Genomic DNA, 55,844 nt, shown 5'->3' on the forward strand with positions numbered 1-55,844 from the left:
CCTGCCGCAGGTGGTGAAAAGTGCGCGCGTGATGAAGCAGGCCGTGGCGCATTTGCTGCCCTACATCGAGGCCGAGAAGAAGGCCATGGCTGACGCTGGTGCCGACGTCAAGGCCAAGGGCAAGATCGTCATCGCCACCGTCAAGGGCGATGTGCACGACATCGGCAAGAACATCGTCACCGTCGTCTTGCAGTGCAACAACTTCGAGGTGGTGAACATGGGCGTGATGGTGCCGGCCCATGAAATCCTGAAGAAGGCCAAGGAAGAAGGCGCCGACATCGTGGGCCTGTCGGGCCTCATCACGCCCAGCCTGGAAGAGATGCAGCACGTGGCCGGCGAGATGCAGAAGGACGCGCACTTCCGCGACAACGCCATCCCGCTGCTGATCGGCGGCGCCACCACCAGCCGCGTGCACACGGCGGTGAAGATCGCGCCGCACTACGATGGTCCGGTGCTCTACGTGCCCGACGCCTCGCGCAGCGTGGGCGTGGCGCAGGGCCTGCTGGGCGAGCAGGCCGCGCAATACTGGGCCGACGTGCGCGCCGACTACGAGCGCGTGCGCCACCAGCACGCCAACAAGAAGCAGGTGCCGCTGTGGCCGCTGGCGAAGGCGCGCGCCAACAAGACCCGCATCGACTGGGCCGGCTACCAGCCACCACAGCCCAAGTTCATCGGCCGCCGCGTCATCCGCAACATCGACCTGGCCGAGCTGCTGCCCTTCATCGACTGGACGCCCTTCTTCCAGACCTGGGACCTGGCCGGCAAATTCCCCGCCATCCTGACCGACGAGGTGGTGGGCGAGGAAGCCACGCGCGTGTACAACGACGCCCAGGCCATGCTGAAGAAAATCGTCGACGGCCGCTGGCTGACGGCGCACGCCATCGTCGGCTTCTGGCCTGCCAACACCGTGCGCGACGACGACATCGAGTTGTACGCCGACGAATCGCGTCGCGACGTGGCCCTGACCTGGTACGGCCTGCGCCAGCAAACCGAAAAGCAGGAAGACGCCAACGACCAGATGCGCCCCAGCCGCTGCCTGGCCGACTTCATCGCGCCGCGCAATGCTATTGATTCAGAAGCTGTTAGCGCAGGCCAGACGGGCGCCGAAGGCCAAAATGGCTTGAAAGACCACATCGGCGCCTTCGCCGTCACCGCCGGCATCGGCGTGGACAAGAAGGTGGCCGAGTTCATGGCCGCGCACGACGACTACAGCGCCATCACGCTGAAAGCCCTGGCCGACCGCCTGGCCGAGGCCGGCGCCGAATGGCTGCACCACCGCGTGCGCACCGACTGGTGGGGTTATGCGGCGGGCGAGGGCTTGTCGAACGAGGACTTGATCGCCGAAAAGTACGTCGGCATCCGCCCCGCGCCCGGCTACCCCGCCTGCCCCGACCACCGCGTGAAGCAGCCGCTGTTCGAACTGCTGGGCGCCGCCGACATCGGCATGTCGGTCACCGAAAGCTTTGCCATGTCACCGGCGGCCAGTGTCAGCGGCTTCTACTTCAGCCACCCCGACAGCACGTATTTCAGCGTCGGCAAGATCGACCAGACCCAGGCCGCCGACATGGCTGAACGCAGCGGCGTGCCGCTGGCCGAGGTGGAGCGCGCGCTGGCGCCGAACCTGGGGTTGTGATGTGGCGGGCTCAGGCCAGCGCCTGAGCGTGTCGCGCCAACCGCGCCTTGGCGTTGGCGTCCACGGGCAGCGCCTGCACGCGATCAAGCAGTGTGTTCAGCTGGATCAGGCCATGCCGCAGCATGGTCTGCACGAAAGGCCCGTCCTTCTCGCGTCCCGCCACCAGCTTGGCAGCGGCCAGGTCGTGCGGCTCCAGACACCAACCGATCTTGAGGTCGGTGTTTTCGTTCTGCAGCTTCACCAGCCGATCCTGCCAACCAGCGGGCAGCACGGCGGTTTCTGGCCCCACACCCTGGGCGTAGTAACCAAACCGTTCGTGAAAGGGCGACAGCTCGCCGATCGCACCGTCGATCAGATCGGCCAGTTCCGGCTGCTTCAGCGGATAGCAGTCCGCCTCCATCGACTGCAGCAGCGCGGCAGGCGGATCGGCCACCGCGCCCAGGATCGACTGGCTGCCGATCACCACGATCTCGTATTCGTTCGTCACCGCGGCGGCCGCGCGGATCAGGTGCTCCAGCTCATGCCGACGCATGGGGATGTTCCTGGCGCCATGCTTTCAGCGCCGCGAATCGCTCGGCATGGCTTAGCAACCCCGCGAAGGGTGAAGCCTGCCTGAGCGCGGCGGCACGTTCCGACTCTTCCAGCATAACGACGATGGTGGACTGCAGCCCCTTGGCCATGATGGCCTCCCACGCTGCAAGATAGGGCTGCACGCGGGCATCGGCGGATTGGCGCCAGCGTGCCAATGTGTCCCGTGCATGTTCGAATGCCGCCGGATCCTGGCGCAGGCGCTCAGCCACCAGGCGGTGCAGTGCCAGCGAGCGGGCGTCCAGATCGGCATGGGTTGGCATGAAAAAGAGTATGCATGAGCGAAATGCTGCCAACAAATGGGCGCGTCTCGTCGGCGCGCCAGATGGAAGCCATCGAGTGCGAGCGGGTCACGCCAAGGGTGTGATGTCACCCCGCCTGCGACCCCGGTGCGCCCAGCCAGTGGTGTGCTTCTCGATAAAGCTGAACAGCTCGTACATCAGCATCGCCATCACGCCGACGACCAGCAGGCCGGCGAAGGCCAGGGCCATTTGCATCGAGGCGCCGGCCGAGACCAGCATGTAGCCGATGCCTTCGTTGGCGGCCATCATCTCGGACACGGTGGTGCCGACAAAGGCCAGGGTGATCGCCACCTTGAGCGAGGCGAAGAAGTAGGGCATGGAGCGCGGAAGGCCGATCTTGGTCAGCACGTCCCAGCGCTTGGCGCCCAGCACGCGCAGCACGTCTTCAAGCTCGGGCTCCAGCGTGGCCAGGCCGGTGGCGATGTTGACGGTGATGGGGAAGAACGAGATCAGGAACGCCGTCAGCACCGCCGGGCCGACGCCGATGCCGAACCACACCACCAGGATGGGTACGAAGGCGGCCTTCGGCAGGGCATTGAAGGCGGTCATCAGCGGGTACATGGCGGTGTAGGCCAGGCGCGAACTGCCGATGATGAAACCCAGCAGCACGCCGACCACGATGGCCAGCGCGAAGCCGACCATGGTGACCCAGAAGGTGCGCCAGGCGTGGGCGGCGATGACGGTGTGGAACTCGACCAGCCGCGCCCAGATGGCCGAGGGCGCGGGAACACGAATTCGGACACCTCGAACACGCGGCACACCAACTCCCACAGCAGGGCGATGATGGCCATCAGCACGAAGGGCGAGGCGCGCTCGACCAGCTTGCGGCGTGGGGTGCTCATGGCGCCACCTCCGCGCCGGGCTGGCGCATGGCGCCGATGTGTCCGCGCAGCTCGTGCACGGTTTCGGTGAAGTGCTTGGTGTAGGTGATTTCCAGGTCGCGCGGGCGCGGCAGGTCGATGGTGCGCCGCACCACGAAGCGGCCGGGGCTTTTGCTCATGACGTACACGGTGTCGGCCAGGAACACGCTTTCGCGCAAGTCGTGCGTGACCAGGATGACGTTGAAGCGCTGCGCCTGCCACAGGTAGCGCAGCGTGCACCACAGCTCTTCGCGGGTGAAGGCGTCGAGCGCGCCGAAGGGTTCGTCGAGCAGCAGCATCTTGGGTTCGTGGATCAGCGCGCGGCAGATGCTGGCGCGCTGCTGCATGCCGCCCGACAGCTGCCAGGGTACTTGCTCTCGTAGCCGCCCAGGCCCACCTGGCGCAGCAGGGCGCGGGCGCGCTCGGCGTATTCGGCCCGCTTGCTGCGAAATTGGGAGCGATACGGCTCGACGATCTCCAGCGGCAGCAGCACGTTGTCGAGCGTGGTGCGCCAGGGCAGCAGCGATGGCGCCTGGAACGCCATGCCGCTGATCTTCAGCGGCCCATCGACCTCGCGCCCGTCGATGACGATGCTGCCGCGCGACGGGCGCTTCAGGCCCGTGGCCAGCTTCATGAAGGTCGACTTTCCGCAGCCCGAAGGCCCGACGATGGCGATGAACTCGCCCTGCGCCACCTGCAGGTCGATGGCTTCCACCGCGAACTGCCGTTGTGCCAGCAGCTCGTCGTTGTAGGCCAGCCAGACATCGCGGAAGTCGATGAAGGGCGCGGCCGCGCCGGCAAGCTCGGCCATGGGCTTACTTCTTGGCCGCGGGCAGCACGTCCAGCTCGGCCCGGCCCGGCAGAAAGCTGCCGTTCCACACCGCCTCGGGGTTCACGCGGGTCTTGGTGCCGTAGGCGTCGGACACCTGCGAGGCCATCAGCGACAGGCGGCTGGTCACCACCTGGCCAAAGCCCTCGGCGCGGGCATCGGGGCTGGCGATCACGCTGTCGATGGCCAGTTGCAGGCGGCGCGTCTCCAGCGGCACGTTGACGATGCCGTCGCGCGCCTTCACGTGCTCGATGGCGGCGGCCGGGTTGGCCATCACCTCCTTCGCGCCCCTGGCGAAGGCGCCGAGGAAGGCCTTGATCGCGCCCGGGTTCTCCTTCAGCAGCTTCTGGCCCACGATGATGGCGTTGCCGTACAGCTTCACGCCGTGGTCGGCGTAGGGCATCAGCACCACGTCGGCTGGCTTCACGCCGCGCGCCTCCAGGTTCAGCAGCGAGGTGAAGCCGAAGCCGGTGATGGCGTCCACGTCGCCGCGCACCAGCATGGTTTCGCGCAACGGCGGGTCCATCGACGTCCAGGCCACGTCCTTCACGCCGTTGACTTTGGCGAAGATCGGGAAGCCGCGCCGCCCGGCGTCGAACACCGGCGCGCCGAGCTTCTTGCCGCCCAGGTCGGCGGGTTTCGTGATGCCCGACTTCTTGAGCGCGAACACCGCGGCCGGCGTGTTGTTGTAGACCATCATCACCGCCACCGGCTTGTTGGGCGCGTCGGGGTTGTTGGCGTGGAACTCCATCAGCGCCGCCAGGTCGGCAAAGCCCATGTCGTAGGCGCCCGAGGCCACGCGCGTCACCGCCCCGCCCGAGCCGTTGCCAGCGTCCACCGTCACGTTCAGCCCGGCCTGCTTGAAGTAGCCCTTGGCCACCGGCTGCAGGAACAGCGCTGCCGGCCCCTCGAAGCGCCAGTCGAGCTGGAACTTGATCGGCGTGCTGCCCTGTGCCCAGGTCGGGGCGGCGGCAGCGGCGGTCAGCAGGGCGGCGGCGCCAAGGCACTGGCGGGGGACAGGGGCATGGGTGTTCTCCGGTCAGGGGTGGAAGGGGTGCGCGTGGGCGCCCGACGATGGGGCTTGCAAGAAGAATGCCACAGGGCTGCGCGCACTGGCCTCGGGGTTGGCCCGCATGTGTCGACCCAGGCTTGCCGTGCATTGGGGGCCTGTGCGCGCTGAACGCGCCGCGTCGGCGTCGGCTGACAGCGTGTGCCGGTGGCCGCTGGCTGGGTGGGCCGGGGCGCGCGCCTAGACTGGCCGCATGGTCACCACCGCTGCCGATTCCGCCCCCGTCGATGCCGCTACCGCCACGGCCGTGGCCGCCGCCACCGGCGCAGCGCCCACCGCGCCGGTGGTTCCCAAGCTGTTCCAGGGCAGGCTCAGGGTGTTCTACCCGCTGTACCGCGCGTTCGAGCTGTGGTCCGACGCCGACGGACTGCGCATGAGCGCGGCCATGTCGTTCTACGGCATCCTCAGCCTGGCGCCGCTGCTGGTGCTCATCGTGGCCGTGCTCGGCTGGTGGCTGGACCGCCAGATGCTGGAAACGAGCCTGATCACGCAGATCGGCGGCGTCGTCGGACAGCAGGGGGCCGAGGTGATCAAGGCCGCGATCGCCAGCGCGCAGGAGCCCGGCAAGGGGCTGTTCGCCTCGCTGCTGGCCTTCGTGCTGTTGCTGGTGGGCGCGACGGGCGTGTTCGCCGAATTGCAGTCGGCGCTGGAGCGCCTGTGGACGCAGGGCACCGGCGTGGACGCCGTGGATGCCTGGTGGCACACCGCCACGCTGCGGCTGCGCGGCGTGGCCTATATCCTGGCCTTCGGTTTCCTGATGCTGGTGTCCACCGTGATCGCCAGCCTGCTGAGCCTGCTGGAGCAATGGGCCGGCAGCCGCTTCGAGATGAAGCTGGTGCTGGCGACGCTGAACCAGGCCATCTCGTTCCTCATCACCACCGGCCTGTTCGTGGCGCTGATGCGCATGAGCGCCGGGCCGCAGCCGAGCCTGCGCTACCTGCTGCGCGGCGCAGCGGTGGGCGCGCTGCTGTTCGGCGTCGGCAAGTACGCGCTGGCGCTGTACCTGTCGACGGCCGCGGTGGTGTCGGCCTATGGCGCGGCGGGTTCGCTGGTGGTGCTGCTGATGTGGATCTACTTTGCCGCCGCGGTGCTGCTGTTCGCCGCCAGCGTGGCGCGCGTGATGGCCGAGCGGCACGGCCAGTTCTCGCCCGCGCCCACGCCGCCGCCGGCCGCCGCCGTTACCGGCCTGAAGGCCGAGGCGCGCGCGCAGGGTGACGACATGACGGCGCAGGCCAGCACCGCCGCGGTGGCAGCGGCCCTGGCAGGTGACGAAGGGCCCGCCCAGCGACCGGCGCGCCGGCAGGCGGTGGCCGTGCCCCGTTCCCACGAGGCGCTGGCGTTGCTGATCTCGGTGGCCGCAGCCTGGCTGATGACACGCCCCAAGGCGGGGTCAACGGAGGCGCCACCCGCATGGGCCGCGCGTGAGGCTGCCCGGCCGCCGCGGCCGCGTGACGAACAGTCTGCCCCGTCGCGCGGCGACGAGCGTGCGCGCGAGCGCGGCGATGCCCAGGCCTCGCCCGCCTGGCTGGGCGCCGCGGTGGTGGCCGCCCGTGCACTGCGTGCAGGTGTGCGGCTGGCGCAGGGTGCGGCACAGCCTTCGAAGCGCGACGACGATGGCCTTCGCCTGCACGCGCCGCGCGCCCTGCGCCAGTGGGGCGAGCGTGCCGTGGACAGCCACGCCAGCAGCCTGGGTACGCACTGGAGGCAGTGGCGCGAGCGCCAGTCCCTGACGCACGCCGAGCGCGTGGTGGCGCGCGACGTGCAGGCGCTGCGCGACGCGTTGCGCAAGCGTTGAGAACCGAGCTACGCCTCGGCTGCTCACAAGAACATCAAGAATCCTCGACTCTCAGGAAGTCTCGGATGACGCGCGGACTGCATCCGCTGTGTGGGAGCGGGCTTGCCCGCGATCAATCGTTGGTGGCGACGAGACGCCTCATCGCGGGCAAGCCCGCTCCCACAACAGGGCCCGAGATTTCTTGACAATCAATCAAAAATCATAGCTGCCAGCGCTTGATGGACAGGCGCTGGAGGCTGATTTGATCAAAAATTGATCAAGCCGCGCTGCGCAGCGCCCGCCGGTACTGCACCGCTTCGGCCACGTGCGCCGTCGTCGTCAGCTCGCTGCCGGCCAGGTCGGCGATGGTGCGCGCCACCTTCAGCGCGCGGTGGGTGGCGCGGGCGCTCCAGCCCAGGCGCGTGGCCGCGGTGTGCAGGAAGGGGCGCGCGGCATCGTCGAGCCGCACATGCGCGTCGATGGCCTGGCCGTGCAGCGCCTGGTTGGGCACGCCTTGCCGCGCCAGCGCACGCTCGCGCGCCGCCGCGCAGCGCGCCCGCACGGCGGCGGTGGCCTCGCCGGGCGGTGCCGCCAGCAGTTCGTCGGCCGGCAGGGCCGCCACCTCGATGTGCAGGTCGATGCGGTCCAGCAGCGGCCCCGACAGCTTGCCCTGGTAACGCGCCACCTGGTCGGGCGTGCAGCGGCAGGGCTTGATGCGCGAGCCCAGGTAGCCGCAGGGGCAGGGTTCATCGCCGCGATGAGCTGGAAGCGCGCCGGAAACTCCGCCCGCTGCGCCGCGCGGCTGATGGTGATGTGGCCGCTCTCCAGCGGTTCGCGCAGGGCTTCGAGCGCGGCGCGCGGAAACTCCGGCAACTCGTCCAGAAACAGCACGCCCTCGTGCGCCAGCGAGATTTCACCCGGCCGTGGCGGTGAGCCGCCGCCCACCAGCGCCACCGCGCTGGCGGTGTGGTGCGGCGAGCGGGTGGGCCGCACGCCCCAGGCCTGCAGCTTGAAGCTGCCGCCCAGGCTGGCGATGGCGGCGCTCTGCAGCGCTTCGCCCACGTTCATCGGCGGCAGCAGGCCGGCAAAGCGCTGCGCCAGCATCGACTTGCCGGTGCCCGGCGGGCCCATCATCAGCAGCGAATGGGCACCCGCTGCTGCAATTTCAAGAGCGCGCCGGGCGGCGGCCTGGCCTTTCACGTCGGCCAGGTCGGGGTAGGCGGGCGCTTGGCTGCGCTCGGCCGGCGGCACGCGCGACCAGCCTTCGACTTCGGCCGGCGGCGGCGTGCCGGCGGGCAGGAACTGCGCCACCACGTCCAGCAGATGGCGTGCGCGGTACACCGCCATGCCGGGCACCAGCGCGGCCTCTTCGGCGCTGCCGGGCGGCAGCACCAGCTTGGCATCCACGCCGCCCTGGTGCAGCGCCACGGCGGTGGCCAGCGCGCCGCGCACCGGGCGCAGCTCGCCCGACAGCGACAGCTCGCCGGCAAACTCCCAGCCCGCCAGCCGCGCACCGTCGATCTGCCCGCTGGCGGCCAGGATGCCGAGCGCGATGGGCAGATCGAACCGGCCCGAATCCTTCGGCAGATCGGCGGGCGCCAGGTTGACGGTGATGCGCTGGTTGTGCGGAAACTCCAGCCCGCTGTTCTGCAGCGCGCTGCGCACGCGCTCGCGGGCCTCCTTCACCTCCACGTCGGCCAGGCCCACCAGCGTGAAGCTGGGCAGCCCGTTGGCCAGATGCACCTCGACGGTGACGGCGGGCGCCGCCAGCCCCATCAGGGCGCGGCTTTGCACCAGACTCAAACCCATGCTTGCGTTCATCCCCATGTTGGTGCGTGGCTGCCTGCACCGATGCGGTGCGATCGGCGTGGCCTCCGCGTTGGCGCCACCACGTCGCTGGGCCGAACTGTAGCGCGGCATGGAGCGCGATGGCAGCTGGCACGCCTCCTGCTTAAACCTCTTCGCAGTCATTCAACACCGAAGAGGAAGTCATGCACACCGCCTTGCGCACCATCAAGCCCCTGGGTCTGGCCATAGCGGCGATCGGCGCCGGCGGCGCGGCCCTGGCGCAGACCGCCGTCACGCCCGAGCCCGCCCCGGCCCCCGAAAGCACGCTGTCGTTCAACGTCGGTGCCACCACCGATTACCGCTATCGCGGCATCTCGCAAAGCCGGCTGAAGCCCGCGCTGAGCGCCGGCGCCGATTACAGCCACGCCAGCGGCCTGTACGTGGGCACCTGGCTCACCACCATCAAGTGGATCAAGGACGCCGGTGGCGATGCGCCGATGGAGTGGGACGTGTACGGCGGCTACAAGGGCCAGTTCGGTGCCAGCGGCCTGGGTTATGACGTCGGCCTGCTGCACTACAACTACCCCAGCCACAAGCTGTCCATCAGCCCCAATACCACCGAGATCTACGGCGCGCTGAGCTACGGCATCTTCACCGCCAAGTATTCGCACGCGCTCACCAACCTGTTCGGCTTTGACGACAGCAAGGGCAGCGGCTACCTCGACCTGTCGGCCAACGTGGACCTGGGCGATGGCTGGTCGGTGGTGCCGCACGTGGGCCGCCAGTGGGTGCGCCACAACAGCGCCTATGCATACACCGACTATGCGCTGGCGCTGAACAAGGACTTCGGCAACGGTCTGTCGGCCAGCGCCGCCGTCATCGGCACCAATGCCGACAAGGCGCTCTACACCACGCCCAGCGGCCGCTTCACCGGCCGGGCCGCGCTGGTGCTGGGCATCAAGTACACGTTTTAAGCCAAATCGGCCTCCAGCGCCGGTCCATCAAGCGCTGACAGCTATCAAAAAGGAAGCATCATGAAACTCGTCACCGCCATCATCAAACCCTTCAAGCTCGAGGAAGTGCGCGAAGCGCTGTCGCAGCTGGGCGTGCAGGGCATCACCGTCACCGAGGTCAAGGGCTTCGGCCGCCAGAAGGGCCACACCGAGCTGTACCGCGGCGCCGAGTACGTGATCGACTTCCTGCCCAAGGTGAAGCTCGAGACCGCCGTGGACGACGACGTGGTCGAGCGCGTCATCGAGGCCATCGAGCAATCCGCGCGCACCGGAAAGATCGGCGACGGCAAGATTTTCGTCGCCGACCTGGAACAGGTCATCCGCATCCGCACCGGCGAGACCGGCGGCGCCGCGCTGTAAGCCCATCGCACGCACCAGAGGAACACCACCCATGAAATCCCCGTTCGCTTTCTTCGCGCTGCTGCTGGCCGGCGGCGCTGCTGGCGCAGGCCGCCGCACCCGAGGTGGCGGCCGCCGCCTCGGCCGCCGCAGCCGCCGCGCCCGTACCGCACATCGACTCCGGCGACACCGCCTGGATGCTCACCTCCACCCTGCTGGTGATCCTGATGATCGTCCCCGGCCTGGCGCTGTTCTACGGCGGCCTGGCGCGCAGCAAGAACATGCTCAGCGTGCTGGTGCAGGTGTTCGTCGTGTTCTCGCTCATCAGCATCCTGTGGGCGGTGTACGGCTACAGCCTGGCCTTCAGCGGCGACGGCAACTTCTTCGGCGGTTTCGACAAGCTGTTCCTGAAAGGCGTCACGCCCGACAGCATCGGCGCGCTGCCGACGGTGCCCGAATACGTGTTCATCGCCTTCCAGGGCACCTTCGCCGCCATCACCTGCTGCCTCATCGTCGGCGCCTTCGCCGAGCGCATTCGCTTCTCGGCCGTGCTGCTGTTCATGGCGATCTGGTTCACGCTGAGCTACGTGCCCATGGCGCACATCGTGTGGGGCGGCGGCCTGCTGGCCAAGGACGGCGCGCTCGACTTCGCCGGCGGCACCGTGGTGCACATCAACAGCGGCATTGCCGGCCTGGTGGGCGCCTACATGCTGGGCAAGCGCGTGGGCCACGGCCGCGAAGCCTTCACCCCGCACAGCCTGACGCTGACCATGGTGGGCGCCTCGCTGCTGTGGGTGGGCTGGTTCGGCTTCAACGCCGGCTCGGCCGGGGCGGCCAACGGCGGTGCGGGCCTGGCCTTCATCAACACCGTGCTGGCCACGGCGGCCGCCACGCTCACCTGGTCGCTGGGCGAGGCGATGCACAAGGGCAAGGCGTCCATGCTGGGCGCCGCCTCGGGCGCGGTGGGTGGCCTGGTGGCGGTCACGCCGGCGGCTGGCTTCGTGGGGCCGATGGGTGCCATCGTCATCGGCGGCCTGGCGGGGCTGGTCTGCCTGTGGGGCGTGAGCGGCCTCAAGCGCCTGCTGAACGTCGACGACGCCTTCGACGTGTTCGGCGTGCATGGCCTGGGCGGCATCCTGGGCGCCATCCTGACCGGCGTGTTTGCCGCGCAGAGCCTGGGCGGCACCGGCGGCCTGACGCCCGACAGCTTCAGCATGGGCGCGCAGGTGTGGATCCAGACCAAGAGCGTGCTGTTCACCGTCGTGTGGTCGGGCGTGGTCTCGTTCATCGCCTACAAGATCGTGGACCTGTTGATCGGCCTGCGCGTGAGCGAAGAGGAAGAGCGCCAGGGCCTGGACATCTCCAGCCACGGCGAGACGGCGTACAACCGCTGAAGCCCGCTGCGGCAATTCAAGGGCCTGCCCGCGTGGCAGGCTTTTTCATGTCGAATCCGGCTTTCGCTCAGGTGGGACCGGCGCGGGCAGCTACCGAATTAGAAGTAACGGTTGGTCAGGCAGGGGAATGCGGGGCGGCCAGCCGCTACCATCCACGGCATGGATGCCGCGCTGCAAGCCCTCATCGAGAAGATCCGCAAGGCCGCCGAGCGTGGGCGGCCCTTGCGCATCCGCGGCGGCGGCACCAAGGACTTCTACGGCCAGCAACTGCAAGGCGAACTGCTCGACACGCGCCCGCTGGCCGGCATCGTGGCCTACGAGCCGAGCGAGCTGGTCGTCACCGCCCGCGCCGGCACGCGCCTGCGCGATCTGCAGGCGCTGCTGGCGGAGCAAGGCCAAAGCCTGCCGTTCGAGCCGCCGCAGTTCGGCGTGGCCAGCACGGTGGGCGGTGCGGTGGCGGCGGGGCTGTCGGGCCCGGCGCGCGCCAGCGTCGGCGCGCTGCGCGACTACGTGCTGGGCGTGCAGATCGTCAACGGCAAGGGTGAGCTGCTGACCTTCGGCGGCCAGGTGATGAAGAACGTGGCCGGCTACGACGTCAGCCGGCTGATGGCGGGCAGCCTGGGCACGCTGGGCGTGATCGCCGAGGTCAGCCTGAAGGTGCTGCCCGTGCCGCCAGCCGAGCGCACGCTGGTGTTCGAGCTGTCCGAGACCAGCGCGCGCCAGCAGCTCAACCGCTGGGGCGGCCAGCCGCTGCCGCTGAACGCCAGTTGCTGGGCCGACGGCCACCTGGTGGTGCGCCTGCGCGGCGCCCGCGCGGCCATCGACAGCGCGACCAAAATCATGGGCGGCCAGGTGCTGGACGCCGAACGCGCCGAGAAGCAGTGGACGACGCTGCGCGACCAGGCGCTGCCGTTCTTTCGCCTGGCACCCGGCGAGGCGCTGTGGCGCGCCAGCGTGCCCGACACCGCCACGCCGCTCAACCTGGGGCCGACGCTGGTCGAATGGCACGGCGCGCAGCGCTGGATCAAGGCCACGCCGGCCGATGCGCCCGTGGTGCGCGAAGCCGCCGCGCGCGCCGGCGGGCACGCCACGCTGTTTCGCGGTGGCGACGGCAGCGTGCCCGTGTTCACCCCTTTGCCTGAGCCGCTGGCGCGCATCCATGCGCAGCTCAAGCGCGAGTTCGACCCGGCGGGCATCCTCAACCCGGGGCGCATGGTTTTGGACTTCTGATGCAGACCGCCCTGGCCCCCGAATACCGTGACACCGACGCCGGCCGCGAGGCCGAGGCGATCCTGCGCAAGTGCGTGCACTGCGGCTTCTGCACCGCCACCTGCCCCACCTACCAACTGCTGGGCGACGAGCTGGACGGCCCGCGCGGGCGCATCTACCTGATCAAGCAGGTGCTGGAGGGCGAGCAGCCCACACGCACCACGCAGCTGCACCTGGACCGCTGCCTCACCTGCCGCAACTGCGAAACCACCTGCCCCAGCGGCGTGCAGTACGGCCACCTGATCGACATCGGCCGCCAGGTGGTCGAGGCCAAGGTGCCGCGCCCGCCGGCCGAGGCGCGCAAGCGCCGGCTGCTGAAGGAGGGCTGACCTCGCCGCTGTTCGGTACGGCGCTGCGGCTGGGGCAATCGGTGCGCGGCCTGCTGCCCGCGGTGCTGAAGGACAAGGTGCCCGAGCGCCGCGCCGCTGGCGCCTGGCCCCGGCGTTCGCACCCGCACAAGGTGCTGCTGCTCGAAGGCTGCGTGCAGCCCGCCATGGCGCCCAACATCAACGCCGCCACGGCGCGCGTGCTGGATGCGGCGGGCATCGAATGCGTGCTGCCGCGCGGCCAGGGCTGCTGCGGCGCGGTGCGCTACCACCTGGCCGATGGCGAGGGCGGCCTGAAGCAGATGCGCGCCAACATCGACGCCTGGTGGCCGCACATCGAGCGCGGCGCCGTCGAAGCCATCGTCATCAACGCCTCGGGCTGCGGCGCCATGGTCAAGGACTACGGCCACCTCCTGCGCCACGAACCGCGCTACGCCGACCGCGCGGCCAAGGTGTCCGAGCTGGCGCGCGACCTGAGCGAGCTGCTGCCCTACCTGGCCGAGGCGCTGCAGGGCCGCGTGCGCCCGCCCGCGGCCGTGCTGGGCTGGCACGCGCCCTGCACGCTGCAGCACGGCATGCAGCTGCGCGGCGGGGTGGAGCAGTACCTGGGTGCGCTGGGCTTTCAGCTGCGCCCGGCCGCCCAGGAGGCGCACCTGTGCTGCGGCTCGGCTGGCACCTATTCGGTGCTGCAGCCCGAGCTGGCGACGAAGCTGCGCGACCGCAAGCTCGGCCACCTGCTGGGCGAGACCAGCAGCGACCGGCCCGCCGCCCTGCTGTCGGCCAACATCGGCTGCATCACGCACCTGCAGTCCGGCACCGAGCTGCCGGTGCGGCACTGGATCGAAGTGCTGGACGAAGCGCTGGTTGCTTCCAAATAAAGAGCTGCTTGCGCTTACTGGACGGGCGCTGGAGCCCGATTTGATGCATATGCTTCAGGGCTGGCCCAGCGCCGCCTCGATGTCGGCCGCCAGCGCCTCGGGCCGGTGCCGCGGCGCATAGCGGCCGATCACGCGGCCGTCGCGCCCCAGCAGGAACTTGGTGAAGTTCCACTTGATCGCCCGCGTGCCCAGCACGCCCGGCGCCTGCGCCTTCAGCCACGCGAACAGCGGGTGCGCCTGCGGGCCGTTCACCTCGCACTTGGCCATCAGCGGAAACGTGATGCCGTAGCTGGCGCTGCAGAAGGCGCCGATGGCCGCGGCATCGCCCGGCTCCTGCCGGCCGAACTGGTTGCATGGAAAACCGATCACCGTGAAGCCTTGCGGCCCGTAGCGCTGGTGCAGCGCCTGCAGGCCGCCAGCTGCGGCGTGAAGCCGCAGGCGCTGGCGGTATTGACGACCAGCCGCACCTGGCCGTCGAACTGCGACCAGGGCAGGGGCCGGCCGTCCAGCGTCTGCAGCATCATGCGAATGGGCTTTCAAACATGCTTGTCCATCAAGAAATCTCTGATGCCGCGCGGACCGCATCCGCGTTGTGGGAGCGGGCTTGCCCGCGATAGGGCGTTTCGCCACAACCAACGCTTGATCGCGGGCAAGCCCATTCCCACACCACTGTCTGAGACGGGTGACTCATCCAGCAAAACGTCATCAGCGGTTGGGCAAGTGGCGCGTCATCGGGCATCGGGGCTTGCGTGCAAAGTTCACGGCCGCGCAGTGTGGCAGCAACACCGGGGCGAAGCAATCACGGCTTGGCCGCCGCGTGTGGGCCGCATTGCGCCGATGCTTGCCCCGAAGGCGCGCCGACTGGCCACAATGGTCGGGAACCGGGCACGCTGACCAAGGTGTGTCGGCACAGCCCCCGGCTCCCGAACCACCGTGCGCTACACCTACATCTTCATTGGCCTCACGCCGTCCGAACGCGCGCTGCTCGAGTCGCTGATGGCGCTCGACAGCGGCGGCGGCGACGAGCTGGTGCCCGTGGCGACGCCGGAAGAGGCGAACCTCATCGTCGTCAACGGCGACGACGCCAGCGTCGTCGACTGCCTGCGCGCCGGCAATCCGCAGGCGCTGATCGTGCTGGTCGGCCAGCCGCCTCGGTCGTTGCCGCTCGATCTGCCGGTGCTGCGCCGCCCGCTCGGATGCAGGCGGTGGCCGAGGTGCTGGTCCAGCTGGACTGGCCCGAAGACCGGGATACGGCCGCGCCGGCCAGCCTGAACCCCGTCTCCACCCTGCGGGCCGGCGCGCCCACGATACAGCCGCCGGTCAGCGCACACCCGCCCGAGTCGCAGTCGCCCGAGTCGCAGCAGGCTGAATCGCAGCCGCCCATGCCGCAGTCGTCGGCCTTCGCGCCCACCACGGCGTCGATGCCGATCACCGCACCGCATGTCTCCACCCTGGCGGGGCCGGCCGTGTCGGCGCGCGCCACCTGGGCCGTCCGCGAGCGGGCCCCGCTGACCGCACCCGCGCCACGCATGGCGCGCCGGGCGCACGCCGCCACGCCCTTCGTCGACGATGCCGACGCCGACCTGATGACGGTCGTCGGCGCGCTGGGCCGGCGCTCGCACACCTTGCCGCGCGGCATCCGGCGGCTGGGCTTTCGCGTGCGCCTGATCGAGGGGCAGACGCGGCGCTGGCCGCCTTCGCGCAACGGCCGGTCGATTTCGTGTTTCTCGACCAGGCCTCGCTGGGCGACGATCTGCTGCCGCTGGCGCGCGCGTTGACCGCCCAGCGCCCCATGCCGGGCCACCCGCCGCACGTGGTGGTGGTGGCGCGCCGCGGCACCGCCTTCGACCGCCTGCGCGCGCGCCTGATCGGCTGCGTCTGGATGGTGGTGCCGGTCGACCGCGAGCGCCTGCTGGGCTTTCTGGCCCGGCGCGGGCTGCATCCGACGGCGCGCTCGCGGCGCTGACACACTGGGGATCGGCGCGGGCGCCAGATGGAAGTCGCCTGTATGCGGCGCCCTGGCTGCGCTGGCTGCTATCAAATCAGCTTGATTGTCCAGAAGTCCCAGTGCGTGTTGTGGGAGCGGGCTGGCCCGCGATGAGGCATCTCCTCGCCACCAACGCCTGATCGCGGGCCAGCCCGCTCCCACACAGGGATGCGGTCCGCGCGTCATCCGGGGCTTCCTGATCATCCAGCAGATCAGCATCGAGCGGGCGCCGCTGACGCTGCGCCCGTTCATCCGGGCCGCCGCCCCGGGCGGATCGACAGCACCGCCGCCGACACGATGAGCACGCCGCCGGCCCAGGTCCACGCCGTGGGCGTGGCCGCGCCCAGCAGCACCGCCGACACGGCGGCGATCACCACCTCGGCCAGCATGATGAGCGCCGTCACCTGCGCCGGCAGCCGCGCGGCGCCGTACTGCAGCGCCAGGTTGCCGCCCAGGAAGGCCAGCGTCAGCGCCAGCGCCCACGGCAGCCACGAGACCGACAGCGCCGGCGGCGCGCCGCCCGCCAGGCCCGCCAGCACCAGCGCACCCGACATCGCCAGCCCGCCCGCGAACATGGCCAGCACGCGGGCATCGCGCGGCGTGTCGCGCCAGCGGCGCAGCAGGGCGTTGGTCAGCGCAAAGCAGAAGCCGCCCAGCAGCGCCAGGAAATCCGCCGCGCCGCTGGGCAGCGGCCAGGCGCCGCCCGGCCGGTGCAGCACCAGCACCAGCCCGGCCAGCGCCAGCCCCAGGCGTGCCAGCGCCGCCGGCGTGGGCCGCTCGCCCAGCAGCCACCAGGCCAGGCCGATCGACCACACCGGCATCAGGTAGAACAGCAGCGTCACGCGCACCACGTCGCCCACCGTCACGGCCCAGTTGAAGCCCACGTTGGTCAGCCCGGCGGCCGCCATCAGCGCCAGCAGGTGCGGGTGCCCCAGCAGGCTGCGCACGCTGGCCGGGCGCCACAGCAGCAGCGCCAACAGCGCCCCCGCGTACACCACGACCGTGCTCCACAGCGGGTGCAGCCCATGCCCGTGCAGCGCCTTGAAGGCGATCCACGACAGCCCCACACCATGGCGTTGAACAGCAACGCCAGCGCGGGGGCGGCGGAAGAGAGGAGGGGCGGGTCATGGCGGGCAGGGCAGGGCGCAGCGGGTGCGGCGCCACGGGGGAGAATCGATCCTGGGGCGTCGGCGGCATCATGCCTGGTCGGGCGGCGCGGGCTGGCGTTGTGGCGATGGATGGATAAAACTTGAGGGTATATGCCGTAAGCGCTTGAGTGACGGGCGCTGACGGATAGGTATATGGGGAGTATGTGATGAATTCGCCGCGGCTGTCTGCGGCACCCCCATCGCGGGCAAGCCCGCTCCCACAAGCCGAGACGCTGGTTTGCCCGCCGCCTGTCAGCCCCCTCAAGCGGCCGCGGAGCAGGCCATGCGCGAACGCCGTGGCCGGGCTTGTACCGGCCACCAGCGTTGTCCCCCTCAGGGGGATGGCGCGCAGCGCCTCAGGGGAGCGTTCTTTCCGCGCGCGAGCCGCATCAGCTGCTTGATCTCCGCCGTGTGGTGGCGCAGGTTGTGGCGGTACCAGAGCTGGATCAGCGCCATCGACACCACCACCACGGCGCCGAACAGCGCGATGGCCGCGAACGCCGACAGACCCAGCCCCGTGGAGGCGCTGTACAGAAAGCCCAGCGCCAGGATGCAGGCCTGCTCGTTGAAGTTCTGCACCGCGATCGAGCGGCCGGCGCCCATCAGGTTGTGGCCGCGGTGCTGCAGCAGCGCGTTCATCGGCACCACGATGTAGCCACCCAGCGCCCCCATGGCCACCAGGAAGGGCACGGCAATCCACACCCGGTCGACATACACCATGCCGATCACCAGCGCGCCCATCAGCACGCCCAGCGGCATCACGGTGGTGGCGCGGTCCAGGCGCACGCGGGCCGAGGCCATCACCGCCCCCACGGCGGTGCCCAGCGCCACCACGCCCACCAGCGTGGCGGCCTTGGTGGTGGAGTAGCCCAGCGCCGCATAGGCCCAGGCCAGCACGATGTAGCGCATGTTGCCCGACACGCCCCAGAACAGCGTGGTGGTGGCCAGCGAGATCTGGCCCAGCTTGTCGCGCCACAGGCGCGCGTTGCAGCGCCAGAAGTCGGGCAGCAGCGCCAGGGCGTGCGCCGGCATGGGCCGCATCTCCACCCCGGTGTGCGGAATGCGCAGGTTGATGGCCGCCGCAATCGCGTACACCAGCACCAGCGCCGCAATCGCCGCCTGCGGCCCGGTCACGATGCCCGGCAGGTTGAACGACAGCAGCCAGGGCGCCAGGCGCGGCCCCACCAGCTGCCCGCCCAGCAGCACGCCGAGGATGATGGAGGCGATGGTCAGCCCCTCGATCCAGCCGTTGGCCTTGACCAGCTGCGAGGGCGGCAGCAGCTCGGTCAGGATGCCGTACTTGGCCGGCGAATACGCCGCCGCGCCCAGCCCCACGATGGCGTAGGCCAGCAGCGGGTGGCCGCCGAACAGCATGGCCAGGCAGCCGACGATCTTGATCGCGTTGCTGACGAACATGACCCAGCCCTTGGGCCGCGAGTCGGCGAACGCGCCCACCCACGGTGCCAGGACGACGTAGAACAGCGCGAACATCGGCACCAGCGCGGCGCGCTGCCATTCGGGCCCGCCATCGGCGCGGATCAGCTCCACCGCCGCCACGAACAGCGCGTTGTCGGCCAGCGAGCTGAAGAACTGCGCGGCCATGATGGTGTAGAAGCCGCGTTTCATGCCCCTGAGGCGCTGGCGCGCCATCCCCCAGGGGACGCAGCCCCTGGCCGGCGCAGGTCCGGCCACGGCTGCCCGCGCATGGCCTGCTCCGCGGCCGATGGGTGCACGGGTGGCCTGCTGCGCGGCCACGAGGCGGGCCGTTGCGGGCAGGCGGTGGCTCGTGCACCACGGCCTGCGCGGGACGAAGTAACTGCCAAGATGTTTCCGCTCTGTAAGGGCTGCCGGGTTATAGCATGCACGCTTCCAGCGTGTGATGGCGGGTTGGACGGGCGATGCAGGTGCCAGAATCCGTGACTTTCGCCATTGGCGCCATTGCCTGAAGAGCTGCCATGCCTCGCCCGATCCACGCCACCATCCACACCGGCGCGCTGCGCCACAACCTGGCGCAAATGCGCGCCGCCGCGCCGGGCGCGCGGGTGTGGGCCATCGTCAAGGCCAATGCCTACGGCCACGGCATCGAGCGCGCCTTCGAAGGCCTGCGCGGCGCCGACGGCTTCGCGCTGCTCGATTTGGCCGAGGCGCAGCGTGTGCGCGATCTGGGCTGGCGCGGCCCGATCCTGCTGCTGGAGGGCGTGTTCGAGCCGCGCGACCTGGAGCTGTGCTCGCGCCTCAACCTGTGGCACGCCGTGCACGGCGACGAGCAGATCGACTGGCTGGCCACGCACAAGACGCACCAGCCGCACCGCGTGTTCCTCAAGCTGAACAGCGGCATGAACCGGCTCGGCTTCGCGCCCGAGCGCTTTCGCAGCGCCTACGCGCGGCTGCAGGCGCTGCCGCAGGTGGACGAGATATCGCTGATGACGCACTTCAGCGACGCCGACGGGCCCAAGGGCATCGGCGCGCAATGGGCCGTGTTCCAGCGCGCCACCGACGGCCTGGCCGGCGAGCGCAGTCTGTGCAACAGCGCCGCCGCGCTGCGCCACGCGCAGGACGCCGCCGTGCGCGGCGACTGGGTGCGCCCCGGCATTGCGGTCTACGGCTCGTCGCCCGACTTTCCCGAGCACGACGCGGCGCACTGGGGGCTGCAGCCCAGCATGACGCTTGCATCGAAATTGATAGCTGTCAACGCCCTGCCGGCGGGCGCCAGCACTGGATATGGCTCCATCTTCACCGCCGAGGCGCCGATGCGCATCGGCGTGGTAGCCTGCGGCTACGCCGACGGCTACCCGCGCCACGCGCCCACCGGCACGCCGGTGCTGGTCGATGGCGTGCGCACCCGCACGCTGGGCCGCGTCAGCATGGACATGATCGTGGTCGACCTCACGCCCGTGCCGCAGGCCGCGCCGGGCAGCGAGGTCACGCTGTGGGGCCGCGCCGGCAGCGGCGCCGTGCTGCCCATCGACGAGGTCGCGCACGCCGCCGGCACCGTGGGCTACGAGCTGATGTGCGCGCTGGCGCCGCGGGTGCCGGTCAGCGTCGAAGAATGAGCCAACATTCGGCATCCAGCCGGCGTCGCGCGAGCGCCAGGCGCTCAATTTCAGAAGCATCCGGGTCGAGGAAGACGCCCTGGTCCGACGCCTGCGCAGCCGCCACACGCTGTGGCTGCACGGCGGGCTGATGGGGTTGATCACGCTGCTCGTCATGTGGGGTGTGTCGACCGCGCTGCGGCACGGCGGCGTCGATTCGCTGGCCGTGCGCTACGCGCTGGCGCTGGGCGCGGGCTACCTGGCCTATCTGCTGTTGCTGCGCATTTGGGCCGGCATGCTGGTGCGCGAGGAGGAGCGCGACGTGCCCGACCCGGGCGTTCTGGACCTGGTGCCCTGGCCCGGTGGCGGTGCCTCGTGCAATGACGGCGTGCACAGCGGCGGCGGTGGCGACTTCGGCGGCGGCGGGGCCGATGCCGTGTTCGACGCCCCGGCGCAGGCGCTGGCCGAATGCGCAGGTGATGGCGGTTCGGCGCTGGGCGACGTGGCCTCGGGCGCGCTGGAGGCGGCCGGCGGCGCCGACGAAGGCGCCCTCGTTGTCATCCCGGTGCTGGCCGTGTTCGGCGCCGTGCTGGCGGCGGTGCTGGGCGGCGGCTGGTTGCTGCTGCTGTACTTCGGCTCCGAGGCGCTGCTGGCCGTGGCGGTGGAACTGGCGTTCGCCTACACCGCAGCCCGCACCGTGGTGCGGGTGGAGCGCGAAGGCTGGCTCCTGGCCGCGATCCGCCTGAGCTGGAAGCCGCTGCTGGGCGCGCTGGTCTGCGCGGTGGCGCTGGGCGCGCTGGTGGACCACTTCGCGCCCCAGGCCGACACGCTGGCGCAGGCCGTGCAGCAGTGGCGGGCGCGTTAGCGAATGCTCATCCAATAATAGCTGCGTGCGCTTTCTAAATAAGCGCTGCAGCCCGATTTGGCACTGAATCTGCCCGCCCGGCCGGCGCCGCGGGCTTGTCCTGTTTCAAGGCGCGGCCGGAGTGGATTGACTAGCATCAAATCCACTGTGTCCGCCGCCGAAACCATCTCTCCCTGGCCTTGGGCGATCCGCCCGCGGCCGCCGCGCCTGCCGAACAGGCCGAATCGGCGCGCCCCGGCTACACCGGCATGTGGGTGGGCATCACCTGCGAGTTCGTCGAGTTCGCGGTGTTCTTCGTCGTCTACTTCGTCGCCCGCTGGAGCTACCCCGACGTGTTTCGCGCCGGCGCCCCCAGGCTGTGGACGCTGGGCGGGCTGCTGATCACCATGGTCATGCTGACCAGCGGCTATGCGCTGGTGCGCACCGTGCTGGCCGTGCGGCGCGACGACCAGCGCGGCGCGCGGCTGTGGATGACCAGCGCCTTCGTCGTCGCGCTGGGCTACCCGCTGGTCAAGTGGCTGGAGATCCAGCACAACCTGGCGGCCGGCGTGGTGGCGGGCAACAACGCCTTCTTCACGGTGTACTACTACCTCACCATTAACCACTTCATGCACTCGGCCTGGGGCATTCTGGGCATGCTGTGGGTGCTGGTGCGCGTGTGGCAGGGCGCGTACCGGCCGGGTAACCCGAAGGGCGTCGAATCCATGGCCATCTACTGGCACGCCACCGACATGGTGTGGCTGATGCTGTTCTCGCTGTTCTATGCCTTCGTCTGACCATGAAGCGCCTGTTGCACGCCCTCGACCCGCGCAACGCCACCCAGGCGTGGCTGGCGCTGCTCGTCATCACCGTGGTTACCGCCGGCATCGCCGTGGCCGAGCGCGGCGTGCTGCCCTGGGTGGGCTGGATCATCGCCGCGCTGGTGTGGTGGAAGGCCTGGCTGGTGGCCGACCATTACCTGGAAGTGGCCGACGCCGCGCCGGTGTTCCGCCGCATCGTCGTGGCCTTCATCAGCCTCGCGCCGGTGCTGTTGGTGGTGACGGCGTGGATGGAGTCGCGGTGAGCGTCGGGGCTACATATACTCCCCTATAGGCTGGTCTTTATCGCCCGTCTGCCGGGCGCTGATACAACATACTCCCCATCATCGGCGCTGGCCTCGTGGCTTTGTGGGAGCGGGCTTGCCCGCGATGGGGCGCTGGTTCGGGCGCAGGCGCCGCCATTGCGGGCAAGCCCGCTCCCACAGCGGAGGGTCAGCCCATACTCCCTTGGCCGCTGCCCTGCAGCGCTTATATGCCAAGTGCTGGAGATGTATACCCCTTGTTGCTGCGGATGGCGCCACGCCGCACGCCCACCCCTCAGCGCAGAAACGCGTCATACCCCGTCTTCAGGATCAGCGCCCCCACCACCACGATGAACACGCCGCGCACGAAGCCCGCGCCGTGCTTGAGCGCCAGCCGCGTGCCGATCAGGCTGCCGGCCACGTTGGCCACGGCCATCACCAGGCCGATCTTCCACCACACGTGGCCCTTCATGGCGAACAGCGCGATGGCCGCCAGGTTGGTGGCCACGTTAAGCAGCTTGGCCGAGGCCGAGGCGTTGAGGAAGTCGTAACCCAGCAGCCGCACGAACAAAAAGATGAAAAAGCTGCCCGTGCCGGGGCCGAAGAAGCCGTCGTACCAGCCGATCACGGCGCCGATGGCGCAGGCCAGCGCCGTCTCGCGCGCCTGCGTGTGGCGCGGCGCGTGGGTGCGGCCCAGGTCCTTCTTCGCCAGCGTGTAGAGCAGCACCGCCAGCAGGATGAAGGGCAGCAACCGGCGCAGAAAGGTGGGGTCGATCAGCGTGACCACCCAGGCGCCAATGAACGAGCCCGCCAGCGCCGCGCCCGCCGCCGGCAGCAGCACCGCCCAGCGCATCTGCACACGGCGGCTGTACTGCACGGTGGCGATGCTGGTGCCCCAGACCGAGGCGCTCTTGTTGGTGCCGAACAGCGTGGCCGGCGCGGTGGTTGGGTAGACGGCGAACAGCGCCGGCACCAGGATCAGCCCGCCGCCGCCCACGATGGAGTCGATGCCGCCGGCCAGCAGCGAGGCCAGCGAGATGAGAACCAGTTCCATCAGGGATGCGGAATGCTATGGTGTTGATAGCTGCCAGCGCCTGCCCACCGGGCGCTGAGGGCCGAAAAGACCATGATCATACGCCGGGCCGCACGCCCCCGGCGCGCGCCGCGCGGGCAAGAAAAAGGCGCCGCTGGCGGCGCCTTTGAAAACATCAGCATGGGAATGGCTGAATCCGGAAATCTGTTTCTCGTGGTGGTCTCGCTTGTCTCCTGGGCCCCTTCGGCACCGCGGGAGTCGGTCGCGGCGCATGAAGTGAGATCAATGTAACAGTTGCCGCCTCATACCACATTGGGGCTTGCCCGTACGAAATTGGTGCGCCCACACGGGTTTTGGTGCCCAATTGCGTACTTTGTGCCGCGTTCTGCGGCAGTTGGCCCAGTTGGTCACTTCTTGCCGGCATCGCTCTCGTGCCCCAACTGCGGCAGCATCGAGCCTTCGCCCAGCTGCAGCAGCCCGGTGCGGCTGTACACCGCCAGCTTGCCGCGCGTGTCGGTGATGTCCAGGTTGCGCATGGTCAGCTGGCCGATGCGGTCGAGCGGCGTGAAGGGCGCGTTCTCCACCTTCTCCATGCTCAGGCGCTCGGGCGCGTAGGTCAGGTTGGGCGACTCGGTGTTCAGCAGGCTGTAGTCGTTGCCGCGGCGCAGCTCCAGCGTCACCTCGCCGGTGATGGCATTGGCCACCCAGCGCTGCGCCGTCTCGCGCAGCATGATGGCCTGCGGGTCGAACCAGCGGCCCTGGTACAGCAGGCGGCCCAGCTTGAGGCCGTTCATGCGGTACTGCTCGATGGTGTCTTCGTTGTGGATGCCGGTCACCAGCCGCTCGTAGGCGATGTGCAGCAGCGCCATGCCGGGCGCCTCGTAGATGCCGCGGCTCTTGGCCTCGATGATGCGGTTCTCGATCTGGTCGCACATGCCCAGGCCGTGGCGGCCGCCGATGCGGTTGGCCTCCAGGAACAGCTCCACCGGGTCGGCAATCTCCTTGCCGTTCAGCGCCACCGGGCGGCCTTCGGCGAAGCGCACGCGCACTTCTTCGGCCTTCACCTCGACTTCGGGCTTCCAGAACGCCACGCCCATGATCGGGTTGACGATGCGGATGCCGCTGTTCAGCTCTTCCAGATCCTTGGCCTCGTGGGTCGCGCCCAGCATGTTCGAATCGGTCGAATAGGCCTTTTCGGTCGACATCTTGTAGTCAAAACCGGCCTTCTGCATGAATTCCGACATTTCCTTGCGCCCGCCCAGTTCGTCGATGAACTGCTGGTCGAGCCAGGGCTTGTAGATCTTCAACGATGGGTTGGCCAGTAAGCCGTAGCGGTAAAAGCGCTCGATGTCATTGCCCTTGTACGTGCTGCCATCGCCCCAGATGTTGACGTCATCTTCCTTCATCGCGTTGACCAGCATGGTGCCGGTGACGGCCCGGCCCAGCGGCGTGGTATTGAAGTAGGTGGCGCCGGCGGTCTGGATGTGGAAGGCACCGCACTGCAGCGCGGCAATGCCCTCGTTGGCCAGCTGCGTGCGGCAATCCACCAGGCGCGCGGCCTCGGCGCCGTATTCCATCGCCTTGCGCGGGATGGCGTCGTAGTCGTCCTCGTCCGGCTGGCCCAGGTTGGCGGTGTAGGCGTAGGGGATGGCGCCCTTCTGGCGCATCCACAGCAGCGCGGCGCTGGTATCCAGGCCGCCCGAGAAGGCAATGCCGACCTTCTGGCCGACGGGAAGCGATTGCAGGATGGTGTGGGACATGGCTTGCGGCGGGCGGCGCCCGCGGTGATGTGAGCGTGGACGGGAAGCCGGCTATTGTCCGACGTTTTGCCGCGGCATCCGCGCCCGACGCCATGACTTCGCCGCTGCGCGGCGTGATGACGAAATGACGTCAGTGATGCGCGGAATGCCTCGCCCTCCGCTGGCGTCATGGCGGCGCAGCCGCCGTCATCGAAGCGCAGCGAGGTCATTTCGTCATCGCATCGCGCGCGAAACAGCATGACAAGCGCCTACAGTCCGCGCAGCAACTCCTGCGCGCCGTTCCACACGATCTGCACGCCCAGGCACAGCAGGATGAAGGCCGACAGGCGCAGGAACACGACCAGCCCCACCTCGCCCAGCGGCCGCAGCAGGCGGCCGGCGTAGCGGAAGGTGAGGAACACGCTCAGCCCGATCAGCACCGTGGCGGCCAGCCCGCCGGCGAAGTTGGCCAGCGACTCGGGCACGCGTGGGCTGTGCAGCGCCGCGCCCACGGTGATGGCGGCGGCAATCGAACCCGGCCCGCAGGTGAGCGGAAAGGCCATCGGGTAGAAGGCCTGGATGCGCACGTTGTCGTCGGTCAGCGACTGCGCCATCTGCGCCTTGTCGTCGCTGGCGGCCTGCTGGGTGTGCAGCATGCGCCACGCGGTGGAGGCCACGATCAGCCCGCCGGCCACGCGCACGATGGGCAGCGAGATGCCGAAGAAATCCAGCACGTAGGTGCCCACCAGCATGGCGCCGGCCAGCATGAAGAACACGTACTGCCCGATGCGCCGCGCCAGCAGGGTGCGCGTGCTGCCGTCGACCCCGCGCGTGAGCGTGACGAACACCGGCGCCGAGGCGGGCGGGTTCAGGATCGGCAGCACCGCCGCCAGCGCGAACAGCAGGCTCTTGCCGAAGGCCAGCAGCAGGGCGGGGAAATCCATGGCGCTAATGTAAGGGCGCGGCGGGGTGGGCGCTGAAGGGGTGTGGGGTGGATTTCGCAGGCGGGCGCCGTATACTCCCCATATTGATGTCCGCCAGCGCCCGTCTGAAGGGCGCTGTCGATTGATACTCCCCAATATTATATGTAGAACTGCTGTGGGAGCGGGCTTGCCCGCGATGAAGCGCATCGCCACAGGCAGCGCCGAATCGCGGGCAAGCCCGCTCCAACAGAAAGACAGGCCCCGTCCTGGGCAGCAAGCGCCGCTGGCCATCAGGGCCGATGCGGCGCGCCAGCCTTCGTCAGCCGCAGAACGTCGACACCGACTTGGTCGTCACGTACGCCTCCAGCGCCTCCGGCCCGCCTTCCGAGCCGTAGCCCGAATCCTTGACGCCGCCGAACGGCAGCTCGGGCCAGGCGGCGGCGGGCTGGTTGATCCACAGCAGGCCCACTTCCAGCCGCTCGGCGATCTGGTGCGCGTTCTTCAGCGACTGCGTGAAGGCATAGCCGGCCAGGCCGAAGGGCAGGCGGTTGGCCTCGGTCAGCGCCTGGTCCAACGTGTCGAAGCCGTGCACCACGGCCATGGGGCCGAAGGGCTCCTGGTTGAAGATGTCGGCCTCCAGCGGCACGTGGGCCAGGATGGTGGGCGCCCAGAAGTTGCCGGCGCTGCCCACGCGCGCACCGCCCGTGGCCACGGTGCCGCCGCGCTTCACCGCGTCGTCGGTCAGCGCCTGCATGGCCGACACGCGGCGCTCGTTGGCCAGCGGGCCCATGCGCGCGCCTTCGCTCAGGCCGTCGGCGGGGGCGAACTTCTCGGCCTGGGCGACGAACTTCTTCGTGAACTCCTCGACGATCGGCTTGGCCACCAGAAAGCGCGTGGGCGAGATGCACACCTGCCCCGCGTTGCGGAACTTGGCGCCGCCGGCGGTCTTGATGGCGAGGTCGATGTCGGCGTCCTCGCACACGATCACGGGCGCGTGGCCGCCCAGTTCCATCGTTGCGCGTTTCATGTGCTGGCCAGCCAGCGCGGCCAGCTGCTTGCCCACGGGGGTGGAGCCGGTGAAGGTGATCTTGCGGATGATGGGGTGCGGGATCAGGTACTCGGAGATCTGCGACGGCACGCCGTACACCAGCTGCACCACGCCGGCCGGCACGCCGGCATCGACGAAGGCGCGGATCAGCGCGGCGGGCGAGGCGGGGTCTCCTCAGGCGCCTTGACGATGATCGAGTTGCCCGTGGCCAGCGCCGCCGACAGCTTGCGCACCACCTGGTTGACCGGGAAGTTCCACGGCGTGAAGGCGGCCACGGGGCCGACGGGGTGCTTGGTGACGTGCGCCGTGCCGCGCAAATCGCGCGGCGGCACGATGCGGCCATACACGCGCCGGCCCTCGTCGGCCATCCAGTCGATCACGTCGGCGGCGGCCAGCACCTCGCCTTTCGCTTCGGCCAGTGGCTTGCCCTGCTCCATGGTCAGGTGGCGGGCGGTCGCGTCGGCGCGCTCGCGGAAGATCTGCGCCGCCTTGCGCATCAGCGCCTGGCGTTCGTGCGCGGGCACCTTGCGCCAGGCTTCAAAGCCTTTTGCGCGGCGGCCAGCGCGCGGTCCAGGTCGGCGATGCCGGCGTGCGCCAGGCGGCCGATCTCGGCGCCGGTGGCGGGGTTGAACACGGCCATGGTCTTGCCGTCGGCGGCGTCGCACCACTGGCCGTCGATCAGCAGCTGGGTGTGGGGGTAGTCGTGGGGGTGGTCATGAAGGTCTCCGTGCCAAAAAAGCGTGAACAAGTGCGCAGCCATCCATGCTAGCCGCAGCGCGCGGCGCCTGCTGTCGCCCCTTGGGCGGGCGGCTTGCCCGTGGTCAATGCGGTCGTCACGCGGGCGTGCTAAAAAGTCCCTTGACCCCAACCGCCAAAAAGGAGAACCGCATGGCCCAGATGATGAAAGCCGCCATCTTCGTTGAACCCGGTCGCATCGAGATCGCCGAGAAGCCGATCCCCGACGTCGGCCCCAACGACGCGCTGATCAAGATCACCACCACCACCATCTGCGGCACCGACGTGCACATCCTGAAGGGCGAATACCCGGTGGAGAAGGGCCTGACCGTGGGCCACGAGCCCGTGGGCACCATCGTCAAGCTGGGCAGCGCGGTGAAGGGCTACCAGGAAGGCCAGCGCGTCATCGCCGGCGCCATCTGCCCCGACTTCAACAGCTACGCCGCGCAGGACGGCGCGCCCAGCCAGGACGGCAGCTACCTGGTGGCCAGCGGCCGCTGCGGCTGCCACGGCTACAAGCTGACGGCCGGCTGGCGCTTTGGCAACCTGATCGACGGCACGCAGGCCGAATACGTGCTGGTGCCCGACGCCGCCGGCAACCTGGCCCCCGTGCCCGATGGCCTGACGGACGAGCAGGTGCTGATGTGCCCCGACATCATGTCGACGGGCTTCGTCGGCGCCGAGAACGCCAACATCAAGATCGGCGACACTGTGGTCGTCATCGCGCAGGGCCCCATCGGCCTGTGCGCCACCGCTGGCGCCAAGCTGCGCGGCGCCACCACCATCATCGCCGTGGACGGCAACGACGAGCGCCTGGCCGTGGCCAAGAAGCTGGGCGCCGACGTGACGCTGAACTTCAGGAACGTGGACGTGGTGGACGAGGTGCTGAAGATCACCGGCGGCAAGGGCGCCGACAGCGCCATCGAGGCGCTGGGCCTGCAGTCCACCTTCGAGCAGGCCATGCGCTGCATCAAGCCGGGCGGCACGCTGTCGAGCCTGGGCGTGTATTCGAGCGACCTGAAGATCCCGCTGGGCCCCTTCGGCGCCGGCCTGGGCGACCACAAGATCAACACCGCGCTGTGCCCCGGCGGCAAGGAGCGCCTGCGCCGCCTGATGAACGTGATCGAATCGGGCCGCGTGGACCTGAAGCCGCTGGTGACGCACGAGCGCAAGCTGGACGACATCGTGGAGGCTTACGACCTGTTCGCCAACCAGCGCGACGGGGTGTTGAAGATTGCGATCAAGCCCTGAGGGTTGGTTGATGGGGTTGGGGGCGCTGCTGGCCGGGATGTGCGCCCGGCGGCGCAGTCACTTTCTTTGTCTCGCCAAAAGAAAGTAACCAAAGAAGGCGACCCCACTGGCCGTGTCCCTCCGCTTCGCTGCGGGCAGCCTGCGATGCTCGGTCGCGGGGCGGCGCTGCGGAACTCGCTTCGCGCTTGCGCGCTCCGCTCAAACAACCGCAGCGAGTCAGAGCACGAAGCATGGGCTTGCTGCGCAGCCCATGCCCGCCCCACGCCCTGCGCTTCTCGGCACGGCCAGAGGGGAGGTGAAGCCCACACGGGCCATCGCTGCGCTCGGCCTTGGCTTGTCAACGCCGCTGCTTCGCGCGGCGTGCTGTTTACTCCCTCTCCCGCTGGCGGGAGAGGGCTGGGATCCAGCACCCCTGTGGGAGCGGGCTTGCCCGCGATGGCCGCATCCCATCCAACCGAAGCGCAGATACTCCTGTATATCAGCTCGTCAGCGCTTGATGGCTGGTCGCTGAAGTCATATACCCCATGTGAAAGACTTCATCGCCATGCCCCACACCCCCGACGCCCGCCCCGCCAGCACTCAGGGCCTGCGCGACCCGGCTCCCTGCGCCCCTGCGCGCACCAGCGGCCACGGGTTCAGCGCCCCATCGGCGCCGTAGATGCCGTAATGCAGATGCGGCGGCGTGCCCTGTGCGTTGCCGGTGGTGCCCACGAAGCCGAGCAGCGTGCCGGGCTGCACCACGTCGCCGGTCTGCAGGCCGGGCGCCCAGTCGTCCAGGTGCGCGTAGTAATGCCGCTCGCGCGCCGGCCCCAGCACCCACACCTGCCGGCCGCCCAGGCCGCCGTCGCGCACGGCGGTGACGATGCCCACCGTGCTGCTGCGCACCGGCGTGCCGCGCGGCGCGAAGATGTCCACCCCTCGTGCCCGCGCGCGCCGCCGTCGCGCGCGGCGCCCCAGGTGTCGGCAATGCGGCGCGCGGCCACGCCCTCCACCGGCACCGGCAGGGCCGTGGGCGGGTCCATCCGCGTGATCTGCCACAGCATGCGCGGGCGGTCCATCAAAGGCTGCTGCCACAGCCAGCCGCCGCCCCGCCACAGCACCGCGCCCCACAGCGCCAGCCACAGCAGGCTGCGCAGCCGCTGCGCCATGCTGCGGCGCGGCCGGGGGCGCGGGCGGGCGGGCACGCGCGCTTCAGGCCCCGGCGGTGGCCTGCGCCAGCTGGTGCTGCAGGCGCTGCTGCAGCGCCGGCTCCAGCTTCAGCTGCTTCGCCAGTTCGTCCAGGTAGGCACGCTCCATGAAGCTCTGCTCATCGGCCACCAGCAGGCTGGCCAGGTACATCTCGCCCGCCATCTCGGGCGTGGTGGCGGCGCGGGCCACTTCGGCCGGGTCGAGCGGCTTGGCCAGTTCGGCGTTCAGCCATTGCTGCACGTCGGCGGCCAGGCCCTGGCGCGCCAGCTCGCCCTCGATCAGCCCGCGCTCGCGCGCGTCGATGTGCCCGTCGGCCTTGGCGGCGGCCACGATGGCCTGCAGGATGGCGGCGCTGTGCGCGCTGGCCTGCGCGGCGGGCAGGCGGTCCACCGTCTGCGGCGTGGGCAGCGCGGGCGCCTGTGCCGGCGGCAGACCCGCGGTGCCGGCCTGCTGGCGCTGGTATTCGGTGTAGGTGTTGTAGACTATCATGCCCAGCGCCGCCAGACCGCCGTAGCTGGCCAGCTTGCGCGTCTTCTTGTTCTTGCCCAGCAGCAGCCCCAGCGCCCCGCCCGTCAGCGTGCCGCGCCCGAAGTCGCTGTTGATCGCCCCGCCGATGCCGCTGCCACGGTTGGTCTGGTTGGCGCCAGTGACGGTGGCGCCGGCGGATTTCAGAAGGTGGTCGAGGAAGCCGGTGAGGTGGTTCATGGTGCTAAGACGGCCAAATAAAGCCTGATGAAGATGGGGTGAGACACAAGAGTATCAACCCGGTGGGGATTGAGACAAAACTCACGCTTTCGTTTCGTTTGATGTCAGAGGGGCCTTCATGTACCAAAACAGGTTGCCGCAACGCTGTTCGTCCACGTCGCAGGACGTGCCCGCCGTGTTGCCGCGTTATCCCGGCTGGCGCTGGCGCAGTGTGGTCTTGGCCGGCGCGCTGGGCTGTGGCATGTCGCTGGCCGCGGCGCAGACGGTGCTGCTTGACGGCGCCACCGGGCCGGCGACGGTGCCGGCGGGGGTGTATTGGCTCGACGTCACCGTGACCAGCGCCAGCGGTGGTGGCGGTGGCTATGACGAAGGCGCCAAGGCCGGCGACGGCGGTGCGGGTGTCACTGTCACGGCACGTGTGGCTGTCGTGCCTGGACAGACCGTGAGTGCCGTGATCGGCCAGGCGGGCGCCGGCGGTTTGCCCAAGCAGATCGGCACCGGCGGCGGCGCGGGCGGCGCGGGCGCAGGTGCCGGGGGCAATGGCGGCAACGCCAACCTGAACCCCAACAGTGGCGGCGGTGGCGGTGGCGGTGGCGCCAGCGTGGTGACCATTGGCAGCTCGGTGGTGCGCGCTGGTGGCGGCGGCGGCGGTGGCGGAGGATCGTGGCAGATCATCGGCGACCCTGGAGCTTCCGCAGCCACCTCCGTGGCCAACGCAGCCGACTGCGCCACGCCGGCCCCAGGGGAGCCGGGCCTGGGCGCTTTGCCGGGTGATGGCGCTGGCGGCGGCGGCGGTGGCGGCGGCTACCTGGGCGCCGCAGGCACCGGTGGCGAGACCGCGATCGAGGACGGGCCCGCCATTGGCGCCCCTGCGCAAGGTGGTGGCGCGGGTGGTTCTTGCGTGTTCATGACCGGCCCCAACGTGCTGGAGGCCGCGCCTATGGCCGTGGCCGGGCCCGCTGGGGGCGTCGGCGCGTCGACCAATGCCGCTGGTGGTCCGGGTAACCGGGGCACGGTGCGCGTGGTGACCAATGCCAGCGCGCGCCTGGAGGCGGCCATGGCGGCGGCGTTCAGCAACGTGCCGCCCACCTTGATGCCGGGCCAGACCAGCAACGTCACGCTGACCTGCACCAACAACGGTCCTGGTGCGGCCATCGACGCCGCCTGTGTACCCACCGTCGCCAGCGGTGGGGCCACGGTGTCCAACGTGATGTGTACGCCGCCGTCGCCTGCCGCCGTGCTCGACCCCGGTGCCGCGATGGTGTGCACCTTCGACCTGACGGCGACGAGCAGCGCGGGACCAGTGGAGCTCGCCGGCACCGCCAGCGGCGGCACCGGCCCCGACGCAGTTGCCACGGCGGAGACCGCCGTGCAGGCGGCGGGCATGAGCGTGGCCATCGGCCTGCCGGCCAATGTGATCGCGGGAGCCACCGCGCCCGGCACGCTGGTGTGCACCAACAGCGGGCCAGCCGCCGCGCCGGTCGCCACCTGCGCGCTGGATGCCCTGCCCGCCGGCAGCGGCGAGGTGCGCAACCTGGTGTGCACGCCGACACCGCCGACGCCACTGGCGGCCGGCGAGGCGATCAACTGCACCTTCGACTACGTGGCACCGGCGGCGCTGCCGGCCGGCCCCGTCACCCTGCAGGCCAGCACGACGTCGGGGCTGACGGGGGCGCCGGTGGTCACCGCTACCGCCAGCCTGACGGTCACCCAGGCTGGTGCGACCGGCGTGCAGGCCGTGCCCACGCTGCAGTTCTGGGGCCTGCTGCTGATGAGTGGCCTGCTGGCCGGCCTGGGGCTGCGCGCGCAGCGCGGCCGCAGCGGGCGCCGCTGACCGCGCGGCCGCGGTCAGCGCAGGGCAGTCATCCGTCGGGCCGCGCCCTGCGGCTCGGCGTGCGCCAACGGCGTTTTCTCTCAACCCTGCCGCAGGGGCTCAAGCCCCCGCCATCCACCTGCCGCCTTCTCCGCCATCATCAGCGTGGGGCTGTTGGTGTTGCCGCTGGTGATGGTGGGCATGGCGCCGGCGTCGACCACGCGCAGGCCGGCGATCAGGCCGTTGGCGCCGTCACGCACCTGCAGGCGCGGGGTGAGCACGGCCATGGGGTCGTCGTCACGCCCCATCTTGGTGGTGCCGACGGGGTGGAAGATGGTGCTGGCGATGTCGCCGGCCAGGCGCGCCAGTTCCTCGTCGGTCTGGTACTGCACGCCGGGTTTGAACTCTTCGGGCTTGAAGCGCGCCATGGCGGGCTGGGCCATGATGCGGCGGGTGACGCGCAGGCTGTCGGCGGCGACCTGGCGGTCGTCTTCAGTGGCCAGGTAGTTGGGGGCGATGGCGGGGGCGTCGTCGAAGCGCGGGCTCTTGATGTGCACGGTGCCGCGGCTGGTGGGGTTGAGGTTGCACACGCTGGCGGTGATGGCCGCAAAGCGGTGCAGCGGCTCGCCGAAGGCGTCCAGACTGAGCGGCTGCACGTGGTATTCGATGTTCGGCCACTCGAAGGCGGGGGATGAGCGCGTGAAGGCGCCGAGCTGGCTGGGCGCCATGCTCATGGGGCCGCTGCGGCGCCACGCGTATTCCAGCCCGATCAGGCCCTTGCCCCACAGCGTGCTGGCCAGCTGGTTCAGCGTCTTGCCGCCGGCGATCTTGTAGACGCTGCGGATCTGCAGGTGGTCCTGCAGGTTGGCGCCCACGCCGGGCAGCTCGGCCATCATCGGCACGCCGTGCTGGTGCAGCAGTTCGGCCGGGCCGATGCCCGACAGTTGCAGGATCTGCGGCGAGCCGATGCTGCCGGCGCTGAGCACCACCTCGCGCGCGGCGCGCAGCGTCAGCGCCTGGCCGCCGCGCACCAGTTCTACGCCGGTGCAGCGCAGGCCAGCATCGCCGCGCTCGATCAGCAGTCGCCTGACCTGCGCGCCGGTCCACACCGTCAGGTTGGGGCGCTGCAGGGCGGGGCGCAGAAAGGCCTTGGCGGTGTTCCAGCGCCAGCCAGCCTTCTGGTTGACCTCGAAGTAGCCCACGCCTTCGTTGGTGCCGCGGTTGAAGTCGTCGGTGGCGGGGATGCCCGCCTCCTGCGCGGCGGCGGCGAAGGCGTCGAGCACGTCCCAGCGCAGGCGCTGCTTCTCCACGCGCCACTCGCCGCCGTGGCCGTGCAGTTCGCTGAATTTGGATGAAATCGGGCTCTGGCGCCCGTCTGGCGAGCGCAAGGCGCTATCGAGTTTGTAGTGATCCTCGTGCGCCTTGAAGTCGGACAGGCAATGGTCCCAGCGCCATTCTTCGTCGCCCGTCAGCGCGGCCCACTGGTCGTAGTCGCGCGACTGGCCGCGCATGTAGATCATGCCGTTGATGCTGCTGCAGCCCCCAGCACCTTGCCGCGCGGGTAGCGCAGGGTGCGGCCGTTCAGGCCCGCGGCGGGCTCGGTCTGGTAGAGCCAGTCGGTGCGCGGGTTGCCGATGCAGTACAGGTAGCCGACGGGGATGTGCACCCAGTGGTAGTCGTCCTTGCCACCGGCCTCGATGAGCAGAACACGCCGCGACGAATCGCGCGACAGCCGGTTGGCCAGCAGGCAGCCGGCCGTGCCGGCGCCGACGATGATGAAGTCGAATGTGGGCTCGCTCATGGCGCTTGTCTCCTGCGGCGGCAGCATGCCACAGGGTGGGGCGCGACGGTGTCGCTGATGCTGCGGGGTGCGCCGGCGTGTTGTGGGAGCGGGCTTGCCCGGGATGGGGCGGTTGTGTGGAGGTGACGCCTATCGCGGGCAAGCCCGCTCCCACAGAGCCGTGAGCCAAATCGGCCTCCAGCGCCCGACCAACAAGCGCGGGCAGCTACAAAAACAATAGAGATCGGCGCCGCGCAGCAGGCGCCTTCCGATGGCCGCGGAGCAGGCCACGCGGGAACGCCGCGGCCGGACCTGCGCCGGCCGCCAGCGTTGTCCCCCTCAGGGGAAGCGGCGCCAGCCGCTCAGGGGAAGTCATCTCACCGGAAGAAACGCCAGCAGCGGCGCCGCCACCAGCCCCTGCACGTAGCCGATCAAGGCGCGGCGGTAGCGCTCGGTGGTGTAGGTGGCCAGCAGGTCGAGCCGGCCGATGATCTTGCCGAACTCGCGCTCGAAGCTCAGGTTGCGCGCGTCGGGGCCGATCTCGTTGGCCAGCAGCAGCGGCTGGCCCTGCGCGTTCTTGCGCGTGTTCAGCACCCACAGCGCGATCTCCATGTTGCGGGCGGCGTTGTACAGGTGCTGTGGATCGACACCGTCGAGGTAGTAGAACTCGCGCTTGCCGCCGTGCGCGGTCACGATGGTGTCGGCGCAGGCGACGATGAAGGCGGCCACGCGGTCGCCGGCAAAGTCGGGCGACAGCGCCAGCGACAGCGCCGCCACGTCGCGCTGGCCGGCCAGCGGTGCCCACGGCTGGGCCGACAGCAGTGCCAGCTCCAGCTGCGCCAGCGCTGTTTCGCGCGTGGCGGCGCTCTTGCGCCACTCGGCCGGGTTGCGGCGGTACAGCTTGTCCGCCAGCAGCATCAGGCTGCGGTGGTTGGCCGCCATGGCGTTCTGGGTGATGCGGTTGCCCTCGCTCTGCAGCAGCTCGCCGCTGCTGAACTCGGCGCCCTGCACCGCGCCGCGCGGGGTGGGCGCGCTGCTGCAGCCGGCCAGTCCGGCGCAGGCAAGCAAAGGGCCGTCGCAACGGCCCTGATGGCGTGCCCGCCAGCCACCACGGCGGCTGCGGGCGGTTGGTTGGTGGCCGCGTCAAGCGGCGATGGCGGCCTGCTCGCCCTTGGCGGTGCTGGTGCCGGTCGAGGATTTGCTGTCGCTGTTGCCACTGGTGCCGAACGTGATTTCACCGGAGAGCTGCCCCCTTCTTCGATCACGATCTTGCCATAGCGAATCTTGCCGGTGACCTTGCCGGTGGAGAAGATCACCAGCTTCTGGCGCACCGTCAGGTTGCCGTCGAAGGTGCCGCGCACTTCGGCGATGTCGATCTCCGCCGAGCCCTTGAAGGCGCCCTGCTCGGCGATCTGGATCACGCGCGAGTTCATGGTGGCTTCCACGGTGCCTTCCACGACCAGCGTGTCGCAGTCGGTGATCTCGACGCCCTTGAGCTTGATGTTGGGGCCGACCGTCAGCTTGGCGCCGCTTTCGGGCGCAGCGGGCGTGGCCGGCACCGGCGTGGCGGCGGGGGCGGAGAAGGGCTGTGCGCTGCTGCTGGCCGAACCGAGTGAACTGGTGCCGCCCAGCGTGGAGCTGCCGGGCGTGCGGGGGCGGTGGGTTCTTCGCGCTTGCCGAAGAAGGGGCCTTGAAGTGCCATGCTTGCTGATCTCCTGGTGACAATCGGTCGATCCTAACGGGGGCAGTGATGTTTTTCACAAACATTAGGAAAAATCGTAACGATCCGCCCCCGTGCGCCGGCGCCCGCCCGCCAGAACGAGCGCCCGGCCTACAGCGGATTCGGCCCCGCGGACCCGCGCCATTCATACCAAGGCAGTACCATCCGTGGCTGCCCGGGCAGGAGCGCCACCGCACCGTGGGTGACGCCCGACCCGACCCGGCCCCCGCCGCGCATGCCCTCCGACACCGAACCCCGCATCGACACCCAGAAGACCGCCCAAGGTGTGCAGGCCGTGCTGCGCGGCGAATGGACTGCCGCCAGCCTGACGGCGGGCAAGACCTGGCGCGCCGTGACCGCGGCCCTGGGCGGCACCACCGGCGCCGCTGCCTGGGATTTGCGCGGGCTGGACGCGCTGGACCACCTGGGCGCGCTGACGCTGTGGAACCACTGGGGCCGCGCGTGGCCGGCGCAGCTGGCGGTGCGCGACGACCAGCGCGCGCTGCTGGAGCGCGTGGCCGCCTACCCGCCGGCCGAGCTGCCGGCGCGCCGGCTGTCGCTGGCGCAGCGCGTGGATGCACTGGGCCTGTGGGTGATGCAGGCGCTGGGCCAGGTGCGCGACTTCGTGCGGCTGATGGGCCAGCTGCTGCTCGACTTTCTGCGCCTGCTGGGCGCCCCGCACTGGGGGCCGTGGCGCGATTTCTCGGGCCACCTGTACCGCATCGGCGCGCAGGCGCTGCCGATCACGGCGCTGGTGGGCTTCCTGATCGGCGTGGTGCTGGCCTACCTGATGAGCCAGGTGCTGCGCCAGTTCGGCGCCGAGACCTTCATCGTCAACATCCTCGGCCTGGCGCTGATCCGCGAGCTGGGGCCGCTGCTGGCGGCGGTGCTGATCGCCGGGCGCTCGGGCTCGGCCATCACGGCGCAGATCGGCGTGATGCGGGTGACGGAAGAGCTGGACGCCATGCGCGTGCTGGGCATTCCGGCCGGCTTCCGCCTGGTGCTGCCGCGCGCGCTGGCGCTGGCCATCGCCATGCCGCTGCTGGCGGTGTGGACCACGCTGGCCTCGCTGGTGGGCGGCATGCTGGCGTCCGACCTCACGCTGGGCATCAACCCCGGCTACTTCTACGAAGCGCTGCCGACCGTGGTGCCGGTGGCGAACCTGACGCTGGCAGTGGCCAAGTCGGTGGTGTTCGGCGTGTCGATCGCGCTGATCGGCTGCCACTACGGCCTGCGCGTGAAGCCCAATACCGAGAGCTGGGGCAGGGCACCACGGCGTCGGTGGTGGCGTCGATCACGGCGGTGATCCTGATCGACGCGCTGTTTGCCATTCTGTTCAAGAGTGTGGGGATGTAGAGCATGCTCCCCCTGAGTCGCTTCGCGCCTTCCCCCAAGGGGACACCGCCGACGGCCGGGCCAAGCCCGCTCCGTGGCGGTCGCTGGCGTGGCCTGCTCCGCGGCCGTTGGTCATGGGGCGTGGTGTTGGAGGGTCGCATGAGCAACGATGACCAGGTGCTCGCACCCGCCCCCATCGACGCGGCGACGGCGGTCGAGCCACAGGTCGACGCACCGCTGCCGCTGCCCGAGCACGGCGAGCCGATGATCGAGGTGCGCGGGCTGTGGAGCGCCTTTCCCACGCCCGGGGGCGGGCAGCACGTGGTGCACAAGGACTTGGACTTGACCGTGTACCGCGGCGAGGTGCTGACGCTGGTGGGCGGCTCGGGCACCGGCAAAACGGTGCTGCTGCGCCAGATGCTGGGGCTGAACACGCCGCACCAGGGCACCATCACGGTGCTGGGCCAGCCGGTGAGCCAGATGTCGCGCGCCGGCGCGGCGGCGCGCGTGGGCATGCTGTTTCAGCAAGGGGCGCTGTTCTCGGCCTTCAGCGTGCTCGACAACATCGCCTTTCCGCTGCGCGAAACGCGCGCGCTGCCCGACGCGCTGGCGCGCGAGGCGGCGCTGCTCAAACTGCAGATGGTGGGCCTGAAGGCCAGCGACGCGCACAAGATGCCGAGCGAGCTGTCGGGCGGCATGGTCAAGCGCGTGGCGCTGGCGCGCGCGCTCATCATGGATCCGCCGCTGCTCATGCTCGACGAGCCCACCGCCGGGCTCGACCCCGACAGCTCCGACGCCTTCGTCACCCTGCTGCGCTCGCTGCACCAGGAGCTGGGGCTGACGGTGGTGATGGTCACGCACGACCTGGACACGCTGTTCGAGCTGTCGACCCGCGTGGCCGTGCTGGCCGAGCAGCGCGTGATCATCGCCGCGCCGGTGCCCGAGGTGCTGGCCTTCGACCACCCCTTCATCCACCATTTCTTCCTGGGCGAACGCGGCCAGCGCGCCATGGAGCTGCTGCGCGACCGCCGCACCGCCGCGACCCCGCAAGGACACTGAGAACGCATCATGGAAAACAAAGCCCACGCCCTGGCCGCCGGCGCCTTCGTGCTGGCCGTCACCGCGCTGCTCATCGGCCTGGCCATGTGGCTCCTGCGCGACGAAGTCAACACCACCACCTACGAGATGGTCAGCGCCGAGGCCGTCAGCGGCCTGCAGCCGCAGGCGGCCGTGCGCTACAAGGGCGTGGCCGTCGGCAAGGTGACCGACATCAGCTTCGACCCCGCCAATCGCGCCAACGTGCTGGTGCGCATCGCCGTCTCGCCCGAGGCGCCGATCACCCAATCGACTTTCGCCACGCTGGCGTTCCAGGGCGTCACCGGCCTGTCCTTCGTGCAGCTCGACGACGAGGGCAAGTCGGCCGAGCCGCCGCCGCCCGGCCCCAACGGGCCGCCGCGCATCCGCTCAAGCCCAGCGCGCTGGGGCAACTGACCGACCTGGCGGGCGAGCTGGCAACAAGGTGGGCCAGATCACCGACCGCGTGAACACCGTGCTGAGCGACGAGAACCAGGCCGCCTTCAGCGCCGCGCTGCAGGAGATCGGCGAGGCCGCCAAGAGCACCAGGCAGCTGGCGCAGACCGCCGACCGGACCATCCAGGCCCAGCTGGATCCGGCGCGCACCAACATCCCGCGTCTGGTGCAGCAGGCCAGCACGGCGATCCAGTCGATCGACAGCGCGGCGCAGCAGACGCGCCGCACCGTGGCCAGCTTCGACAGCGTGGCCGGCGACGTGAAGCGCGCCGTCGACCAGGTGGCCGGCAAGGGTGGCGTGGTGGATCAGCTCAGCGAAAGCGCCAACACGGTGACCGCCACCACGCTGCCGCGCATCCAGAGCCTGACCGAGGACGCCAGCCGCACCATCCGCCGGCTCGACCGCATCGCCAACTCGCTGAGCGAGAACCCGCAGGCCTTCATCTACGGCACCGGCACCATTCCGCCCGGCCCGGGCGAGCCCGGCTTTGGCCAGCCGGCCCCGGCGGCCCCACGCCCACCGCCCCGCGGCGGCGGCCTCCCGTTGAGGTTTGATATGAAAACAATAGCTGCCAGCGCCCGTCCCGTCTGCGCAAAAGCCGTTTTTCTTTCAATTTTTCTGGCGCTGGCCGGCTGTGCCGTGCCGCTGCCCGACAAGCCGGTGCGCCCCCAGCCCTACGACCTGGGCCCGGCCCTGCCGCTGGCCGCCAACGCCGCGCCCAGCGGCCCGGCGCTGGCGCTCGACCGCGTGGAATCCTCCGCCGCCATCGACGGCACCCACATCATCTACCGCCTGGTGCACAGCGACGGTGGCCAGCAGCCGCGCCCCTACGCCACGGCGCGCTGGACCATGTCGCCGCCGCAACTGCTGACGCAGCGCCTGCGCGAGGCCTTTTCGGCCACGCGGCCGGTGGTCGAATCCGGCGCCGGCCTGGCGCCGCTGGAGCTGCGCGCCGAGCTGGACGAATTCGCCCACATCTTCAGCGCGCCCGCCACCAGCGAAGGCGTGGTGCGCCTGCGCGTGACCGCCGTCGCGCCCGGCGGCCGGGCGCAGCGCCTGGTCGGCCAGCGCACCTTCGAAGTGCGCCAGCCCGCCCCACGGCCGACGCACCGGGCGGCGTCAGCGCCCTGCGCCAGGCCAGCGACGAGGTGGTGCGCCAGGTCGTGGCCTGGGTCAATGCCCTGCCCGCGCCCGCCGCCGACGCCGCGCGCCGATGACCACACCCGCGCTCGACTTCGACGCCCCGCCGGTGCGCCGCCTGCGCGCCGACCTGGCCCTGGCCCTGCGCGCCGCGGCCCACCACGGCCTGGCGGAAGGCGTGTGCAACCACTTCAGCATCGAGCTGCCCGACGGCTCCGAGCGCTTCCTGCTCAACCCGCGCGGCCTGCTGTGGGCCGAGATCCAGGCCGACGACGTCGTGCTGGTCGACTTCCACGGCCACAAGCTGGCCGGCCGGCACGCGGTGGAGCCGACCGCCATGTACATCCACGCCGCCGTGCACCGCCTCACCGGCCAGGCCTGCGTGCTGCACACGCACATGCCGTACGCCACCGCGCTGACGCTGACGCAGGACCGCGCGCTCGACACGCGCCTGTCGCAGAACGCCATGCGCTTTCACGGCCGGCTGGCGGCCGACCCCGACTACAACGGCCTGGCGCTCGACCACGGCGAGGGTGAGCGCATTGCCCGCGCCATGGGCAGCGCCGAGGTGTGCTTTCTGGGCAACCACGGCGTCATCGTCTGCGGCGCGCGCATCGACCACGCCTACGACGACCTGTACTACCTGGAACGCGCCTGCATGGCCCAGGTGCTGGCGGCCTCCAGCGGCAGCCCGCTGGCGCCGGTGGCCGACGAACTGGCCGCCAGTGTGGCGGCGCAGACGCTGGGCGAGCGCCTGCAGTCCGAGCTGTTCTTCGAGGCGCTGCGCCGGCAGCTTTGAGGACTGCGCCCGCCGTGGCGAGGGCGGCCCATCGCGGGCAAGCCCGCTCCCACAAACGGGCCTGCGGGAGCGGGCTTGCCCGCGATACGGCGGCCATCCGCCGCGCTCACAGCGCCACGTGCTCTTCTTCCATCTGCTTGAGCAACCCGGCCAGGCGTTTCTGCGGGTCCAGCAGCGGATCGAGCGCGTGCCGGGCATAGGCCTCGACCCCTCGGCCAGCGCCTCGGGCGTGGCGCGCACCGCGCCGTGCCACACGAAGGGCGGCAGAAACTTCATGCCGATCAGGTTGGCCGTCTGCTGCAGCGGTTTCAGCAACTCGCTCATCGAATAGGTGTTGTAGCCACCGGCCACATACGCGTCGGCCGGGCCGCCGGTGGAGATGGCCGACAGCCACTCCTTGCCCGCCAGCGCCGTGCCGCCCGGCCCGTAGGCCCAACCGTAGGTCAGCACGTCGTCCAGCCACTGCTTCATCAGCGGCGGCACCGAATACCAGAACAGCGGGTGCTGGAACACGATGCGGTCGTGCGCCAGCAGCACGGCCTGCTCGGCGGCGACGTCGATGGCGCGGTCGGGGTAGAGCGCGTCCAGGTGGCGCACCGTCACGCCCGGCTGGCGCGCCATGTGCTCGGCCCAGCGGCGGTTGACGGTGGATTGGTCGAGGCGCGGATGGAAGACATTGACGAGGGTTTTCATGGCATGGCCTTTCAGGCGGCGGTGGAACATGGCGCCACTGTAGGCAGCCGTCGGTGCGTGAAATAGCCCCGGCCCACCACTTCAGTCGTGCAAAATCAGCACGAATCCACCGCTGCTCCGCCATGCCTTCACGCCCGCTCGACCCGGCCGACCTGCTGCACTTCGCCGCCGTGGCCGATGCCGGCAGCTTTCAGGCCGCGGCCGACCGGCTGCACATCGACCGCTCGGTGCTGTCGCGCTGCGTGGCCGCGCTGGAGGCGCAACTCGGCGTGCAACTCTTGCACCGCAGCACGCGCTCGCTCTCGCTCACCGAGGCCGGCGCCGCCATCGCCGCACGCGCGCGCGATCTGGGCGCGCTGGTGGGCGAGGTGCGCCGCATCGCTGACGACGCACAGGACCAGCCGCGCGGCCTGCTGCGCATCACGGCCGCCACGCACTTCGGCAGCCGCGTGGTGCAGCCGGCCGTGGCGCGCTACCAGGCGCTGCACCCGCAGGTGGCGGTGGAGCTGCGGCTGGACAACCGCCGCACCGACCTGGCGGCCGAGGGGTTCGACCTGGCCATCCGCATCGGCGAGCTGCCCGATTCGTCGCTCATCGCGCGCAAGCTGTGCGACAACCCGCTGCGCCTGGCCGCCGCACCCGCCTTCGTCGCGCGCCACGGCCGCATCGACAGCCTGGCCGCGCTGCTGCGCCTGCCCGCCGTGAGCTACCGCGCCGACGGCCTGCAGCACGAGACGCTGAACTGGATCGACGCCACCGGCCGCGAGCGCAGCGAACCGATGCCGGCCGTCGCGTTCTGGAGCAACAACGGCGAGGCCCTGCTGGCCGCCGTGCTGGCCGGCAGCGGCTGGGGTGTGATGCCGGCCTTTCTGGCCCATGCCGACCTGCAAGCCGGGCGCCTGGTGCCGCTGCTGCCCGATGTGCGCCTGCCGCCCCTCGGCATGGTCTACGCGGTGTATGGCGAGCGCCGCCTGCCGCTGCGCACGCGGCTGTTTCTGGACCGGCTGCAGGACAGCATCGGCGCGCCGCCGGTGTGGGCGCGCGAAGGACCGTAAAGTAAATTGCTATCAAATAGAGATCTGTTCGCGCTTGTCTATCAAGCGCTGGCGCTTATTTTGATGCCGAATCGGCAGGCGCCGGCGTCCGCCGCCTGAACATGCCATAACCGTCCATCATCAGGACCTGCTCGCCGTGCTGGTTGAACATCTCCCACAGCGTTCGCGTCAGGCCGACGTCGGGGCGCGATTTCATGGGGCGCGATTCGAGGATGGTTTGCTTGAGCGTCAGCGTGTCGCCGGGGTACACCGGCGTCAGCCAGCTCACCTTCTCCAGCCCCGGCGAGCCCAGGCTGCTCGACTCGTGCAGAAAGCCGCGCACCATCAGCCCCATCGCCATCGCGCAGGTGTGCCAGCCGCTGGCACTGAGCTTGCCGAACATGGACTTGGCGGCCGCCGCTTCGTCCAGGTGGAAAGGCTGAGGGTCGTACTTGCTGGCAAAGGCGATCACCTCGTCGCGGTCAACGGTGGTGCTGCCGATGTCGAGCGTGGTGCCCACGGGCAGGTCTTCCCAGAAGTACTTGATGTGTTGTTGCGGGTGGTCGGACATGGTGCTGTCGGTGATTCGGGATGAAAACTCTTTTTGCTATGGTAGCTGCGCACCAGTTCTACCCAAGGAGTGTCCGTCATGCATGCGACCCACCCATCCAGTCCCCTGCGCTTGGCCGCGCTGAGCGCCATGATGGCCGTGATTGGTCTGACCGCCTGTGGGGGCGGCGACGATGATCCCGCACCGTCTCCGCCCGCGCCGGCCCCGACACCTGCGCCGACCCCATCGCCAGCCCCCGCGGCCAACATCGTGCCGACCAGCATCACTTTGTTGGCCGGTGGCGGTCTGGGAAGCGCGGGCGATTGCGGTGACGCAAATGGCGTCGCCGATCAAGCCCGGTTGGGACAGGCGATGGACATGGCGGTGGCGCCCGATGGCACGGTTCACATGCTGGAGAAAGTGTGTGACGGCAGCGGGCTGACCCGTGTGCGCAGCGTCAGTCCGACCGGCCAGGTCACCACGCCGGCGGTGGCTTCGCGCGAGCCGGTCGTGCCGGGCGGCCCGCTGGTGTCTTTTCGCAATGGTCGCAGCTTGGCCGTGGGCGACGATGGAACGGTTTACTTGAGCGATGGAAATGAATCCTTCTTGCTTTTTCCGAGCTATCACCAACAGGGGCCGGCTACAGGCATATGGACGATCACGCCGACAGGTGCGCAGCCTTTCGCCGGTCTGCGCACCTGGTCGCTGCAACCGGCCGACGGTACCGGCCTGCAGGCTCAGTTCCTCAGTGTCGGACGCCTGGTCTTCGGTCAGGGTGCCCTGTTCGTGCACGACTATCCGGACGTGATTCGCCGGGTGACACGCGATGCGCAGGTCACCACCGTCACGACCACCCTTCAAATGCCGTCAAGCATCACCGCCGATAACGCGGGTGTGGTCTATTACAACAATGGCGCGGGCATGTGGCAGCGGCTTGACGGCACGGGCGGCATTCCCATCCCCAGCAGTGGCGAGGGAACTTCGGCGTCGACGATTTCTTCCGACGGCGCGGTCTATGCCACGGTGCGCAGCAGGACTCGCATGTATATGGACATGTATCGTTACGCCCCCGACGGAAGCGTCGCGAGGATCGCCAGCCAGCTCCCGGGCCAGCCGCCCACTTGGGACACTGTCCCGACGGTCGATCCGCAGATGCTTGACCTCGACCGGGCAGGCAATCTGTACTTGCTCCACGGTTACAAGCTTTGGCGCATTGCGTTCAAATGAGATCAGCCGGATGGCGTGAGAGGTTGACGGCTTGCTGGGGCGCTTGACGGTCAACGGGCTCCAGAAACGTCGATCAAGGACATGGTGGTGTAGCTTGCCGCATCCGACAGCAGCCAGACGATCAACTGCGCGACTTCGTCCGCCGTGCCGCCGCGGCCCATGGGCACGCCGGCTTTCAGTTCTTCGACGCGGTTCGGCCGGCCGCCGGACGCATGAATCTCCGTGTCGATCAGGCCCGGCCGCACGGCGTTGACGCGGATGCCCTGCGGCGCCACTTCTTTCGCCAGCCCGATGGTGAAGGCGTCGATGGCGGCCTTGGCCGCCGCGTAATCGACGTATTCATTGGGTGAGCCCAGCCGCGCCGCCGCGCTGGAAAGGTTGACGATGCTGCCGCCCGCGCCGCCGTGCGCCGTGCCCATGCGCCGCACTGCCTCGCGCGCGCAAATCATCGAGCCGATGACGTTGATGTCGAACATGCGGCGCCAGCGCGCCACGCTTTGCTCGGCCACCGGTTGCGCCCGATCCACCACGCCGGCGTTGTTGACCAGGCCCGTGAGGCGCCCCAGCTTTGAATCGACGTGCGCGAACATCTTGAGCACCTGGGCTTCGTCGGCCACGTCGGCCTGCACGCTGATGGCCGTGCCGCCGCCGGCGCGAATGGCGCGCACCACCTCGTCGGCGGCGAGCGAATTGGCGGCGTAGTTCACCGCCACCGCCCAACCGCCCTGCGCCGCCAGCCGCGCGGTGGCGGCGCCAATGCCCCGGCCGCCGCCGGTGACCAGCAAAACCTTGTCTGTCGCCACGCCGCATCTCCTGTAAAAATCACGCTCGAAGATCATTATTTCAGGAGACTTGCATGAGCCGCACCGTGCTGTATTACTTTGCGCCGCAAAGCCCGTGGAGCTATCTTGGTCATGCGCGCCTGGTCGATTTGCTGGCGCGCAGCCGGCGCGAGGTGGCGGTGCTGCCGGTCGACTACGGGCGCATCTTTCCGCAATCGGGCGGGCTGCCGCTGGCCAAGCGCGCGCCGCAGCGGCAGGCCTACCGGCTGGTCGAGCTGAAGCGCTTTGCCGAGCACCTGGGGCTGGCGCTGAATCCGCAGCCGCGCTACTTTCCGGTCGACGCCACGCCATCGGCGCGCCTGATCACCGCCGTGGCGCAGCAAGACGGCATGGCCGCCGCGATGGCGCTGGCCGGCGCCGTGCTGGCCGCCTGCTGGCGCGAAGAGCGCGACATTGCCAGCGATGCCACGCTGGCCGAACTGCTCGAAGAATGCGATCTGCCTGCAGAACGCCTGGCCGAGTCGCGCGGCGCCGACACACAGGCGCGCTACGATGCCCACACCCAGGCCGCCATGGACGCTGGCGTGTTCGGCGCGCCGACCTACGTGATCGACGGCGAGCTGTTCTGGGGGCAGGACCGGCTGGATTTTGTCGCCCGCAAGTTGGGCATTGTTTGAGCGATCGATGACCGCGCTCTGGCGAGCGCATGACCTCGGCCTGCGGCCTTCGATGACGCGTCCTCTGGACGCATGACAAAAGTCATGCTGCCCGAAGTGCACCGTCATCTAGCGCAAGCAAGGTCATGGCGCGCCGCGCCGATCATTGTTCATTTTGGGTGCTGGCGCTTGCCAGACAAGCGCAGATAGCTATTTAATCAGGAGCAAATCACCATGGGCCAATTCATCGACCTCACCGCCGCCGACGGCCAGAAAATCCCCGCCTACGTGGCCGAACCGGCCGGCCAGCCCAAGGGCGCCGTCGTGGTGCTGCAGGAGATTTTCGGCGTCAACGCCCACATCCGCGAAGTGGCCGACGGCTACGCCAAGGACGGCTACCTGGCCGTGGCGCCCAGCACCTTCCAGCGGGTCAAGCCCGGCGTGGATCTGGGCTACACCGACGCCGACATGCAAGAAGGCTTTGGCTACAAGAACGCCGTCGAGGCGCTGCCCGCGCCCGGCGTGATGCAGGACATCCAGGCCGCCATCGACTACGCCGCGCAAAAAGCGGCGGCAAGGTCGGCATCGTCGGCTACTGCTGGGGCGGGCTGCTGACCTGGCGCGCGGCGGCCATGCTGAACGGCCTGTCGGCCGCCGTGCCTTACTACGGCGGCGGCATGACGCAGCCGGCCGAGATTGCGCGCCAGCCCAAGGTGCCCGTGCTGGCGCACCTGTCCGACCGCGACCAGTGGGTGCCGCTGGACGGCGTGGAAGCGTTCAAAAGGCGCACCCCGAGGTCGAGGTGCACCTGTACCCGGCCAACCACGGCTTCAACTGCGACCACCGGGCGGCGTGGGACGCCGAATCGGCCAAGCTGGCACGCGAGCGCACGCTGGCCTTCTTTGCCAAGCACCTGGGCTGAGCTGGCGGGCAGGGCGCCGCAGGGCTGGCGCTATCGATCATCTAGCTGCTGGCGCACATCGGGCGGGCGCTGGCGGCGCTTTTCAGCATCTAGCCGCGCTGCCGCGCCGAGTGGCGCCCGCTGCGGTATGGCGCGGCGCCGATGCGCCGCCACGCCCTAAAACGCCCAGCGCAGAACGCTGGACAAGCTGACGACGCGCCCACCGCGCGGGCGCGTCGCTGCGCCTTCGCACAGCGCTCCTGCATCCCGATTGTTTCGAAATCGGAAATGGTTCATTCACTTTTAGGTGGTTTTTAACTGGCTCGCCGACGCAAACTACATCCCATCGGACGCGCTGACAGATCAGCCACCCGACACAGCCCCGGCGGCAACGCCGGATTTGAAAGTCGATTCGAGACCATTTCATTTCAGGAGAAAAATCATGAACAAGTTCACCGCCACCTTCGCTTCCATCACTGCCACCCTGCTGCTGGCCGGCAACGCCATGGCCCAGATGCCCGCCGCCGGCGAAGGCCCGTTCGTCGAGCATCAGGACTACGCCGCCAAGCGCGTGCAGAAAACCGAAGTGACGCGCGCCCCGGTGTCGATCAAGCAAGTGGCCGTTGGCGAAATGAATGGCATCGCCAAGCAAACCAACGACGTCAACAGCCCCAGCCGCGCCGAAGTGCGCCAGGAAACGCGTGACGCCATCGCCGCCGGCCACGGCCCGGCCACCGGCGCGCTCTGATCGTCGCCTGATCCCCGGTTCCTCATCCCCTAGACAAGAACGGCCAGCATCAGCTGGCCGTTTTGTCTGGCCTGCATCCTGAATGCTTCGAAAAACGTAGCTGCCCGCGCTTGCCAGTCAAGCGCCGGCGGCTTCTTCGATGCATGAAACTCAATACGTCGTCGTACGGAACACGCTGCCCGGCCGCGCCATCTCGCTTTCCATGAAGGCCAGCAGCGCCGTCAGCGCGGCGCTGTTGTGGCGCCGCTGCGTGTACACCGCGTAGATCCACAAGTCTTGCGGAATGAAGGGCTCCAGCGCGCCCACCAGCTCGCCGGCGTCGATCTGGCGCTGCACCAGCGGCCGCGCGACATAGATCACCCCAGGTCCATCGCCGCCAGCGCAGGCAGCGGCGCCACGTCGTTGACGTCGACATAGGGCTGCAGCGCCAGCTCCAGCGTCTTGCCACGCTCGTTGAACTGCCAGCGCGTCGGCTCGCCGCCGTGGTTGGCGTTGAGGATGCGGTGCGCCGCCAGCTCGCGCGGGTTCTGCGGCACGCCGTGCGTGTGCCAATAGGCGGGCGAGGCGACCACCACGCGCTCCAGCTGCGCCAGCCGCCGCACGATCACGTTCTGGTCCGGAATCGGGCCCACGCGGATCGCCAGGTCGACGCCTTCTTCGACCAGATCAAGCGTGCGGCTGGTGAGCCGCAGGTTGAGCGACACCTCGGGGTACAGCGTCAGGTACTGGCCGAGCAGGGTCGACAGGCCGGTGTGCGCCAGGGCGTGCGGCGCCGTCACCGTCAGGCGCCCGCTGGGGCGGGTGGCGCGCTCCTGCAGTTCGCTGGCGGTCATCTGCACCAGCTCCAGCACCGGGCCGCTGCGGTCGTACAGCAGCTGGCCGGCGTCCGTCAGCGACACCTTGCGCGTGGTGCGGTGGAACAGCCGCACGCCGAAGCGCGCCTCCAGCTGCGCCACGTACTTGCTCACGTTCGCGGGCGACATGTCCAGCGCGCGCGCCGCCGCCGAAGCTGTTGCGGCGCGCCACTTCGCGGAAGGTCTGGATGAGATCAAGGGAGTCCATGGGCTGATTATTTCCTGAACGGAAATAGTCCATTCACGCCGGGGTGGTTTTTCAACGGCCCTCAAGCCCGAAACTACATCCCATCGGACGCGCTGCACCGCAGCCACCGACCCCAACCCCGGCGGCCACGCCGGTTTTCAGCAAGTTCAGGGACCCTGCCGTCCCACAGGAGAAACACCATGACAAAGATCGCCGCCACCATCGCTTCCACCGCCGCCGCCCTGCTGTTTGCAGGCAACGCCTTCGCCCAGATGCCCGCTGCGGGCGAGGGCCCGTTCTTCCAGAACGAAGCCCGCATCGCCGCCACCAGCGACAGCCCGAGCCGCGCGAAGGTGTCGATCCAGCAAGTGGCTTCCGGCGAAATGAGCGGCGTGGTCGCCGCCACCAACGACGCCAGCCAGCCGACGCGCGCCGAAGTGCGCCAGCAGACCCGCGAAGCCATCGCCAAAGGCCAGCGCCCGGCGATCGGCGAGCGCAGCTGATGGCGTTACCACGGCACATGCTTGACTGAAAGGGGAGCGGAAAATCCGCTCCCTTTTGCCGTGGGCACTTATCCCGGCGATGTCCACAGCTACACTTCTCGCAGCGATCGGTGGCACTGCATCTGCGCGCATAAGCCGCCGTCTGTCCAGAGAGGGTGTGACCTGGGGTGAAGCGAGTACGGATCAGCGCGTGGGCCTGGCGGCTGGCCTTGTATTGGCTGCTGGGCGTCATGCTGGCGAGCGGTGGGGCGCAGGCCTCACCGGCAGAGGCGCCCGCTGCGGCTGGCCGTGGCTATGTGGAGCAGGCGCGCCTGGCTGCGCACGGGCGCGAACTGGTGCTCAGCGGTTGGGCAGCGCCTGAGCAGGGCAACGTTTTCTCACCAATCTGATCGTGCAAGTGGGCGGGTGCGAGGTGTACCGCGGCCGCCTGGCGGGTGCCAGTGCGCGCCCTGACGTGGTGGCCGCCACGGGCCGGACCGCGTGGCTGCACAGCGGGTTTCAGCTGCGCGTGCAACTGCCGCGAGGCCTGCCGTCGGGCACTCAGGCGTTGCAGGTCAAGGGGCGGTTGGGTGACGGGCGGGAGTTCGATCTCGAGACGCCTGCAGGCACCATCACCATCCCGTTGTCGCCATCGCCGTCGGGCGTGGCGCTGGGCATGCTGGTGCTGGCGTTGGCGGTGCCGTTGGCGCTCCTGACCTGGCGGCGGCGGGCGCGTCAGGTCGGTCATCGCGGATGGCTGGCGCTGGCGGCAGTGGCGCCGTTCGTGCTGTTGGTGGCCAGCGGCACCACGGGTTCGTCGATGGCGCTGCTGCTGGCCGAGCCCGCGGTGACCACCGGCAGCATGCAGCCCTGGGCCGGCGAGCCGCGCGTGATCCGCAGTGACGAGTGGCAGGTCTACACGCCGCTGGCGCTGGCGCAGGCGGCGCATGTGCCACCGTTCCCGGTCGTCAACCGCAACCTGGGCAGCGACGGGCAGAACATGCTGGTGATGGGCATGACGGCGGTGCCTGTGGCGCACGCCAGCGCGCTGGCCAAGCCGGCGACCTGGGGCTTCTTCTTTCTGGACACGCGCCACGCGCTGGCCTGGGCCTGGTGGTTGCCCATCTGGGGCGGCCTGCTGGCCGTGTGGCTGTGGCTGCGGCGCTTGCTGGGGCTGGCCGGCGAGCCTGCGGCGGCGCTGGCCGCAGGCGCCGTGCTGGCGCCGTACTCGGTGGCGTTTTCGTTCTGGCCGGCCTATCTGCTGATGTTTCTGGCGCTGGGGTTCTGGGCGGCGGATCGCGCGTTGATGGCCCGCAGCCTGCCCGCGCGCATGGGCTGGGGCGGGCTCCTGGGCTGGTCGGTGGCAGGCTACGCGCTGGTGCTTTACCCCGCTTGGCAGCTGTCGCTGGCCACGCTGGCGGTGCCGCTGGCACTGGCGTGGTGGTGGCACGAGCGCCGCCGTTGGGCCTGGCACTGGCACCTGTGGCCGGCTGTCGCGGCGGCGGTACTGGTCGGCGGTTGGTTGCTCGGCAGTTGGTGGCTGGACGCACGGGAGGCGGTGTCGGTCATGCAGGCCACGGTCTATCCGGGGCAGCGCGCGAGCGAAGCGGGGGCGACATCGACCGCTGGTTCCTGTTCAAGGGCTGGCTCAACCCGCTCACCCTGCACGCAAACCTCGGTTCGATGGTGCCGGTGGACGCGGCGTCGTATCCGTTCCTGTGGCTGGCCAGTGGCGCGGGGGTGCTGTGGGCGGCGTGGCGCACGCGCCGGGTGTCGCCCCTGCCGCTGGTGTTGCTGGGGTTTGCGGCGTTTGCGCTGGGCTTTCAGTTCTTGGGGTATCCGGCCTGGCTGACGCGGCTGACCTTGTGGAACGTGGTCACGGTGTACCGGCTCGATCTGGCGCTGGGCGTGGCCCAGCTGGTGCTGCTGGGTTGGCTGATGGCCCAGCCGCGCGCCGCGACCGGGCTGGCATCGCTGCGCGTTCTGGCGCTGGCCATGGCGCTGCTGACGGCAGCGTACGCACTGTGGGCCAATGGGCGCATGCCTCTGGATGTGGCGGACGGCTTGCCCGCGGGCTTCGTCCTGCTCAGTGCTTTGACGGCCGCGGCGGCCGCCTACCTGCTGGTTCTGCAGCGCTGGCGCGTGTTCCTGGTGCTTTACCTGGGCTGGATGCTGGCTGCCGTGTTGCCGTTTCACCCCTGGGGCAGGCGCCACGCGCGCTCGCGCTGGACGGCGCGCTGGCCGCGGCCGGCATCTCCCAAGCCCAGCCCGACAGTGCCGGCCGCCGCGGCGTGGCGGTGGTGGGCGAGCGCAACTGGGCCATGACGCTGCCGGCCGTCGGCGTGCCAGTGGTCAACAGCCTGCTGTACTACCCGCAGTCGTCGCTGTGGCGGCAGCTGGATCCTGATGGTGCGCAGCGCGCCGTCTACAACCGCTACCAGCGCCTGATGTTCGAACTGGAAGAACAGCCGGCCGAGCGCACCCACCGCATCGAATCGCCGCGCCTGGACGAGGTGCAGGTGCATCTGGATCCGGCGCGCTTCGATTTCGGCCGGCTGGGCGCGCGCTGGGTCGTCATGCCCCTTGATCGGGCGCCGCGGCTGGCGGGCAATGCATCGATCGAGCGAGTGCCCGGTGTCGGCGCCGACATCGGCGCGGCGCTCTACCGGGTACTGCCCTGACGCTGGCGCGGCCTCAGCGCCGCGACCGCGTGAGGTAGCGCCGGCGCCGGAACACGATCAGGATGCCCGCGGCGATGAGCACCAGCAGCGCCAGCGCGGCCCACATGCCTTCGGGGCTGTGGATCAGCGGCAGGTGCTCGAAGTTCATGCCGAAGAAGCCGGTGAACAGGTTCAGCGGCAGGAAGATCGCCGTCACCGCCGTCAGCGTCCGCATGATGTCGTTGGTGCGGTGGCCCTGCGCGGCGAAGTGGATCTGCACCACGGTCTCGGCCGACTGCTCGAGCCGGCGCGCGTGGTGCAGCACGCGGTCGATGTGCTCGGTGACATCGACCGCGCGGGCGATCAGCTGGTCGCGCCGCTGCTGCGCCACGACGGGCTCGGCGCTGTAGGCGGCCAGCGGCAGCTCGCGCAGGGTGTCCAGCCATTCCTGCATGGCGTCGAGCTGCTCCTCGCACAGGTCCTGCAGCGCGTGCAGGCGGCGGCGCGCGTGCATCATGGCGTTCCAGGCGCCGTGGTGGGGGTCGGGCTTGAGCAGCTCGTTCTGCGCCTGCTCCAGCGCGCTGGTCAGGTCCTTGCGCAGCTCGAGGTAGCTGTCGACCATGGCGTTGAGCAGGCGCAGCACCAGGTCGGCCGGGCCCTGCGGCACGCGGTTGCGCACGCTGGCGGCGTCGACGCTGAGCTTGGCGTCGGCGGCAAAGCGCTGGATGAAGGTGGTGGCGGTGTAGCAGCCCGCCGGGTGCACGCTGACCAGCAGCCTGTCGAACACGGCGAAGCCGACGGCGCGCGAGTCGATGCGCGAGAAGGCTTCGGGCACGGCGGCCTCGGCCGGCGCCGGGGCGCCGGCGCCCAGGCTGTGGTAGCGGGCGATGGCGCTGGCGTGGTCCTGCTCGTGCTGCACTTCGGCCAGCGAGGCGAGGCGGCGGAAGATGACCATGTCGTACACCGAGGTGCCGTCGTAGTGCGAGGGGTGGCCGTCGCTGGACAGGTCCTGCACGTGCAGATCCAGCAGCGGCGAGCCGCCCAGGCGCTGCGCCGCGGCCTGCAGTTCGGCCTGGCGGCGAACGAACTCGGTGCGGTCGAGGTAGACCCAGACGAAGCCGTCGGCCGGCGCGGCTTCGGGCGGGCTGTCGACGAAGCGCAGGCTGCTGGCGGTGAATTCGACGATCTGCATCAGGTCACCATGGGGCGCCAGGCCGGAAGGGTGGCATCAAAATGAAGGATGATTTTGATAGCTGCTTGCGCCCGTCATTGCGTGATTTCAGATATGAATGCATCTGAAATCGTTGTTTGACAGGCGCAAGCAGCTCTTATTGTTGCAGCATGCGCGCCGCATCGCGGGCGAAGTAGGTCAGCACGCCATCGGCGCCGGCGCGCTTGAAGGCCAGCAGCGCCTCCATCATCACCAGGTCGTGATCCAGCCAGCCGTTCTGCGCCGCGGCCTTCAGCATGGCGTATTCGCCGCTCACCTGGTAGGCGAAGGTGGGCACGCGGAATTCGTCTTTCACGCGGCGCACGATGTCCAGGTAGGGCATGCCGGGCTTGACCATCACCATGTCGGCGCCCTCGGTCAGGTCGATCGCCACTTCGCGCAGCGCCTCGTCGCTGTTGCCGGGGTCCATCTGGTAGACCTTCTTGTTGCTCTTGCCCAGGTTGGCGCTGCTGCCCACGGCGTCGCGGAACGGGCCGTAGAAGGCGCTGGCGTACTTGGCGCTGTAGGCCATGATGCGGGTGTGGATGTGGCCCTTCTTCTCCAGCGCGTCGCGGATGGCGCCGATGCGGCCGTCCATCATGTCGCTGGGGGCGACGATGTCGACGCCGGCCGCCGCCTGCGTGAGCGCCTGCTTGACGAGCTGGCCCACCGTCTCGTCGTTCAGGATGTAGCCGGTCTTGTCGAGCCAGCCGTCCTGGCCGTGGCTGGTGTAGGGGTCGAGGGCCACGTCGGTCATGATGCCCAGCTCGGGGAAGCGTTTCTTCAGCTCGCGCACCACGCGCGGGATCAGGCCGCGGGCGTTGGCGGCTTCGCTGCCTTTCTCGTCCTTCAGTTTGGCGTCGATGACCGGAAACAGCGCCATCACCGGAATGCCGAGTTGCACGCACTCCTCGGCCACCGGCAGCAGCAGGTCGAGCGACAGGCGCTCCACGCCGGGCATCGAGGCCACGTCCTGGCGCTGGTTCTTGCCGTCGAGCACGAACACGGGGTAGATCAGGTCGTTGGCCGACAGCGCGTGTTCGCGCACGAGGCGGCGGGTGAAGTCGTCGCGGCGCAGGCGGCGCGGGCGGTTGGCGGGGAAGGGGGCAATGGGCATGGTCATGCCGAAAATTGTGCCTGATCGCGGGCGGACGTTCGGCGCGCGTGCGCCGCCGCCCAACGCAAGTGTGTCAGCGTGTCGCAGCGCATTGCCCGGTCTGAGCACTTTTGCTATATTCATCCGCGAGCAGTTCGCTGCTCCCCGCTTTCCTCCTGAGCGGGAGCCTTGATGTGTGACAGCAGACAGGCTTTTCGACCCCGGCCCCGGCCGGGGTTTTTCTTGCCCGATCACCGGCAGGTCACGGCGCAGGCCATGCAAGCCGCTCCCCATGCCCTGCGCCTACCAACGCGCAACCGCTCTTCAGCGGCTGCGCGCAAGCCGCCCCGAAGGCCGCGGAGCAGGCCACCCCAGAACGCCGTGGCCGGGGTCCCCCGGCCGCCAGCGTTGTCCCCTCAGGGGAAGGCGGCCGCAGGCCGACTCAGGGGGATAATTCATCATGCTTTGGATCAAAGCCCTCCACATCGTCTTCATCGCCAGCTGGTTCGCCGGCCTGTTCTATCTGCCGCGCATCTTCGTCAACCTGGCCATGGTGCCGCCCGGCTCGGTGGCCGAGCGCGAACGGCTGCTGCTGATGTCGCGCAAGCTCTACCGCTTCATGACCCTGCTGGCCGTGCCGGCGCTGGCGCTGGGCCTGTGGCTGTGGCTGGGCTACGGCATCGGCCTGGGGCCGGGCAGCGGCTGGATGCACGCCAAGCTGCTGATCGTGCTGCTGCTGATGGCGTACCACTGGTATTGCGGCCGGCTGCTGAAGCGCTTTGCGCACGGCGAAGAGCTGCGCGGCCACGTGTGGTTCCGCTGGTTCAACGAGGCGCCGGTGCTGATGATGCTGGCGGCGGTGATTCTCGTCGTGGTCAAGCCCTTCTGACATGAGGGGCTGCGGCATCGAAGCGGCTCGCGGCGGCCTTGCGTTGCCAGCACGGCGCCGGCGATGAACCGCTACAAGTCCGCCGCGATGCCGCTGGCGCTGCTGTATGCGGCGCTCATCGTCTACGCCACGCTGTACCCCTTCACCGGCTGGCGCGACGTGGGCGTGGCGCCCTGGGCCTACCTGCAGGCGCCGCTGCCGCAGTACTGGACGCGCTTCGACGTCGGTGCCAACCTGGTGGGCTACGCGCCGCTGGGCTTTCTGCTGGCCCTGGCGCTGATGCGCATGCGCAGCGGCTGGCCGGCGGTGACGCTGGCCACGCTGGCCGCGGCCTGCCTGTCGCTGGTGCTGGAGGCGCTGCAGACCTACCTGCCGCTGCGCGTGGCCTCCAACGTCGATTTCGGGCTGAACGCGGCCGGCGGCCTGGCCGGCGCGGTGGCGGCCTGGGTGCTGGAGCGCGTGGGCGCCATCGACCGCTGGCGCCGCCTGCGCGCACGCTGGTTCGTGCGCAACTCGCGCGGGGCACTGGTGCTGCTGGCGCTGTGGCCGTTGGGGCTGCTGTTCCCGCCGCCGGTGGCGTTCGGCATGGGGCAGGTGTTTGCGCGGGCCGAGGACTGGCTGGCGGAACTGCTGGCGGATACGCCCTTTCTGACCTGGCTGCCGGCGCGCGACCTGGCGCTGCAGCCGCTGCTGCCCGGCGAGGAGGTGCTGGCCGTGGCGCTGGGCGCGCTGGTGCCCTGCCTGCTGGGCTACACCGTGATCCGCCACCGCGGCCGGCGCGCACTGTTCGCGCTGCTGGCGCTGATGGCGGGCATCGCGGTGTCGGGGCTGTCGGCGGGGCTGTCGTTCGGGCCGGTGCACGCCTGGTCGTGGGTCAACCCGTCGGTGCAGCTCGGCCTGTGGGCGGCGCTGCTGGGCGCGGCGCTGCTGCTGCTGGTGCCGATGCGCGTGTGCGTGCTGCTGCTGATGGTGGTGCTGGCC

General features: G+C 69.7%; 46 protein-coding genes and 14 pseudogenes (2 of these 60 only partly in view). 32 read left to right on the forward strand and 28 right to left on the reverse strand.

Translation table 11 applies throughout. The annotated features are described in order from the left end of the window. Positions 1–1,633, forward strand: the 3' portion of a protein-coding gene (gene metH / locus H0I39_RS10820; protein WP_373368286.1) for a methionine synthase. 1,190 nt of this gene lie to the left of the window's left edge; the window shows 1,633 of its 2,823 coding nt (coding positions 1,191–2,823); its start codon lies off the left edge, out of view; it ends in the stop codon at positions 1,631–1,633. A gap of 10 nt (positions 1,634–1,643) precedes the next feature. Here the strand turns inward: metH and H0I39_RS10825 are convergent, their stop codons facing one another. The 5 genes and pseudogenes from H0I39_RS10825 to H0I39_RS10845 all read right to left on the reverse strand — a co-directional run bounded on the left by H0I39_RS10825 (position 1,644) and on the right by H0I39_RS10845 (position 5,200). Beyond that, on the reverse strand, positions 1,644–2,165 hold the full coding sequence (locus H0I39_RS10825) for a DUF6036 family nucleotidyltransferase (protein WP_180550482.1): 522 nt from the start codon (positions 2,163–2,165) through the stop codon (positions 1,644–1,646). Further along, on the reverse strand, positions 2,152–2,484 hold the full coding sequence (locus H0I39_RS10830) for a hypothetical protein (protein ID WP_180550483.1): 333 nt from the start codon (positions 2,482–2,484) through the stop codon (positions 2,152–2,154). The genes H0I39_RS10825 and H0I39_RS10830 overlap by 14 nt, the downstream gene beginning before the upstream one ends. A gap of 87 nt (positions 2,485–2,571) precedes the next feature. Then, a pseudogene (locus H0I39_RS10835) lies at positions 2,572–3,365 on the reverse strand (ABC transporter permease). Continuing rightward, positions 3,362–4,194 (reverse strand): annotated as a pseudogene (locus tag H0I39_RS10840) (ABC transporter ATP-binding protein). The pseudogenes H0I39_RS10835 and H0I39_RS10840 overlap by 4 nt, the downstream one beginning before the upstream one ends. A gap of 4 nt (positions 4,195–4,198) precedes the next feature. After that, complete coding sequence (locus tag H0I39_RS10845) at positions 4,199–5,200, reverse strand: ABC transporter substrate-binding protein (RefSeq protein ID WP_180551785.1); 1,002 nt, start codon at positions 5,198–5,200, stop codon at positions 4,199–4,201. Between the two features lie 274 nt (positions 5,201–5,474). Here H0I39_RS10845 and H0I39_RS23295 point away from each other — a divergent pair, with 274 nt between their 5' ends. Beyond that, positions 5,475–7,076 (forward strand): YhjD/YihY/BrkB family envelope integrity protein, encoded by a 1,602-nt coding sequence (locus H0I39_RS23295; RefSeq protein WP_180550484.1) that lies wholly within the window; start codon positions 5,475–5,477, stop codon positions 7,074–7,076. A 256-nt stretch (positions 7,077–7,332) separates the two neighbouring features. On the opposite strand, the gene H0I39_RS24110 is transcribed toward H0I39_RS23295, so the two are convergent. Together H0I39_RS24110 and H0I39_RS10855 are read right to left on the reverse strand one after the other, a co-directional pair. Then, entirely contained in the window at positions 7,333–7,740 is a 408-nt protein-coding gene (locus H0I39_RS24110; RefSeq protein WP_373368340.1) for a magnesium chelatase subunit ChlI family protein, read from the reverse strand. Beyond that, a pseudogene (locus H0I39_RS10855) lies at positions 7,714–9,026 on the reverse strand (YifB family Mg chelatase-like AAA ATPase); the annotation flags it as partial. The pseudogene H0I39_RS10855 and the gene H0I39_RS24110, both read right to left, overlap by 27 nt. 20 nt (positions 9,027–9,046) lie before the next feature. Here H0I39_RS10855 and H0I39_RS10860 point away from each other — a divergent pair. The 5 genes and pseudogenes from H0I39_RS10860 (at position 9,047) to glcF (ending at position 14,062) form a co-directional block, all read left to right on the forward strand. Beyond that, positions 9,047–9,817, forward strand: coding sequence for a TorF family putative porin (locus tag H0I39_RS10860; RefSeq protein WP_180550485.1), 771 nt, complete (start codon positions 9,047–9,049; stop codon positions 9,815–9,817). A gap of 60 nt (positions 9,818–9,877) precedes the next feature. Beyond that, complete coding sequence (gene glnK, locus H0I39_RS10865; protein ID WP_180550486.1) at positions 9,878–10,216, forward strand: P-II family nitrogen regulator; 339 nt, start codon at positions 9,878–9,880, stop codon at positions 10,214–10,216. A gap of 74 nt (positions 10,217–10,290) precedes the next feature. Continuing rightward, a pseudogene (locus tag H0I39_RS10870) lies at positions 10,291–11,589 on the forward strand (ammonium transporter); the annotation flags it as partial. Positions 11,590–11,748: 159 nt separating this feature from the next. Further along, entirely contained in the window at positions 11,749–12,819 is a 1,071-nt protein-coding gene (gene glcE, locus H0I39_RS10875; protein WP_180550487.1) for a glycolate oxidase subunit GlcE, read from the forward strand. Then, positions 12,819–14,062: pseudogene (gene glcF, locus H0I39_RS10880) on the forward strand (glycolate oxidase subunit GlcF). The gene glcE and the pseudogene glcF overlap by 1 nt, the downstream one beginning before the upstream one ends. A gap of 54 nt (positions 14,063–14,116) precedes the next feature. On the opposite strand, the pseudogene H0I39_RS10885 reads toward glcF, so the two are convergent. Continuing rightward, a pseudogene (locus tag H0I39_RS10885) lies at positions 14,117–14,586 on the reverse strand (glutathione peroxidase). A 409-nt stretch (positions 14,587–14,995) separates the two neighbouring features. On the opposite strand from H0I39_RS10885, the gene H0I39_RS10890 reads away from it, so the two are divergent. Genes H0I39_RS10890 through H0I39_RS10900 form a run of 3 tightly spaced genes read left to right on the forward strand, consistent with a single transcriptional unit; the run spans position 14,996 to position 16,028 of the window. Beyond that, a complete protein-coding gene (locus H0I39_RS10890; protein WP_180550488.1) occupies positions 14,996–15,334 on the forward strand; it encodes a hypothetical protein in 339 nt (112 codons plus the stop codon). Continuing rightward, the gene (locus H0I39_RS10895) at positions 15,277–15,840 is read left to right on the forward strand and encodes a hypothetical protein (RefSeq protein ID WP_180550489.1); all 564 of its coding nucleotides are present in this window, start codon (positions 15,277–15,279) and stop codon (positions 15,838–15,840) included. The genes H0I39_RS10890 and H0I39_RS10895 overlap by 58 nt, the downstream gene beginning before the upstream one ends. Further along, positions 15,783–16,028, forward strand: coding sequence for a hypothetical protein (locus H0I39_RS10900; RefSeq protein WP_180550490.1), 246 nt, complete (start codon positions 15,783–15,785; stop codon positions 16,026–16,028). The genes H0I39_RS10895 and H0I39_RS10900 overlap by 58 nt, the downstream gene beginning before the upstream one ends. Positions 16,029–16,297: 269 nt before the next feature. On the opposite strand, the gene H0I39_RS10905 is transcribed toward H0I39_RS10900, so the two are convergent. Further along, complete coding sequence (locus H0I39_RS10905) at positions 16,298–17,116, reverse strand: DMT family transporter (protein ID WP_308645832.1); 819 nt, start codon at positions 17,114–17,116, stop codon at positions 16,298–16,300. 414 nt (positions 17,117–17,530) lie between these two features. After that, entirely contained in the window at positions 17,531–18,823 is a 1,293-nt protein-coding gene (lplT, locus tag H0I39_RS10910) for a lysophospholipid transporter LplT (protein WP_180550491.1), read from the reverse strand. A 329-nt stretch (positions 18,824–19,152) separates the two neighbouring features. Here lplT and alr point away from each other — a divergent pair, with 329 nt between their 5' ends. The 4 genes from alr to H0I39_RS10930 all read left to right on the forward strand — a co-directional run bounded on the left by alr (position 19,153) and on the right by H0I39_RS10930 (position 22,157). After that, positions 19,153–20,250 (forward strand): alanine racemase, encoded by a 1,098-nt coding sequence (gene alr / locus H0I39_RS10915; RefSeq protein WP_180550492.1) that lies wholly within the window; start codon positions 19,153–19,155, stop codon positions 20,248–20,250. A gap of 130 nt (positions 20,251–20,380) precedes the next feature. Next, positions 20,381–21,094, forward strand: coding sequence for a hypothetical protein (locus tag H0I39_RS10920; protein WP_257645756.1), 714 nt, complete (start codon positions 20,381–20,383; stop codon positions 21,092–21,094). A gap of 179 nt (positions 21,095–21,273) precedes the next feature. After that, positions 21,274–21,870: a cytochrome c oxidase subunit 3 gene (locus H0I39_RS10925; RefSeq protein ID WP_257645757.1), complete on the forward strand. Its 597-nt coding sequence runs from the start codon at positions 21,274–21,276 to the stop codon at positions 21,868–21,870. Between the two features lie 2 nt (positions 21,871–21,872). Then, positions 21,873–22,157, forward strand: a complete 285-nt coding sequence (locus H0I39_RS10930) for a hypothetical protein (RefSeq protein ID WP_180550493.1) — start codon at positions 21,873–21,875, stop codon at positions 22,155–22,157. Between the two features lie 292 nt (positions 22,158–22,449). Here H0I39_RS10930 and H0I39_RS10935 read toward each other — a convergent pair whose 3' ends face one another. From H0I39_RS10935 to H0I39_RS10950, 4 genes and pseudogenes are all read right to left on the reverse strand, one after another. Next, positions 22,450–23,208 (reverse strand): TSUP family transporter, encoded by a 759-nt coding sequence (locus H0I39_RS10935; protein ID WP_180550494.1) that lies wholly within the window; start codon positions 23,206–23,208, stop codon positions 22,450–22,452. Positions 23,209–23,594: 386 nt separating this feature from the next. Next, positions 23,595–24,947 (reverse strand): argininosuccinate synthase, encoded by a 1,353-nt coding sequence (gene argG, locus H0I39_RS10940; protein ID WP_180550495.1) that lies wholly within the window; start codon positions 24,945–24,947, stop codon positions 23,595–23,597. 248 nt (positions 24,948–25,195) lie between these two features. Beyond that, on the reverse strand, positions 25,196–25,870 hold the full coding sequence (locus H0I39_RS10945; RefSeq protein WP_180550496.1) for a MarC family protein: 675 nt from the start codon (positions 25,868–25,870) through the stop codon (positions 25,196–25,198). A 298-nt stretch (positions 25,871–26,168) separates the two neighbouring features. Continuing rightward, positions 26,169–27,657 (reverse strand): annotated as a pseudogene (locus H0I39_RS10950) (NAD-dependent succinate-semialdehyde dehydrogenase). A gap of 128 nt (positions 27,658–27,785) precedes the next feature. Between H0I39_RS10950 and H0I39_RS10955 the strand changes: the two are divergent. Next, the gene (locus H0I39_RS10955; protein WP_180550497.1) at positions 27,786–28,883 is read left to right on the forward strand and encodes an NAD(P)-dependent alcohol dehydrogenase; all 1,098 of its coding nucleotides are present in this window, start codon (positions 27,786–27,788) and stop codon (positions 28,881–28,883) included. Positions 28,884–29,462: 579 nt separating this feature from the next. On the opposite strand, the gene H0I39_RS10960 is transcribed toward H0I39_RS10955, so the two are convergent. Beyond that, positions 29,463–29,798: a M23 family metallopeptidase gene (locus H0I39_RS10960; RefSeq protein WP_308645833.1), complete on the reverse strand. Its 336-nt coding sequence runs from the start codon at positions 29,796–29,798 to the stop codon at positions 29,463–29,465. Positions 29,799–30,074: 276 nt separating this feature from the next. After that, positions 30,075–30,776: a tellurite resistance TerB family protein gene (locus H0I39_RS10965; RefSeq protein ID WP_180550498.1), complete on the reverse strand. Its 702-nt coding sequence runs from the start codon at positions 30,774–30,776 to the stop codon at positions 30,075–30,077. A gap of 118 nt (positions 30,777–30,894) precedes the next feature. Between H0I39_RS10965 and H0I39_RS10970 the strand changes: the two genes are divergently transcribed. Continuing rightward, positions 30,895–32,610 (forward strand): IPTL-CTERM sorting domain-containing protein, encoded by a 1,716-nt coding sequence (locus H0I39_RS10970; RefSeq protein ID WP_180550499.1) that lies wholly within the window; start codon positions 30,895–30,897, stop codon positions 32,608–32,610. A gap of 80 nt (positions 32,611–32,690) precedes the next feature. Here H0I39_RS10970 and H0I39_RS10975 read toward each other — a convergent pair. The 3 genes and pseudogenes from H0I39_RS10975 to H0I39_RS10985 form a co-directional block, all read right to left on the reverse strand. Beyond that, a pseudogene (locus tag H0I39_RS10975) lies at positions 32,691–34,390 on the reverse strand (GMC family oxidoreductase). A gap of 351 nt (positions 34,391–34,741) precedes the next feature. Continuing rightward, entirely contained in the window at positions 34,742–35,437 is a 696-nt protein-coding gene (locus H0I39_RS10980; RefSeq protein WP_180550500.1) for a hypothetical protein, read from the reverse strand. Positions 35,438–35,512: 75 nt separating this feature from the next. Continuing rightward, a pseudogene (locus tag H0I39_RS10985) lies at positions 35,513–36,071 on the reverse strand (bactofilin family protein). 253 nt (positions 36,072–36,324) lie between these two features. Between H0I39_RS10985 and H0I39_RS10990 the strand changes: the two are divergent. The 3 genes and pseudogenes from H0I39_RS10990 to H0I39_RS22150 all read left to right on the forward strand — a co-directional run bounded on the left by H0I39_RS10990 (position 36,325) and on the right by H0I39_RS22150 (position 38,915). Next, positions 36,325–37,445: pseudogene (locus tag H0I39_RS10990) on the forward strand (MlaE family ABC transporter permease). 243 nt (positions 37,446–37,688) lie between these two features. Beyond that, positions 37,689–38,483 (forward strand): ABC transporter ATP-binding protein, encoded by a 795-nt coding sequence (locus H0I39_RS10995; protein ID WP_257646109.1) that lies wholly within the window; start codon positions 37,689–37,691, stop codon positions 38,481–38,483. 9 nt (positions 38,484–38,492) lie between these two features. Beyond that, on the forward strand, positions 38,493–38,915 hold the full coding sequence (locus tag H0I39_RS22150) for an MlaD family protein (RefSeq protein ID WP_257645758.1): 423 nt from the start codon (positions 38,493–38,495) through the stop codon (positions 38,913–38,915). Here H0I39_RS22150 and H0I39_RS22155 read toward each other — a convergent pair. Then, positions 38,889–39,245 (reverse strand): hypothetical protein, encoded by a 357-nt coding sequence (locus H0I39_RS22155; RefSeq protein ID WP_257645759.1) that lies wholly within the window; start codon positions 39,243–39,245, stop codon positions 38,889–38,891. The two genes, H0I39_RS22150 and H0I39_RS22155, sit on opposite strands and share 27 nt — an antisense overlap. Positions 39,246–39,510: 265 nt before the next feature. Here H0I39_RS22155 and H0I39_RS24115 point away from each other — a divergent pair. Then, positions 39,511–40,008, forward strand: a pseudogene (locus tag H0I39_RS24115) (ABC-type transport auxiliary lipoprotein family protein); the annotation flags it as partial. A 160-nt stretch (positions 40,009–40,168) separates the two neighbouring features. Beyond that, a complete protein-coding gene (locus H0I39_RS11010) occupies positions 40,169–40,894 on the forward strand; it encodes an aldolase (RefSeq protein WP_180550502.1) in 726 nt (241 codons plus the stop codon). A 106-nt stretch (positions 40,895–41,000) separates the two neighbouring features. Here the strand turns inward: H0I39_RS11010 and H0I39_RS22165 are convergent, their stop codons facing one another. Then, the gene (locus tag H0I39_RS22165) at positions 41,001–41,147 is read right to left on the reverse strand and encodes a hypothetical protein (RefSeq protein WP_257645761.1); all 147 of its coding nucleotides are present in this window, start codon (positions 41,145–41,147) and stop codon (positions 41,001–41,003) included. Between the two features lie 20 nt (positions 41,148–41,167). Continuing rightward, positions 41,168–41,617 (reverse strand): annotated as a pseudogene (locus tag H0I39_RS24120) (NAD(P)H-dependent oxidoreductase); the annotation flags it as partial. Between the two features lie 92 nt (positions 41,618–41,709). Here H0I39_RS24120 and H0I39_RS11020 point away from each other — a divergent pair. Then, positions 41,710–42,642, forward strand: coding sequence for a LysR family transcriptional regulator (locus H0I39_RS11020; RefSeq protein WP_180550503.1), 933 nt, complete (start codon positions 41,710–41,712; stop codon positions 42,640–42,642). 55 nt (positions 42,643–42,697) lie between these two features. On the opposite strand, the gene H0I39_RS11025 is transcribed toward H0I39_RS11020, so the two are convergent. Next, positions 42,698–43,192: a MaoC family dehydratase gene (locus H0I39_RS11025; protein WP_180550504.1), complete on the reverse strand. Its 495-nt coding sequence runs from the start codon at positions 43,190–43,192 to the stop codon at positions 42,698–42,700. A 249-nt stretch (positions 43,193–43,441) separates the two neighbouring features. Between H0I39_RS11025 and H0I39_RS11030 the strand changes: the two genes are divergently transcribed. Continuing rightward, positions 43,442–44,398, forward strand: a complete 957-nt coding sequence (locus H0I39_RS11030) for an NHL repeat-containing protein (protein WP_180550505.1) — start codon at positions 43,442–43,444, stop codon at positions 44,396–44,398. Positions 44,399–44,448: 50 nt separating this feature from the next. On the opposite strand, the gene H0I39_RS11035 is transcribed toward H0I39_RS11030, so the two are convergent. Continuing rightward, a complete protein-coding gene (locus H0I39_RS11035; protein ID WP_308645834.1) occupies positions 44,449–45,201 on the reverse strand; it encodes an SDR family oxidoreductase in 753 nt (250 codons plus the stop codon). A 53-nt stretch (positions 45,202–45,254) separates the two neighbouring features. On the opposite strand from H0I39_RS11035, the gene H0I39_RS11040 reads away from it, so the two are divergent. From H0I39_RS11040 to H0I39_RS11050, 3 genes and pseudogenes are all read left to right on the forward strand, one after another. Next, on the forward strand, positions 45,255–45,857 hold the full coding sequence (locus tag H0I39_RS11040; RefSeq protein ID WP_180550507.1) for a 2-hydroxychromene-2-carboxylate isomerase: 603 nt from the start codon (positions 45,255–45,257) through the stop codon (positions 45,855–45,857). Positions 45,858–46,070: 213 nt separating this feature from the next. Then, positions 46,071–46,758: pseudogene (locus H0I39_RS11045) on the forward strand (dienelactone hydrolase family protein). A gap of 421 nt (positions 46,759–47,179) precedes the next feature. Then, entirely contained in the window at positions 47,180–47,485 is a 306-nt protein-coding gene (locus H0I39_RS11050) for a hypothetical protein (RefSeq protein WP_180550508.1), read from the forward strand. A gap of 150 nt (positions 47,486–47,635) precedes the next feature. Here H0I39_RS11050 and H0I39_RS22175 read toward each other — a convergent pair whose 3' ends face one another. Then, a complete protein-coding gene (locus H0I39_RS22175; RefSeq protein WP_257645763.1) occupies positions 47,636–47,845 on the reverse strand; it encodes a type 2 periplasmic-binding domain-containing protein in 210 nt (69 codons plus the stop codon). After that, positions 47,842–48,468 (reverse strand): LysR family transcriptional regulator, encoded by a 627-nt coding sequence (locus H0I39_RS11055; protein WP_257645764.1) that lies wholly within the window; start codon positions 48,466–48,468, stop codon positions 47,842–47,844. Before H0I39_RS11055 ends, H0I39_RS22175 begins: the two co-directional genes overlap by 4 nt. A gap of 258 nt (positions 48,469–48,726) precedes the next feature. Here H0I39_RS11055 and H0I39_RS11060 point away from each other — a divergent pair, with 258 nt between their 5' ends. The 4 genes and pseudogenes from H0I39_RS11060 to H0I39_RS11075 all read left to right on the forward strand — a co-directional run bounded on the left by H0I39_RS11060 (position 48,727) and on the right by H0I39_RS11075 (position 51,689). Then, entirely contained in the window at positions 48,727–49,029 is a 303-nt protein-coding gene (locus tag H0I39_RS11060; RefSeq protein ID WP_180550509.1) for a hypothetical protein, read from the forward strand. 655 nt (positions 49,030–49,684) lie between these two features. After that, positions 49,685–50,590, forward strand: a pseudogene (locus H0I39_RS24625) (DUF7657 domain-containing protein); the annotation flags it as partial. Next, a complete protein-coding gene (locus H0I39_RS11070; RefSeq protein WP_444547270.1) occupies positions 50,545–51,333 on the forward strand; it encodes a DUF7657 domain-containing protein in 789 nt (262 codons plus the stop codon). The pseudogene H0I39_RS24625 and the gene H0I39_RS11070, both read left to right, overlap by 46 nt. After that, positions 51,330–51,689 (forward strand): DUF7654 domain-containing protein, encoded by a 360-nt coding sequence (locus H0I39_RS11075; protein WP_180550512.1) that lies wholly within the window; start codon positions 51,330–51,332, stop codon positions 51,687–51,689. Before H0I39_RS11070 ends, H0I39_RS11075 begins: the two co-directional genes overlap by 4 nt. A 13-nt stretch (positions 51,690–51,702) precedes the next feature. Here the strand turns inward: H0I39_RS11075 and H0I39_RS11080 are convergent, their stop codons facing one another. After that, entirely contained in the window at positions 51,703–52,860 is a 1,158-nt protein-coding gene (locus H0I39_RS11080; protein WP_180550513.1) for a magnesium transporter CorA family protein, read from the reverse strand. A 136-nt stretch (positions 52,861–52,996) separates the two neighbouring features. After that, on the reverse strand, positions 52,997–53,995 hold the full coding sequence (gene hemB, locus H0I39_RS11085; RefSeq protein ID WP_373368288.1) for a porphobilinogen synthase: 999 nt from the start codon (positions 53,993–53,995) through the stop codon (positions 52,997–52,999). A 439-nt stretch (positions 53,996–54,434) separates the two neighbouring features. Between hemB and H0I39_RS11090 the strand changes: the two genes are divergently transcribed. Next, positions 54,435–54,863 (forward strand): CopD family protein, encoded by a 429-nt coding sequence (locus tag H0I39_RS11090; RefSeq protein ID WP_180550515.1) that lies wholly within the window; start codon positions 54,435–54,437, stop codon positions 54,861–54,863. A 63-nt stretch (positions 54,864–54,926) separates the two neighbouring features. Next, positions 54,927–55,844 carry the 5' portion of a VanZ family protein gene (locus tag H0I39_RS11095; protein ID WP_180550516.1) on the forward strand. It continues 339 nt past the right edge of the window, so 918 of the gene's 1,257 nt are visible here — the first part of the coding sequence; its start codon is at positions 54,927–54,929; the stop codon falls past the right edge of the window.

The organism is Ottowia beijingensis (assembly GCF_013423955.1).
In the GTDB taxonomy this organism is placed as follows: domain Bacteria; phylum Pseudomonadota; class Gammaproteobacteria; order Burkholderiales; family Burkholderiaceae_C; genus Ottowia; species Ottowia beijingensis.

What these genes read in the sequence shown, in the direction of transcription:
- H0I39_RS10825 (WP_180550482.1), bottom strand. Translation starts at nt 2,165, where the DNA reads ATGCGTCGGCATGAGCTGGAGCACCTGATCCGCGCGGCCGCCGCGGTG.
- H0I39_RS10830 (WP_180550483.1), bottom strand. Translation starts at nt 2,484, where the DNA reads ATGCCAACCCATGCCGATCTGGACGCCCGCTCGCTGGCACTGCACCGC.
- H0I39_RS23295 (WP_180550484.1), top strand. Translation starts at nt 5,475, where the DNA reads ATGGTCACCACCGCTGCCGATTCCGCCCCCGTCGATGCCGCTACCGCC.
- H0I39_RS10860 (WP_180550485.1), top strand. Translation starts at nt 9,047, where the DNA reads ATGCACACCGCCTTGCGCACCATCAAGCCCCTGGGTCTGGCCATAGCG.
- glnK (WP_180550486.1), top strand. Translation starts at nt 9,878, where the DNA reads ATGAAACTCGTCACCGCCATCATCAAACCCTTCAAGCTCGAGGAAGTG.
- glcE (WP_180550487.1), top strand. Translation starts at nt 11,749, where the DNA reads ATGGATGCCGCGCTGCAAGCCCTCATCGAGAAGATCCGCAAGGCCGCC.
- lplT (WP_180550491.1), bottom strand. Translation starts at nt 18,823, where the DNA reads ATGAAACGCGGCTTCTACACCATCATGGCCGCGCAGTTCTTCAGCTCG.
- alr (WP_180550492.1), top strand. Translation starts at nt 19,153, where the DNA reads ATGCCTCGCCCGATCCACGCCACCATCCACACCGGCGCGCTGCGCCAC.
- H0I39_RS10920 (WP_257645756.1), top strand. Translation starts at nt 20,381, where the DNA reads ATGGGGTTGATCACGCTGCTCGTCATGTGGGGTGTGTCGACCGCGCTG.
- H0I39_RS10930 (WP_180550493.1), top strand. Translation starts at nt 21,873, where the DNA reads ATGAAGCGCCTGTTGCACGCCCTCGACCCGCGCAACGCCACCCAGGCG.
- H0I39_RS10935 (WP_180550494.1), bottom strand. Translation starts at nt 23,208, where the DNA reads ATGGAACTGGTTCTCATCTCGCTGGCCTCGCTGCTGGCCGGCGGCATC.
- argG (WP_180550495.1), bottom strand. Translation starts at nt 24,947, where the DNA reads ATGTCCCACACCATCCTGCAATCGCTTCCCGTCGGCCAGAAGGTCGGC.
- H0I39_RS10945 (WP_180550496.1), bottom strand. Translation starts at nt 25,870, where the DNA reads ATGGATTTCCCCGCCCTGCTGCTGGCCTTCGGCAAGAGCCTGCTGTTC.
- H0I39_RS10955 (WP_180550497.1), top strand. Translation starts at nt 27,786, where the DNA reads ATGGCCCAGATGATGAAAGCCGCCATCTTCGTTGAACCCGGTCGCATC.
- H0I39_RS10965 (WP_180550498.1), bottom strand. Translation starts at nt 30,776, where the DNA reads ATGAACCACCTCACCGGCTTCCTCGACCACCTTCTGAAATCCGCCGGC.
- H0I39_RS10970 (WP_180550499.1), top strand. Translation starts at nt 30,895, where the DNA reads ATGTACCAAAACAGGTTGCCGCAACGCTGTTCGTCCACGTCGCAGGAC.
- H0I39_RS10995 (WP_257646109.1), top strand. Translation starts at nt 37,689, where the DNA reads ATGATCGAGGTGCGCGGGCTGTGGAGCGCCTTTCCCACGCCCGGGGGC.
- H0I39_RS22150 (WP_257645758.1), top strand. Translation starts at nt 38,493, where the DNA reads ATGGAAAACAAAGCCCACGCCCTGGCCGCCGGCGCCTTCGTGCTGGCC.
- H0I39_RS11010 (WP_180550502.1), top strand. Translation starts at nt 40,169, where the DNA reads ATGACCACACCCGCGCTCGACTTCGACGCCCCGCCGGTGCGCCGCCTG.
- H0I39_RS11020 (WP_180550503.1), top strand. Translation starts at nt 41,710, where the DNA reads ATGCCTTCACGCCCGCTCGACCCGGCCGACCTGCTGCACTTCGCCGCC.
- H0I39_RS11025 (WP_180550504.1), bottom strand. Translation starts at nt 43,192, where the DNA reads ATGTCCGACCACCCGCAACAACACATCAAGTACTTCTGGGAAGACCTG.
- H0I39_RS11040 (WP_180550507.1), top strand. Translation starts at nt 45,255, where the DNA reads ATGAGCCGCACCGTGCTGTATTACTTTGCGCCGCAAAGCCCGTGGAGC.
- H0I39_RS11050 (WP_180550508.1), top strand. Translation starts at nt 47,180, where the DNA reads ATGAACAAGTTCACCGCCACCTTCGCTTCCATCACTGCCACCCTGCTG.
- H0I39_RS11055 (WP_257645764.1), bottom strand. Translation starts at nt 48,468, where the DNA reads ATGTCGCCCGCGAACGTGAGCAAGTACGTGGCGCAGCTGGAGGCGCGC.
- H0I39_RS11060 (WP_180550509.1), top strand. Translation starts at nt 48,727, where the DNA reads ATGACAAAGATCGCCGCCACCATCGCTTCCACCGCCGCCGCCCTGCTG.
- H0I39_RS11075 (WP_180550512.1), top strand. Translation starts at nt 51,330, where the DNA reads ATGACGCTGCCGGCCGTCGGCGTGCCAGTGGTCAACAGCCTGCTGTAC.
- H0I39_RS11080 (WP_180550513.1), bottom strand. Translation starts at nt 52,860, where the DNA reads ATGCAGATCGTCGAATTCACCGCCAGCAGCCTGCGCTTCGTCGACAGC.
- hemB (WP_373368288.1), bottom strand. Translation starts at nt 53,995, where the DNA reads ATGCCCATTGCCCCCTTCCCCGCCAACCGCCCGCGCCGCCTGCGCCGC.
- H0I39_RS11090 (WP_180550515.1), top strand. Translation starts at nt 54,435, where the DNA reads ATGCTTTGGATCAAAGCCCTCCACATCGTCTTCATCGCCAGCTGGTTC.